This window comes from Sphingomonas sp. Marseille-Q8236 (assembly GCF_965112005.1).
Genome location: NZ_CBCOPO010000003.1, coordinates 1 through 56679, shown reverse-complemented (window position 1 = coordinate 56679; position 56679 = coordinate 1). Strand labels below are relative to the sequence as shown.

Annotated in this window: 56 protein-coding genes and 2 pseudogenes (1 of these 58 only partly in view); 30 read left to right on the top strand and 28 right to left on the bottom strand. The window is 62.5% G+C overall.

The annotated features are described in order from the left end of the window. Together ACWPWT_RS19255 and ACWPWT_RS19250 are read right to left on the bottom strand one after the other, a co-directional pair. Window positions 1–283 carry the 5' portion of a type II toxin-antitoxin system VapC family toxin gene (locus ACWPWT_RS19255; RefSeq protein ID WP_043061448.1) on the bottom strand. The gene continues 104 nt to the left of window position 1, outside the view, so 283 of the gene's 387 nt are visible here — the first part of the coding sequence; its start codon is at window positions 281–283; its stop codon lies off the left edge, out of view. After that, window positions 280–525, bottom strand: coding sequence for an AbrB/MazE/SpoVT family DNA-binding domain-containing protein (locus tag ACWPWT_RS19250; protein WP_022676113.1), 246 nt, complete (start codon window positions 523–525; stop codon window positions 280–282). Before ACWPWT_RS19250 ends, ACWPWT_RS19255 begins: the two co-directional genes overlap by 4 nt. A 1245-nt stretch (window positions 526–1770) precedes the next feature. On the opposite strand from ACWPWT_RS19250, the gene ACWPWT_RS19245 reads away from it, so the two are divergent. Together ACWPWT_RS19245 and ACWPWT_RS19240 are read left to right on the top strand one after the other, a co-directional pair. Then, window positions 1771–2217 (top strand): disulfide bond formation protein B, encoded by a 447-nt coding sequence (locus ACWPWT_RS19245; protein WP_156477765.1) that lies wholly within the window; start codon window positions 1771–1773, stop codon window positions 2215–2217. Between the two features lie 2 nt (window positions 2218–2219). Continuing rightward, window positions 2220–2951 (top strand): hypothetical protein, encoded by a 732-nt coding sequence (locus tag ACWPWT_RS19240; RefSeq protein ID WP_043061449.1) that lies wholly within the window; start codon window positions 2220–2222, stop codon window positions 2949–2951. Window positions 2952–3233: 282 nt separating this feature from the next. Here ACWPWT_RS19240 and ACWPWT_RS19235 read toward each other — a convergent pair whose 3' ends face one another. From ACWPWT_RS19235 to ACWPWT_RS19150, 18 genes are all read right to left on the bottom strand, one after another. Next, entirely contained in the window at window positions 3234–4805 is a 1572-nt protein-coding gene (locus tag ACWPWT_RS19235; protein WP_052814284.1) for a mechanosensitive ion channel family protein, read from the bottom strand. 41 nt (window positions 4806–4846) lie between these two features. Next, window positions 4847–5938, bottom strand: a complete 1092-nt coding sequence (locus ACWPWT_RS19230) for an inositol-3-phosphate synthase (protein WP_454281016.1) — start codon at window positions 5936–5938, stop codon at window positions 4847–4849. 175 nt (window positions 5939–6113) lie between these two features. Next, window positions 6114–6455: a TFIIB-type zinc ribbon-containing protein gene (locus ACWPWT_RS19225; protein WP_184106161.1), complete on the bottom strand. Its 342-nt coding sequence runs from the start codon at window positions 6453–6455 to the stop codon at window positions 6114–6116. A 29-nt stretch (window positions 6456–6484) separates the two neighbouring features. Next, window positions 6485–7444, bottom strand: coding sequence for a cation diffusion facilitator family transporter (locus ACWPWT_RS19220; protein WP_454281015.1), 960 nt, complete (start codon window positions 7442–7444; stop codon window positions 6485–6487). Beyond that, on the bottom strand, window positions 7441–7824 hold the full coding sequence (copM, locus tag ACWPWT_RS19215) for a CopM family metallochaperone (RefSeq protein ID WP_454281014.1): 384 nt from the start codon (window positions 7822–7824) through the stop codon (window positions 7441–7443). Before copM ends, ACWPWT_RS19220 begins: the two co-directional genes overlap by 4 nt. 55 nt (window positions 7825–7879) lie before the next feature. Further along, window positions 7880–8566: a ZIP family metal transporter gene (locus ACWPWT_RS19210; RefSeq protein ID WP_076718511.1), complete on the bottom strand. Its 687-nt coding sequence runs from the start codon at window positions 8564–8566 to the stop codon at window positions 7880–7882. 565 nt (window positions 8567–9131) lie between these two features. Next, window positions 9132–9752 carry a DedA family protein gene (locus ACWPWT_RS19205; protein WP_076718514.1) on the bottom strand — a complete coding sequence of 207 codons (621 nt, stop codon included), beginning with the start codon at window positions 9750–9752 and terminating at the stop codon, window positions 9132–9134. Between the two features lie 116 nt (window positions 9753–9868). Next, complete coding sequence (locus ACWPWT_RS19200) at window positions 9869–12367, bottom strand: heavy metal translocating P-type ATPase (protein WP_184106160.1); 2499 nt, start codon at window positions 12365–12367, stop codon at window positions 9869–9871. 190 nt (window positions 12368–12557) lie between these two features. Continuing rightward, window positions 12558–12953 (bottom strand): hypothetical protein, encoded by a 396-nt coding sequence (locus ACWPWT_RS19195; protein ID WP_237243630.1) that lies wholly within the window; start codon window positions 12951–12953, stop codon window positions 12558–12560. Then, a complete protein-coding gene (locus ACWPWT_RS19190; RefSeq protein ID WP_454281013.1) occupies window positions 12950–13837 on the bottom strand; it encodes a bestrophin family protein in 888 nt (295 codons plus the stop codon). Before ACWPWT_RS19190 ends, ACWPWT_RS19195 begins: the two co-directional genes overlap by 4 nt. 30 nt (window positions 13838–13867) lie before the next feature. Then, a complete protein-coding gene (fliE, locus tag ACWPWT_RS19185; RefSeq protein ID WP_076718597.1) occupies window positions 13868–14209 on the bottom strand; it encodes a flagellar hook-basal body complex protein FliE in 342 nt (113 codons plus the stop codon). A 67-nt stretch (window positions 14210–14276) separates the two neighbouring features. Next, window positions 14277–14645 (bottom strand): hypothetical protein, encoded by a 369-nt coding sequence (locus ACWPWT_RS19180; RefSeq protein WP_076718522.1) that lies wholly within the window; start codon window positions 14643–14645, stop codon window positions 14277–14279. Beyond that, window positions 14642–15130 carry an SRPBCC family protein gene (locus ACWPWT_RS19175; RefSeq protein WP_076718599.1) on the bottom strand — a complete coding sequence of 163 codons (489 nt, stop codon included), beginning with the start codon at window positions 15128–15130 and terminating at the stop codon, window positions 14642–14644. Before ACWPWT_RS19175 ends, ACWPWT_RS19180 begins: the two co-directional genes overlap by 4 nt. 57 nt (window positions 15131–15187) lie before the next feature. Next, complete coding sequence (locus ACWPWT_RS19170) at window positions 15188–18433, bottom strand: efflux RND transporter permease subunit (protein WP_076718524.1); 3246 nt, start codon at window positions 18431–18433, stop codon at window positions 15188–15190. Window positions 18434–18437: 4 nt separating this feature from the next. Then, on the bottom strand, window positions 18438–19601 hold the full coding sequence (locus ACWPWT_RS19165; RefSeq protein WP_076718526.1) for an efflux RND transporter periplasmic adaptor subunit: 1164 nt from the start codon (window positions 19599–19601) through the stop codon (window positions 18438–18440). Next, window positions 19601–20878, bottom strand: a complete 1278-nt coding sequence (locus ACWPWT_RS19160; RefSeq protein WP_076718528.1) for a TolC family protein — start codon at window positions 20876–20878, stop codon at window positions 19601–19603. Before ACWPWT_RS19160 ends, ACWPWT_RS19165 begins: the two co-directional genes overlap by 1 nt. A 57-nt stretch (window positions 20879–20935) precedes the next feature. Further along, entirely contained in the window at window positions 20936–21271 is a 336-nt protein-coding gene (locus ACWPWT_RS19155) for a hypothetical protein (protein WP_061780451.1), read from the bottom strand. A 32-nt stretch (window positions 21272–21303) separates the two neighbouring features. Next, window positions 21304–21972: a cation transporter gene (locus tag ACWPWT_RS19150; protein ID WP_076718600.1), complete on the bottom strand. Its 669-nt coding sequence runs from the start codon at window positions 21970–21972 to the stop codon at window positions 21304–21306. A gap of 71 nt (window positions 21973–22043) precedes the next feature. Between ACWPWT_RS19150 and ACWPWT_RS19145 the strand changes: the two genes are divergently transcribed. The 4 genes from ACWPWT_RS19145 (at window position 22044) to ACWPWT_RS19130 (ending at window position 24010) form a co-directional block, all read left to right on the top strand. Then, window positions 22044–22436, top strand: a complete 393-nt coding sequence (locus ACWPWT_RS19145) for a MerR family transcriptional regulator (RefSeq protein WP_043061463.1) — start codon at window positions 22044–22046, stop codon at window positions 22434–22436. Between the two features lie 79 nt (window positions 22437–22515). Further along, window positions 22516–22695, top strand: coding sequence for a hypothetical protein (locus ACWPWT_RS19140; protein WP_043061464.1), 180 nt, complete (start codon window positions 22516–22518; stop codon window positions 22693–22695). A gap of 3 nt (window positions 22696–22698) precedes the next feature. Continuing rightward, window positions 22699–23517 carry a hypothetical protein gene (locus tag ACWPWT_RS19135; RefSeq protein ID WP_156884404.1) on the top strand — a complete coding sequence of 273 codons (819 nt, stop codon included), beginning with the start codon at window positions 22699–22701 and terminating at the stop codon, window positions 23515–23517. Continuing rightward, window positions 23510–24010 carry a hypothetical protein gene (locus tag ACWPWT_RS19130; protein WP_061780449.1) on the top strand — a complete coding sequence of 167 codons (501 nt, stop codon included), beginning with the start codon at window positions 23510–23512 and terminating at the stop codon, window positions 24008–24010. The genes ACWPWT_RS19135 and ACWPWT_RS19130 overlap by 8 nt, the downstream gene beginning before the upstream one ends. A 49-nt stretch (window positions 24011–24059) precedes the next feature. Here the strand turns inward: ACWPWT_RS19130 and ACWPWT_RS19125 are convergent, their stop codons facing one another. From ACWPWT_RS19125 to ACWPWT_RS19115, 3 genes are all read right to left on the bottom strand, one after another. Further along, window positions 24060–26075 carry a hypothetical protein gene (locus ACWPWT_RS19125; RefSeq protein WP_076718534.1) on the bottom strand — a complete coding sequence of 672 codons (2016 nt, stop codon included), beginning with the start codon at window positions 26073–26075 and terminating at the stop codon, window positions 24060–24062. A 65-nt stretch (window positions 26076–26140) separates the two neighbouring features. Continuing rightward, window positions 26141–27190: a site-specific integrase gene (locus ACWPWT_RS19120; RefSeq protein WP_076718536.1), complete on the bottom strand. Its 1050-nt coding sequence runs from the start codon at window positions 27188–27190 to the stop codon at window positions 26141–26143. Then, a complete protein-coding gene (locus tag ACWPWT_RS19115) occupies window positions 27187–28437 on the bottom strand; it encodes a hypothetical protein (protein ID WP_133178092.1) in 1251 nt (416 codons plus the stop codon). Before ACWPWT_RS19115 ends, ACWPWT_RS19120 begins: the two co-directional genes overlap by 4 nt. 179 nt (window positions 28438–28616) lie before the next feature. Between ACWPWT_RS19115 and ACWPWT_RS19110 the strand changes: the two genes are divergently transcribed. The 6 genes and pseudogenes from ACWPWT_RS19110 (at window position 28617) to ACWPWT_RS19085 (ending at window position 34600) form a co-directional block, all read left to right on the top strand. Further along, window positions 28617–28859 carry an AbrB/MazE/SpoVT family DNA-binding domain-containing protein gene (locus ACWPWT_RS19110; protein WP_043061471.1) on the top strand — a complete coding sequence of 81 codons (243 nt, stop codon included), beginning with the start codon at window positions 28617–28619 and terminating at the stop codon, window positions 28857–28859. Then, a complete protein-coding gene (locus tag ACWPWT_RS19105; RefSeq protein ID WP_076718539.1) occupies window positions 28856–29245 on the top strand; it encodes a type II toxin-antitoxin system VapC family toxin in 390 nt (129 codons plus the stop codon). The genes ACWPWT_RS19110 and ACWPWT_RS19105 overlap by 4 nt, the downstream gene beginning before the upstream one ends. An 8-nt stretch (window positions 29246–29253) precedes the next feature. Next, window positions 29254–30207, top strand: a complete 954-nt coding sequence (locus tag ACWPWT_RS19100) for a hypothetical protein (RefSeq protein ID WP_043061473.1) — start codon at window positions 29254–29256, stop codon at window positions 30205–30207. A gap of 4 nt (window positions 30208–30211) precedes the next feature. Beyond that, window positions 30212–32005: a DEAD/DEAH box helicase gene (locus tag ACWPWT_RS19095; RefSeq protein WP_232479914.1), complete on the top strand. Its 1794-nt coding sequence runs from the start codon at window positions 30212–30214 to the stop codon at window positions 32003–32005. Between the two features lie 2025 nt (window positions 32006–34030). Further along, a pseudogene (locus ACWPWT_RS19090) lies at window positions 34031–34168 on the top strand (recombinase family protein); the annotation flags it as partial. A gap of 183 nt (window positions 34169–34351) precedes the next feature. After that, window positions 34352–34600, top strand: coding sequence for a helix-turn-helix domain-containing protein (locus ACWPWT_RS19085; RefSeq protein ID WP_043061479.1), 249 nt, complete (start codon window positions 34352–34354; stop codon window positions 34598–34600). A 304-nt stretch (window positions 34601–34904) separates the two neighbouring features. Here the strand turns inward: ACWPWT_RS19085 and ACWPWT_RS19080 are convergent, their stop codons facing one another. Then, a complete protein-coding gene (locus ACWPWT_RS19080; RefSeq protein ID WP_240456340.1) occupies window positions 34905–35579 on the bottom strand; it encodes a Hin recombinase in 675 nt (224 codons plus the stop codon). A 270-nt stretch (window positions 35580–35849) separates the two neighbouring features. Here ACWPWT_RS19080 and ACWPWT_RS19075 point away from each other — a divergent pair, with 270 nt between their 5' ends. From ACWPWT_RS19075 to ACWPWT_RS19000, 16 genes and pseudogenes are all read left to right on the top strand, one after another. After that, window positions 35850–36527, top strand: coding sequence for a muramidase (locus ACWPWT_RS19075; RefSeq protein WP_246358229.1), 678 nt, complete (start codon window positions 35850–35852; stop codon window positions 36525–36527). Continuing rightward, on the top strand, window positions 36527–36880 hold the full coding sequence (locus ACWPWT_RS19070; protein WP_043061496.1) for a hypothetical protein: 354 nt from the start codon (window positions 36527–36529) through the stop codon (window positions 36878–36880). The genes ACWPWT_RS19075 and ACWPWT_RS19070 overlap by 1 nt, the downstream gene beginning before the upstream one ends. Further along, window positions 36877–37482 (top strand): lytic transglycosylase domain-containing protein, encoded by a 606-nt coding sequence (locus ACWPWT_RS19065; protein WP_043061480.1) that lies wholly within the window; start codon window positions 36877–36879, stop codon window positions 37480–37482. Before ACWPWT_RS19070 ends, ACWPWT_RS19065 begins: the two co-directional genes overlap by 4 nt. Further along, entirely contained in the window at window positions 37479–38780 is a 1302-nt protein-coding gene (locus ACWPWT_RS19060; RefSeq protein WP_061780302.1) for an LPD7 domain-containing protein, read from the top strand. The genes ACWPWT_RS19065 and ACWPWT_RS19060 overlap by 4 nt, the downstream gene beginning before the upstream one ends. A 20-nt stretch (window positions 38781–38800) precedes the next feature. Beyond that, a complete protein-coding gene (locus ACWPWT_RS19055; RefSeq protein WP_052814291.1) occupies window positions 38801–39127 on the top strand; it encodes a TrbC/VirB2 family protein in 327 nt (108 codons plus the stop codon). Next, a complete protein-coding gene (locus ACWPWT_RS19050) occupies window positions 39120–39461 on the top strand; it encodes a type IV secretion system protein VirB3 (protein WP_082049400.1) in 342 nt (113 codons plus the stop codon). Before ACWPWT_RS19055 ends, ACWPWT_RS19050 begins: the two co-directional genes overlap by 8 nt. After that, window positions 39454–41820: a VirB4 family type IV secretion/conjugal transfer ATPase gene (locus ACWPWT_RS19045; RefSeq protein WP_043061483.1), complete on the top strand. Its 2367-nt coding sequence runs from the start codon at window positions 39454–39456 to the stop codon at window positions 41818–41820. The genes ACWPWT_RS19050 and ACWPWT_RS19045 overlap by 8 nt, the downstream gene beginning before the upstream one ends. 1 nt (window position 41821) lies before the next feature. Next, window positions 41822–42547, top strand: a complete 726-nt coding sequence (locus ACWPWT_RS19040) for a type IV secretion system protein (protein WP_043061484.1) — start codon at window positions 41822–41824, stop codon at window positions 42545–42547. 1 nt (window position 42548) lies between these two features. Continuing rightward, complete coding sequence (locus ACWPWT_RS19035; protein ID WP_043061485.1) at window positions 42549–42818, top strand: hypothetical protein; 270 nt, start codon at window positions 42549–42551, stop codon at window positions 42816–42818. Between the two features lie 42 nt (window positions 42819–42860). After that, window positions 42861–43913 carry a type IV secretion system protein gene (locus ACWPWT_RS19030; RefSeq protein ID WP_241769379.1) on the top strand — a complete coding sequence of 351 codons (1053 nt, stop codon included), beginning with the start codon at window positions 42861–42863 and terminating at the stop codon, window positions 43911–43913. Between the two features lie 440 nt (window positions 43914–44353). Then, window positions 44354–45031, top strand: coding sequence for a virB8 family protein (locus ACWPWT_RS19025; protein WP_043061486.1), 678 nt, complete (start codon window positions 44354–44356; stop codon window positions 45029–45031). A 214-nt stretch (window positions 45032–45245) separates the two neighbouring features. Continuing rightward, the gene (locus ACWPWT_RS19020) at window positions 45246–46040 is read left to right on the top strand and encodes a TrbG/VirB9 family P-type conjugative transfer protein (protein WP_043061500.1); all 795 of its coding nucleotides are present in this window, start codon (window positions 45246–45248) and stop codon (window positions 46038–46040) included. Between the two features lies 1 nt (window position 46041). Next, entirely contained in the window at window positions 46042–47352 is a 1311-nt protein-coding gene (gene virB10 / locus ACWPWT_RS19015; RefSeq protein ID WP_061780303.1) for a type IV secretion system protein VirB10, read from the top strand. A gap of 1 nt (window position 47353) precedes the next feature. Further along, window positions 47354–48376 (top strand): P-type DNA transfer ATPase VirB11, encoded by a 1023-nt coding sequence (virB11, locus tag ACWPWT_RS19010; protein WP_043061310.1) that lies wholly within the window; start codon window positions 47354–47356, stop codon window positions 48374–48376. Between the two features lie 12 nt (window positions 48377–48388). Then, a complete protein-coding gene (locus ACWPWT_RS19005; RefSeq protein ID WP_061780304.1) occupies window positions 48389–50302 on the top strand; it encodes a type IV secretory system conjugative DNA transfer family protein in 1914 nt (637 codons plus the stop codon). 102 nt (window positions 50303–50404) lie between these two features. Further along, window positions 50405–50768: pseudogene (locus ACWPWT_RS19000) on the top strand (transposase); the annotation flags it as partial. On the opposite strand, the gene ACWPWT_RS18995 reads toward ACWPWT_RS19000, so the two are convergent. The 4 genes from ACWPWT_RS18995 to ACWPWT_RS18980 form a co-directional block, all read right to left on the bottom strand. Further along, window positions 50740–51516: a hypothetical protein gene (locus ACWPWT_RS18995; protein ID WP_043061311.1), complete on the bottom strand. Its 777-nt coding sequence runs from the start codon at window positions 51514–51516 to the stop codon at window positions 50740–50742. The pseudogene ACWPWT_RS19000 and the gene ACWPWT_RS18995 sit on opposite strands and share 29 nt — an antisense overlap. Next, window positions 51501–51980, bottom strand: a complete 480-nt coding sequence (locus ACWPWT_RS18990; RefSeq protein ID WP_043061312.1) for a hypothetical protein — start codon at window positions 51978–51980, stop codon at window positions 51501–51503. The genes ACWPWT_RS18995 and ACWPWT_RS18990 overlap by 16 nt, the downstream gene beginning before the upstream one ends. Window positions 51981–52099: 119 nt before the next feature. Beyond that, window positions 52100–52747: an abortive infection system antitoxin AbiGi family protein gene (locus tag ACWPWT_RS18985; protein ID WP_043061332.1), complete on the bottom strand. Its 648-nt coding sequence runs from the start codon at window positions 52745–52747 to the stop codon at window positions 52100–52102. Window positions 52748–52800: 53 nt separating this feature from the next. Next, the gene (locus ACWPWT_RS18980; protein WP_043061313.1) at window positions 52801–53427 is read right to left on the bottom strand and encodes a DUF2026 family protein; all 627 of its coding nucleotides are present in this window, start codon (window positions 53425–53427) and stop codon (window positions 52801–52803) included. A 303-nt stretch (window positions 53428–53730) separates the two neighbouring features. Between ACWPWT_RS18980 and ACWPWT_RS18975 the strand changes: the two genes are divergently transcribed. After that, a complete protein-coding gene (locus tag ACWPWT_RS18975; protein WP_206362708.1) occupies window positions 53731–55332 on the top strand; it encodes an SIR2 family protein in 1602 nt (533 codons plus the stop codon). Beyond that, on the top strand, window positions 55329–56679 hold a 1351-nt coding region (locus tag ACWPWT_RS18970), incomplete at its 3' end, for an argonaute/piwi family protein (protein ID WP_454281012.1). The genes ACWPWT_RS18975 and ACWPWT_RS18970, both read left to right, overlap by 4 nt.

Sequence of the window (56679 nt, the reverse complement as noted above, 5' to 3'; positions counted from 1 at the left end):
AGAAACGGTCACCGAGACTGAGCCCCGCCTCGGCTGTGGCCGCCCGCAACCGCCCAGCGATCTGCGCGAGCGCCTTGTCGGCCGGCACGACCGTCAGCGGCAATGGATCAAGCATCGCATCGACTTCGCGCTCGGGCATGCCGGCATGGACGAAGTGGCTGACGACCTCGGCATAGTTGACGCTGCTCACTCGCGCGCCACCGATTTCCGCCGCAACTTTTGCCGCGCCGCGCTCGCCCTTGAGCATCGCGATGATCGCAGACGCGTCAAGCACCACGCTCATTCGCCGCTCTCTTCCCGACGTCGGGCGAGAAAAGCGTCAACAGAAGCGTCAGGGTTACCGCCGGTGTACTGCTTGGCCAGGGCTTGGGCACGTGCCACTGCCTGACTTGCTGTTCGCAAGACCACACCATCTTCGGTTTCGTCGAGGTAGACCGCACCACCGCCACTCAGACCGAGGCGCTTCCGGACGTCCGCTGGCAGACTCATGCGCCCGTTAGGGGTAATATTAATTTGCAAGGTCATGTTAGCACGTCAGCCCCGATGCACCACTTCGATGCAATATAGCTAAAACGTCCGCCTACGACAACAATGTCGCTCTTGCGCCTATCTTCCACTCCAATGTCATGCTTGTCCTTACGTGTCACACCGCTACGATCCTGCCAGATGCGCTTTTTAGGAGGTGCGTTTTGGGTATACCCGTATAGCACTACCGGGTCTCAGTACACTTTCCGTGTGCTACAGGTTCAAAGGTACCACTCTCAATTTTGGTGCGTTTTGCATGCGATGAGCTAGCTATAAAAGACCATACGCACCGATCCATAGATCCGAAGCGCCCGATCATCGTCGACCCGTAAGACGGGATCGATTTCTTTCTCGCCAGTAGCCCGCGGTGTGTCACGTGGCACACCGTTGGTCGCGGAAGCCGAACCTCGCGCCGCGATCCACGCGGTAGCGGCGTCGATGCGTTTCAAGGCGGGCGCTGGGGCTACCGCACCGAACGGCCACGGTGCCGGCGGGCCCGTGTTCCTCGCGAAGGGCACACCATCGGACTACCTGTGGATCCCGGACATTTGAAAGTTTGGCCGCTCCCCGGATGGATGGGGCGAGACGTACGTGTCGCGCCGCTGGTCGTCGGTGTGAACACGCTCGCGGCATCAAGCACCAACTCTCCGGTCGAAAGCCCACAACCTGCATGACACGGCGTTGAACGTCATGTACCCCGTCATCATGGGTATGCTCCAACAACCATGTTCGCGCCATCTGGCGATATGGTTCGCGGTGCTCGCGATCGCAGCAAGACTCGTCGTCCCGAGCGGCTTCATGCCGCAGAGGGCGGGCAACCACGTGGTCATGGCGGTTTGCACGAGCTCTGGTCCGCTGGTGACCCTCGTTCAGGTTCCGGGTGCGTCGACGGACACGCGCGACGGCTCCGAATCCATCCGCCCTGCGTCACCGTGCTCGGTCTCCGCCACGGACACCTCGATCTGCTCGGCGGTCGATCCGGTCCTACTGACTGCCGCCCTCGCTTTCATCATCAAGACGTCGATCTTCCACGCCGTACGAAGCACTGTGCCGGCTCCTCCACGTCTTCGTCCTCCACTACGGGGACCACCCTCGACCCGCTAGGCATCGGTCAGGCGGCATCCTCTGCGTCCGCCGCCTCCAACCATAATTCCATGACCGATGGAAGATTCGAAAGGTCGCATGACGCCTCCGGTCCGCGGATGGCGCGCGACCAGACTCGACCTAAGCGAGGAACATACCTTCATGCTCAGCCAACGTCACAGCGAGACAACGCTCGCAGCCATCAGCACCAAACGCTTCCTGCTCCTGGCAGGGCTTGTATCGATCCTGATCAGCGTCGCCACTTGGACGTTGGATCTCACACAGGCGACCTACGCCTGTCCGTTCTGTCGAGTCCAACGTTCGGCGATCGGTATCCTGGGGATACTGATTCTGCTTCTCCCGTACGGCAATCGGTTCTTCCTCCGGTATGCCGCAGTCGCTGTTGCCACGCTCGGGTTGGGCGTCGGCATGATGCAGAACTTCAATGGCGGCTGGCTCGCGATGTTCAAAGGGACGTTCAAGCTTCATGATCCGATCTGGTTCGACTCGACGATCCTCTCGTCGTGCGCCATCGTGATCATGTCCTTTCAGCTCGGGATCATCTTCGAGGTCTCGGCGAGGCAGACGCTTCGGACGGAGAGGGCCTGATCATGCTGAAGTCGACGGTGGCATGCATCGCATGGCTCTTGATGGTCGCGCCCGCGGCGGCCGAGCCGACGCAGATCGTCGTGCGGGTAATCAGCCAGGACGGGAAGTTCGTCGGCGATCACACGGGAGGAGCATCCATCACGCTGCGCGAGGTGAAATCGGGCAGGGTGCTCGCACGCGGCGTCACAAGGGGCGGGACGGGCGACACGGAGCGGATCATGGAGGCGTCTCGACGCAGCCCTTCGATCGCGCTTGCCGATGCCGCATCCTACAAGGTCACTCTCGATCTCGGCGAGCCGACGCTCGTTGACCTTGAGGTGGAGGGCCCCATAGGTCGTCCTCGATCCAGGATCAGCGTGAGATCGCAGCGCTGGATCGTCCCAGGCGTGCCGGTGACGGCAGGCAATGGCTGGCTTGTCGAGCTTCCGGGGCTCGCGATCACGCCCACCATATCGACGCAGGGCCGATCGGTTTTGATCACGGCCAAGGTCGAGCTGATGTGCGGCTGCCCGATAACTCCCGATGGACCTTGGCCATCCGCCGATTACGCCGTCACTGCGAGCATCTGGAGCGGGCGCCACGAACTGGCGAGCGCGCCGCTTGCGTTCACCGCGGCGCCTGGGACGTTCAGTGGGCGCATCGCCCTACCGCGAGCCGGGAAGGCGAAGATCTACGTCAACGCCGTGAACGGCCGAACGGGCAACTCGGGACTGGCGACCGTCAGGTTGCCGTGAGCCAAGGCGCTGCGCGTGGGAAACCGAAGCGCGCAGCGCCTCCGTCGATTGACGAGCTATTGATGAGGATCCGCCATGTCCAAACCTCAATTGCGGATCGGCAGGGGAAATATGCAAATCCGCTAAAGAATAGTTCCACTGGCATGAGCCGGATCGAACGCCATCGCATGTATGAGAGGACCTGTGGCTTCTGATGATGCAGCGCAGGTAAGACCTGCATCATCGCATTAGATGCACCTTTCTTCGACGAACACGCTCCCGCACCCTGCGCAAGTCCCAGGTTCAGGTTATAATCGGCGAGACTTCCGCAGGCACGTCGTCCGAGTCGGTATCCACATGCTTCAGGTGAACGGTCTGCGTGGCGTAGGCTATCGGAACCTTAGCCTTCTCCAAGCTGGCATGGATCTTCAAGAGCAAATCCTGTCGGATGATCAAGCTCTCGTCGAAGTCCTGCGCCCTGATGTAGGAGAAGATTTCTATGTCTACGGAGCTCAGATTGATGTCCTTCAGGCGCGCCCGCGCGCCCGGCTTGATGATATGTTCGTTCGCCTCCAGGATTTCCGTCATCATGTGGAGGGTCGCGGGCAGCTTGTCGGACCTGATCCCGTGCTCCAACCTGATGATCGGATTGAATAGGAAGGAGTCCCGTCGAGCGAAGTTTTCAATCTGTCGCGCCGAGAAATCTCCGTTTGGAATGGTCACCACGGTCCGCTCCAAGGTGCGGATGCGAGTGGAACGTATGCCGACGTCCTCCACCGTGCCTACCACGTCACCGACCTTGCAGAAGTCGCCGACCTGCACGGGTTTGTCTGCGATCAACGTCACGCTTCCGACCAGGTTCTCGACCGTCTTCTGCGCCCCGAGAGCCAAGGCGATGCCGCCGATGCCCAATGCGGCGACCCCCGTCGTGACGTCGATCCCGAACGTGTCGAGGACGGCCACGACCGCGATGAACAGCAGGACGAGCTTCGCAGCGCGACGGACGAGACTGATCACGGACACCGCTTGCCGTCGTTCCAGTCCCTTGAGCCGATTGATGCTGAGCTGTGCCACCGCATCGATCATGCGGGCGAAGAACCACGCCAGCGCGATCCAGGCGAAAACACCCAGGTACCGCAGCAGGATTTGACGTGCGATGATGGAGACCGGCAGCGATCCCGCCCATAGCTGGAACAGCAGGGTCGCCCCGAACAGGCTTACCGGCGGCATCGCCGCCTGGGCCACACGATAGGTCCTGCTCCTTTCGTGATCGTGGATCGTGCGCCTCATCACGAAGAGGATCCCGGCGCTGACCACGTAGAAGCCAAGGAAGACGAGCGACGCGAGGCCGAGCAGGGTCGACCAGTCCCCGACCGCCGCGCCCCCGATTTCGATCGGTTGCCCGCCTTTGCCGGTGTTCCTATGCTCGTGCAGCCGCCGTGCGGCGATGCTGGTCTTCAGCGCCACACGCCAGACGTTGCCGGCCGTTGCCGTTCCGCCACGGGTAAGGAGTATGGGTACGTCACCCGTTCTCGAGAGGCTTCCTACCCGTTCGATGTTGGACCCGAGACCGTCCTCCAGATTTCCCTGCGGGTCGTTGGACAGCGAAACGAACGGATCGATCGCACCGCTCTGATCCAATACGGACTGAAGCTCCTCCGTCAGACGGCGAACGTCCGCCTTGGCTTCGAAGTAGCGGCCGGCCCGGCTGTAATCGCGCTCGGCCATTGCGGAAAGAAGACCCGAGACGGTGCCTCGCGGCGTGTCGCGGCCATAGATGTCGGTCGGGGGCTTTGTGGACGACGCGGACGCGCCGGCTTTCGGGGCGGCCTGCGACTGTGCCCGACCCGGCACGGCGCCCGCGAGGAGCACCATGCCGATCAAGTGTAGGCGTGATGTACGAAGCATCGATGGCCTCATGCGCCTGCGATGAAGTTCTCGACCGCGATCTGGGCGAGGTCGTCAGTCATCTGGGTGCGCGGATGCTTGCAGAAATAGGCGGATGCGGGGTCGATCACGCCGGCGATGCCGCGGTCCTTGGCGATCGCGGCGCAACGGATCATGTCGATCGCGACACCGGCGCTGTTGGGCGAATCCTCGACCGACAGGCGCAGTTCCAGGTTCATCGGCACGCCGCCGAACAGCTGGCCTTCCATGCGCAGGAAGCATACCTTGTTGTCGTTCTGCCACGGCACGTAGTCCGACGGCCCGATATGGACGTTGTCGTCGTCGAGCCGCTCGGCCGCGACCGACTGGACCGCCTCGGTCTTCGAGATCTTCTTGGATTCGAGGCGGCGGTGGTTCGACATGTTGAGGAAGTCGGTGTTGCCGCCGGTGTTGAGCTGGTAGGTGCGGTCCAGCTTGACGCCGCGCTTGGCGAACAGGTCGGTGAGCACGCGGTGGACGATCGTCGCACCCAGCTGTGCCTTGATGTCGTCGCCGATGATCGCGACGCCGGCATCCTCGAAGCGCTTCGCCCATTCGGGGTTGGAGGCGATGAAGACCGGAATGTTGTTGACGAAGGCGACGCCGGCTTCCAGCGCGCATTCGGCGTAGAATTCGGTCGCCTCCTGGCTGCCGACCGGCAGGTAGTTCATCAGCACGTCGGTGCCCGAACGCTTCAGTTCGGCGACGACCTCTTCCTTGGTCGGCTGCGTGTCGTTGGCGACCACGAAGGTGCGATCGTCCTTATATTGGCTCATATGGTCGGCGACGCCGTCCAGCACCGCGCCCATCTTCACCACCGTGCCGGTCAACGGGATGGTGGCGGCGAACACCGCGGTGCAATTGGGCTTGGCGAAGATCGCCTCGGCGACGTCCTTGCCGACCTTGCGCGCATCCACGTCCCAGGCGGCGACGACCTTGATGTCGGAGGGTTCATAGCCGCCGACTTCCCAGTGCATCAGGCCGGCCGCGTCGTTGGTGCCTTCGCGATAATGCTCCAGCCCCTGGACGAGCGAGCTCGCGCAGTTGCCAATGCCGACGATGGCGATGTTGGTGAGTTTCACGAATTCACTCCGGTATGCAGCCGTAGCTCGGCTTTATCGATGGTGAGCATCCATGCGTGACGCCTGCGTGGACATCGCTCTTATCATGCCGAGGACGCCGCCTGGATTGGCGGCGCCCTTGATCACGTCGGCTTGAATGCTGCTTGCAAGCGACGGCTCTTCGTCACCTTGCTTTTCAGTGGTTGAAGAGGCCGTCGATCAAGCCCCCTCGTCGACTTCGCTCATGGCGGCCAGCGCCGCGAATGCCGGGCGTGCTCTTCGGTCTGGTTTCAGGCCCCCGGGCAGGGAAGCGGGCGCTGGTGGGATGCGGGCTGTCCCGCGGACCATCAATGCCAGCGGAGGCGGGATTTCGCGCGGTGACCTTGTCGAGTCTGCTCGGGTCGAACCAGACGCCTCGGCAGCGGGTGCGATAGTCGAGCTCGCCCCCCCGGCGGTCGGCGGTCAGCAGTCCGAGCTGACGTCCGGGATCCAGCATAGCGCCGGCACGGCGCTGCGATGACGATGGGATGTCGTTCATGGCCTGCCCTTGAGGTTCGTCCGTGAGGCTCAAGGATGGATGCCCTGTTCGGCGCAATCGCGTCCCGAAACCTCAGTCTGGATCGTGCTGTGTCCGATCTCGTATCGGTCTCGCAGAAGCGCCTGAACGGCCGCGCGCGTCCCATCGACGTCGGCACCGCGATCGAGTACGAGGTGGACCGTACAGTTCACCTCGTCGTTGCTCATCGACCAGACATGCAGGTCATGAAGGTCGGCGACGCCGCGCACGCCGGCGATGGCGGTGCGAACCTCGCTGAGCTTGAGGCCGCCCGGAACGCCTTCGAGTAGGACGTTGCTGGTGTCGCGCAGCAGGATCCACGTACGCGGCAGGACCCACAGGCCGATGCCGACCGCTACGATTGGGTCGACCCAGGTCCAACCCGTGAAGCGGATGGTGAGAGCGCCGGCGATGACGCCGACGGAGCCAATCATGTCGGCCCAAACCTCCAGATAGGCGCCCTTGACGTTGAAGCTGCCTTCCTTACCCGCCATCAGCAACCGCATCGACACGATGTTCACGACGAGTCCGATCGTCGCGACGATCAGCATGCCCCAGGATTGAACCTCCTGTGGGGTGTTGAAGCGCTTGATCGCCTCGACGAAGACGTAGATCGCTACGCCGAACAGCAGCACAGCATTGAAGGCCGCAGCGAGGATTTCGAAACGACGATACCCGAACGTCCGCTTGTCGTCGGCCGGTTTCTGGCCCAGCTTTATAGCTAGTAGCGCGATCACCAGCGCCATCACGTCGGTCATCATGTGAGCGGCGTCCGAGAGGAGCGCCAGGCTGTTGAAGACGAAGCCGCCGATCACCTCCGCGATGAAGTAGGTGAAGGTCAGCGCGAGCGCCCAGCTCAGCATCTTGGCGTTGGCGCCGGCCGCATGGTTGTGACCGCCCGCGCCATGGCTGTGATCGTGCCCTGCGCCAGCATCGTGCGCTCCGGCGCCGTGGTCGTGACCGGCGCTCACTTGCCGGCCTCCCGCTTCGCGAGCCAGATGCGCATCCGCGAGATCTCAGCCCGCTGCGCCATGACCACCTCCCGTGCGAGCTTCCGCACTTCGGGATCGCGGCCGTATCTCAGCTCGACCTCCGCCATCGCGATCGCGCCCTCGTGGTGCGGGATCATCGCACGCATGAAGTCGACATCGGCATCCCCGGTGAACCGGATGTCCATGACGCCGTGCATCTTGGCGTTGGCTGCGCGATACGCCCGCGTCGCGGGAGAACCTGTCGGTGCGGCCGGTCGCAGGTGCCGTCCGTGCGGCATGGTCTGTGCGACCGGTTGCGCGCTCACCGACGCGGTCGCGGCGACGGCCGCGACCGCCAGCATTCTCTTCATCGTGGGCATGTCGTCTCTCCTTTCGGATGGGTGGGCGCAGGGCGCCGATCGGGATCGAAGTGGTTCATCCGGCGATCTCCTCAAGCGCGAGCAGCGCGAGAAAGCCGATGAAGAAGAAGGCGCTGATGAGTGGACTGTCTGGCTTCTCGTGCGCCTCGACCAGCAGCTCCTCGGTGACCAGATAGAGGAGCGCCATGAGGCCGAAGCTCAGAAAGCCAGCGATCACCACGGGTGACAGTGTGGCCACCGGCAGCGCGGCCAGTGATCCGATCGGAAGCAGAAGGGCGAGGCCTGCGACCGTCAGCACGACCCGCAGCCTGGAGCGCATGGTCTCACCGAGTTCCGTCGTGAGCGTCACGCCGAGGAACAGCACCTCGAGCGTCAGCGCGACCGTCAGCAGGATGCCGGCCTTGGCGCCGGCGACGAATGCCAGTCCCAACACGAGGCCGTCGATGAGCAGATCGATCCCGATCGCGCCCAGCAGCGCGGCGGGACCTTCGAAGCGTTCCTCGAAGCCCTTGAGCGCGAGCATGACCGCCACACCGGCGGCCCCGCCGATCAACGTCGCGGTCGGGCTCGCCTCATGCTTGACCTGCGGAAGGATCTCTGTCGCCGCCGCGGCGAACACGACGCCGGCCGCGAGATGCTGCATGGCGCTGGTGAAGGCGGCACCGGGACGTCGCACGACCGCGGCAATCGCGCCCAGAATGACCGCGATGGTCGGGATGATGGTGTAGTTCAGTGCCAGCATGGCAGTACTCCCAAACGCGAATGTCCCCGCGATCGGCTTCGCCCGGTCGGTCGGGACGGCCTTCCGTCGCCAATCGTCCGAAGTCGGATCGTGCTCTGACCGCTGCGGCGCTTCGGCGTCTTCGCAGCGTATCGTCGCTCCCACGATGCGGTCGATGCCGGTCGGTATGCCGACGTTCGGATCCTCACAATCATGCGATCGGCCCTGGTTGTGAGGACCAGTGCCACTTCCCTCCGCGGCGCCTCCATGTCGCGAATCCGATGCGATGGAACATTCCGATCCATCGGATCAGCACGAGCACATGCGGGGTGGAGATCAGCCTGTAGGTTCTGCCAAGGCGCGTCGTGCGTACAAGCAGGTTGGCTGCCAGGAGCCACAGGCCGGCCGGAAGAAGAGCGGCGAGAAGCTGAAGCGTCTTCATCGTGTGGTCAGGCAACGCTTCTGCCCTGTGATGGTCCGCAGGACAGGCAGGGCGATCGCACGGCCACTCAAGGCGCCCGCCGAAGAACGGATCCGGGTGCGATCCGAGCGGGCCTGGGCCCGAATGGATCGACGCGCGCGAAGATTACTGAGGGCCATCAGTGCCCCCCCTCGATGGATCGAACGTTGCGACCCTCCAGGCGTACCAGATGAAGGCGGCAACGATCACGGCGTTGCTGGTGGGCTCGATGAGGTCGGCCACCTGCCGATACCGGGTGCCCAATCGGAAGCCGGCCACCACCAGGACGCTCGTCCAGATTGCGGATCCTGCGAACGTCGCAACGAGAAACGGTACGAGCGGCATTCCGCTGACGCCGGCCGGCACGGATATCAGCGTGCGGATGCCCGGGATCATGCGTCCGAACAGCACCGCCCAGCGCCCGCGCCGATCGAACCAGCGGTCAACCCGATCGATCTCGCTTGGGGTCAGTGTCAGCCAGCGGCCGTGCGAGGCGGCGAAGCGCTTCAGGCGATCGACGCCGACCCAGCGACCGGCATAGTACCACAGGAGCGCACCGACACCCGATCCGAGCGTGCCGGCGACGATGACGGCTGGCACGCCGATTTCACCTCGCGTGGCGACATAGCCGCAGAGCGGCAGGAGCACCTCCGACGGGATCGGCGGAAAGACGTTCTCCAAAAGCATCAGCAAAAAAACGCCGAAACCTCCCAAGGAGGAAAGTACATCCAGTATGATGTCGAACATTGTGATTCAGATCCCCGAGCGTCGCGGGCGCAGCCGAAGACGATGCTCGAGCAACATCCCCAGGCTGCTGCACGCAACTGTCTTTTCAGACGTGGGCGTTCTCACGGCTTCCACCGTCATCCTGCCCTACCGGTCGGATCGCGGTAGGCTAGCAGCCTCAAGGCGTTGACGACGACCAGCAAGGTCGATCCCTCGTGCACCGCCACCGCGGGTCCGATGCCGAGTCCCAGGATGGTTGCCGGCACGAGGAAGCCGACGACGCCCAGGCTGACGAAGACGTTCTGGCGGATTACCCCTCGCGTGTGCCTACTGAGGCCGACCGCGAACGGCAGGTGCGCCAGGTCGTCGGCCATCAGCGCCACGTCTGCGGTTTCCAGAGCAACGTCCGAGCCCGCCGCGCCCATCGCGATGCCGACGGTCGCACTCGCCATGGCAGGTGCATCGTTGACTCCATCGCCGACCATCGCGACCTTGTCCTCGCCTGCCAGCTTCTTGATTGCGGCCACCTTGTCCTCGGGCATCAGATCGCCCCAAGCTTCGTCGATCCCGACGTCCCGCGCGATCGCCTCGGCGACCTTTTGATGGTCGCCGGAGATCATGATCATTCGCGACACACCCATGTCGTGCAGACGACGCAACGCGGTCCTTGCAGCTTCGCGCGGCGTGTCCATGAGACCGATAGCGCCGAGATCTCTGTCTCCCATCCGCACGACCATCGTGGTGCGGCCGCTCTCGCGCAGTGTTGCAATGGCACTCGATGCCTCTTGGCCAAGCGCCGGAATGCCTTCCTTGCCGAACATCTCGGCCTTCCCGATCCACACTGTCTCGTCCCCGACCGTTGCGGTGACGCCGCGGCCGGTGAGGCTCTTGAGGTCTCCGGCTTCGGGAAGTTCGCGTGCGCCCAGTCGTTCGCGGCCGTCCTTGACGATCGCCTGCGCAAGCGGGTGGTCGCTGAGCGCCTCGACCGCGACGGCGAGTGCCAGTAGCTCGTTCTCGTCGGCAGCGTCGACTACCACGACATCGGTGATGCGTGGCCGCCCCTCGGTCAATGTGCCCGTCTTATCGAAGGCGATCGCCTTCAACGATCCGAGGTTCTCGAGCGGCGCGCCGCCCTTGACCAGCACGCCGCCCCGCGCCGCTCGCGCGACGCCGGAAAGCACCGCACTCGGCGTCGCGATCGCCAGCGCGCAAGGGCTTGCCGCCACCAGCACGGCCATCGCCCGGTAGAAGCTGTCGCGGAACGGCTCGTCGACGACGACCCAGGCGAACAGGAGGAGAAAGGCGAGTGCGAGGACGGCAGGCACGAACACCCGCTCGAAGCGATCGGTGAACCGCTGCGTCGGAGATTTCTGCGTTTCCGCCTCGCTGACCATTTTCACGACCTTGGCGAGTGCACTCTCGTTGGAGCGGCGCGTCACCTCGATCTCGATCGCGCTCCCGCCATTGATCGTACCGGCGAACACCCGGCTTTCGGCACTCACCGCGTCCGGCTTGGCACGAGCGGTTACGGCATCGGCGACGGGAACCTTGTCGACCGGGATGCTCTCGCCGGTGACGGGAGCCTGGTCGATCGCGCTGGAGCCCTTGATGATGAAGCCGTCTGCGGGCAAGCGTTCGTTTGGCCGAACGATCGCGACATCGCCGATCACCAGCTGTTCGACGGGTATCTCGCTTTTCTGACCGTCCCGCCGGACGGTCGCGATCTCCGGCGCGAGCTTCGCAAGCGCCTCGATGGCCTTCTTGGCACGACCCATGGCATAATGCTCGAGCGCGTGACCGAAACTGAAGAGGAAGAGCAGCAGCGCGCCTTCCGCCCAAGCGCCAAGGGCCGCAGCACCGGCCGCGGCGACCAGCATCAGGGTGTCGATCTCGAACCTGCGGAGGCGCAGGTTGTCGATCGCTTCGCGGAGCGTGAAGAAGCCGCCGAAGAAATAGGCCGCGACGAAGCAGGCGGTCGGCAGCCATTGCGCCGCGTCGGGCATAAGCTTCTCGATGCCGTAGCCGATCCCGAGCAGCGCACCGCAGGCGAGAGCGAAGATCAACTCGGTGTTTGGCCCTAGAAACTCGGCGTGCGAATGATCGTGCCCGTCGCCTGGGCCATGCTCCTCCTCCCTCGTTTGGTCGCCCGTCCCGTGATCGTGTCCGGCATGATCGTCGGATGCGATCCGTTCACCGAGACCTACCTTGAGCTTGCGAAGCGACGCACGGATTTCGTCCTCGTCCGTCCGCTGGCGATCGTATTCGACGCGGATCGTTCCGCTGGTGCTCGCGCTCGCCTGGACAACGCCGGGCATCGCGCCGAGCGTGTCGCCGACGGTGCGTGCCCGGCGTTCGTGCGTGATCCCCGTCACCTGCCAGATGGAATGGCCGTAGCGTTCGGTGATCTCGGCGCCTGCCGCACGTACCATCTCGCGCAGACGCGGCAGCGGCAGCTTGGCGGCGTCAAAATGGATGCACAGTGCTGCAGGGGCGTCACCGTCGACCGTGATGACGTGGGCCTTTTCGACACCGTCGCGCGTCGTCAGGGTGGAGACGAGGCGATCCAGGCAGGCGTCGGCGGCATCGGGCAGGTCGGGCAGCAGCATCGGAATGTCGAGTTCGAGCTTGTCGTTCATGACGGTCTCCCAACGTTGGTCTTTGGTCGGATGCGGGCAAAGCGGCATATCCCGTATGTTGCGGCGGTAAGTACGAAGCAGACGTTGACGTATAAAAAGCTAGAGAAAAGTCATAGCTCTCCTAGTTTAGCGTTGATCATGCCTAGGCTATAGATACGTATTGACAGCACTAAATATTCAATAATGAGCGTTAGCCACCCTCCTCAATTGGATGACAGGCACGTATTCTTTTATTTGAAAAGGTGAATGCGATTGATTTGCCGGCAACAATCGCTTTTAAATGGCGACTTCGAAATTCCTCTCCTGTGCGATTTGCTCGCAAAATCTGTGTTTTGCCATGCGGCAGCCAGGTTACTGCCATTTGCAACCCGTCAACAAGATAGTCGACATCGGCACGCGACCCATCATCGCAATAGACAATGCGCTGACCGAGAAACCCAGGCACCGTACTTGCATTATGGGGCCCAACCATTGACCTATCGGAGCCACCATCGCAGGAAGATAGTGCCAAAGCCGAAACTGCCAGCGGCAAGAACGTCGCGAGTCTTAAAGCTGATTTTGGCAATCCGTTACGTATACCGCTCACCATAGAACTCCACCTACTGGAGTTATTGGCGCAGGAGCCTCTAGCCTAGCGGCCTCTAATAGATTGATTTCGATTGTCCTGCACATTGCTGTGAGCGGTACATCATGGACGGAATTTGCAAACGGATCAGTTAAATCGTCTCCAATGCTCAATACTGCCAAAAATATAAGGCCTATCAATGTTGATCCAATTGGCGTCGCGACACCAAGCGACTCAACTAGCGCAACTGGCAAGAGAAGGCAGAATATCCTTGTGAATAGATTTGGAAAGAATCGAAATCCATTTGGTAGTGGCGTATTTTTGATACGCTCCATCCCGCCTTGGGCATTGGCGATGTCTATAAGGATGCGTTCTACAGTTGCCTGCTGAATCGTGTCTATGCGACCCGCAGATAGTTCATTCGCAAAGACAAGAGATATACTATTCAAAATCGCATTAGCGGGATTGCTTTCGTAAGCGGTGGCTTCAGCCAGCAACACACCAGCAGAACGATCAATCTCGCCACGGACAGATTCCTTGCGAAGTTGGCAGCGGAGCGCATTGGCGAAGGCGATCTGGCGGCGAATTACATCTCGATGAACGTCATTACCCGTGTTGCTTGCGGCTGAAAGGCTGAGAGTGAATCTGGACAGAGAGCGTGACGCGTTGATAAGCGCGCCCCACAGCGTCCGCGCCTCCCACCAGCGCGCATAGGCGGCGTTGGTTCGGAACCCCATGAACAGCGCGATCGCGGTGCCGAATAACGCCGTCGGAAGCGGCGGCTCCTTGATCGGCGTCATGAAGTGGAAGGCGGTGACCGCGACATCCCATACGAAGAGGATCGTCAGCGGCTTCCATACCTCAAACATGATCTGCCGAAATCGTGGCGTGGCGCCCACAATCATAAATATTCATTGCTCCAGCATGCTTCGGCTTCAGCCGAGCGGCATGTTCATGATGTCTTTGTATGCGGACAGAAGTTTGTTGCGGACCTGAAGCGTCGCTTCGAACGCGACACTTGCACGGTTCTGGATGAGCGCGACGGTCGCGATGTCGTTCGTCTCGCCGCGCTCGTAGGCCTCGGTGGCGACGTCTTCCCGCTGCTGCGTCTCATTCACCTTCGCCACGACGCCGTCGAGCGTCTGCGCGAAACTGGACGAGGGGACGCCCGGCACTGCGCCGGGCGCCATGTTCGCCTGCGCTTCGCGAAGCGCTCGACTGCGCGCGATCATGTCTGCGCGGATCGCCATGACGTTCGAGATTGTCGGATCGGACATCGTCACGCCCTCCGCTGACGTCTGCGCGGACGTGTTCCGGCCGAACCGCACCGTTGGTACGACCGGGTCACTTGCTGCCCTCCTGGACGCAGGTCCGGGTTCGGCTCGTGCCCTCGATGATCGTCAGCTGCTTACCGGAGAACGTCGCCGTGATGCCGTCGCCGACATATTGCAGCCTTTGCGTGGGCGCGCTGAGTATCCGGGGAGGAGTGTCGTTCCCGTCGCGCAAGTCGAGCCGCAGTCCATCGTCCTTGTAGTCGATCAGCAGCCTGCTTCCGTCGTCGCAGCGATAGCGGTGACGGCCGAGTTGCCCGGTCGACACCCCGCTGTCGGCGGAATGAACCTCCTGCTGGGTGGGCGGGTCGCTGGGCGCGGGCTTCGAGCAGCCGGTCAGGACCACGAAGCCGACCATCGCGACGATCCTGATGCCAATCATCGTACCTTCCTTCGATAGTGCTGCGCTATGCGGCGCCGGTCGGCTCCGCGGACCGCCTGTCCGGCGCGCCAGTGAAGGTAGGCCGCAAGTCGGTCGTCGGCCTCGATCATCAGTACGCGCAGACGACGCAGAACCATTGCGGCGATTGGGAGCGAGAGCAGGCCCCGGAGGACGCAGCTGTGCGACACCGTGGTGCCGCCGTCGTCACCCTGGAGTTCGAAGCGCTCCTCGATCATGAACACGTGAGAAATGCCGCACGACCAGGCGAAAGCCCGGGGCTTGTCCAGGCGGTCGACCTCGGCGGGTGAACGGACGGACCGTGACCAGCCCGGGAAGGCGAACGTGCACTGGGTTTCGCCGACCTGGCTGGCATCGTCGAGCTGGATCATCGGCCTCCAGGCTTGACGGTGCTCGGGCTCTATCAGCGCGGACCAGATCCGCAGCGGCGGACCATGGAAAACTCGGGAAATCGTGATCTCCGGCATGGGTATCCCCATCATCGATATGGGAGGGCGGCACGACGAGGCCGCCCCCCTCGTTCGTCAGGCCATGGTCTTCCCGAAGGTCTGACCGTGATCATCGCCTTCGTGCTCTTCGTTGTAGTGCTCCGGCAGCTCGATCGCCTTCTGCCCGAACCGCGCGTAAAGGGTGGGAAGCACGAAGAGCGTCAGCAGCGTCGCCGAGATCAGCCCGCCGATGACGACCGTCGCCAACGGCTTCTGCACCTCGGCTCCGGCACCATGTCCGAGCGCCATCGGTACGAAGCCGAGCGATGCCACCAGCGCCGTCATGGCGACCGGACGCAGGCGCTGCATCGCACCAACATGCGCCGCCTCGGCGCGATCCATGCCCGAACGGATCAGGTCCTGGATGGAGCTGACCATGACGAGGCCGTTGAGGACCGCGATGCCGGACAGCGCGATGAAGCCCACCGCGGCGGAGATCGAGAAGTCCATGCCGCGCACGAAGAGAAGCAGCACGCCGCCCACCAGTGCGAAGGGCACGCCGGTGAACACGATCGCGGCATCACGCACCGATCCCAGAGCGCCATAGAGGAGGAACAGGATCAGGACGAAGCAGGCCGGGATGACCAGCTTCAGCCTTGCGCTGGCCGACTGGAGGTTCTCGAACTGTCCACCCCATTCGAGATAGCTGCCCGGTGGCAGGCGCACCTGGCTGCCGATGGCAGCCTGTGCGTCGGCCACAACGCTTCCGACGTCGCGACCACGCACGTTGGCCTGCACGACCACCCGGCGCTTGCCGTTTTCGCGGCTGATCTGGTTCGGCCCGTCCACGACTCCGATGTCGGCGACGCTGGAAAGCGGAACGAAGGACCCGCCGGCGACCGGAACCTGGACCTGTTGCAGCAGCCCCAAATCCGAACGCTGCGCCTCCGAGAGGCGGATGACAACCGGGAAGCGGCGGTCTCCTTCGAAGATCTGCCCGGAGGTGCGGCCGCCGAGGGTGGCGGTGACGGTGTCCTGCACATCCTGAGCGGTGACGCCGAGGCGTGCCATCGCATCGCGGTTGACGCGGATGTCGAGCATCGGGAGACCCGTCGTCTGCTCGACCTTCACGTCGGCCGCGCCCTGCGTCTTGCGCAGGATCGACGCGACCTGCTCCGCCGTCCGGTTCATGGCGGAGAAATCGTCGCCGAAGACCTTGACGGCGATGTCGCCGCGAACGCCTGCGATCAGCTCGTTGAAGCGCATCTGGATCGGCTGGGTGATCTCGTAGGCGTTGCCCGGGAACTTCGCGAGATTCCCCTCGATGCGCTTGACCAGATCCTCCTTCGCCAACTTGGGGTCGGGCCATGCGTCGCGCGGTTTCAGGATGACGAACATGTCCGTGGCGTTGGGCGGCATCGGGTCCGATGCGAGCTCGGCGGTGCCCGTCTTCGAATAGACGAACTGCACCTCGGGCTGCTTCGACATCATGCGTTCGATCGGCACCTGCATCGCCTGGCTCTGCTGGACCGACGTCGCCGGGATGCGCAGCGACTGGATGAGCAGGTCACCCTCGTCGAGCTGCGGCAGGAACACCTGCCCCAGCGTTCCGAACGCTAAGACCGCCAGGACGAGGCTGCCGACGGCCGCCCCGATCGTGATCGTGGGACGCCTCATGGCCCGATCGAGCCCCGGCTCATAGCGCTTCTTGAGCCAGGTGACGATGCGGCCGTCCTCCTCGTCGACCTTCTTCGACAGCCAGATGGCAATCATCGCAGGCACGAAGGTGAGCGACAGCACGAACGCGAAGGCGAGCGCGATGATGACGGTGAGCGCCATCGGCACGAACGTCTTGCCCTCGACGCCGGTGAGCGTGAGCAGCGGTACGTAGACGAGTATGATGATCGCCTGTCCGTATACCGAAGGCCGGATCATCTCGCGCGCGGCAGCCGCCACGCTCGCGAGCCGCTCCTTGACCGTGAGCAGTCGGCCTTCGTGATGTTGGCGCTCCGCGAGCCTGCGCAACGCATTCTCGACGATGATGACCGCGCCATCGACGATCAGGCCGAAGTCAAGCGCGCCGAGGCTCATGAGGTTGGCAGAGACGCCTGCCTTGAGCATCCCGAATCCGGTTAGCGTCATCGTGATCGGAATGACGAGCGCTGCAATGAGCGCCGCGCGGAAGTTTCCGAGCAGGAGAAAAAGGACCACGATGACGAGGACCGCGCCTTCGCCGAGGTTGCGCGCCACCGTCCGGATGGTGGAGTTAACCAGCTCGGTGCGGTTGAGTACCGGCTGCACAACCACGTCCGGCGGAAGCGAGGCGTTGATCGTCTTCAGCTTGTCCGCGACCGCGGTCGCGACCGAGCGGCTGTTCTCACCGATCCGCATGATCGCGGTACCCACCACGACCTCGGTGCCGTTCTCGGACGCGGAACCCATCCGGATCGCCTGTCCGGTGCGAACGGTCGCGACCTGATCGAGCGTCACGGGCACGCCGTTGCGGGTCGCCACGACAGTCCGGGCCAACTCGCCGGTGTTGCGGACCAGAGCGTCCGACCTTACCGCCAGTCCCTCACCGTTGCGGTTGACGAAGCCGCCTCCGACACTGGTATTGTTCCGCTCGAGAGCGTTACCCAGTTCGGTCAGCGTGATGCCGAGTGAAGCGAGCTTTTGGACATCGGGGACAACCAGGAACTGCTTGGCATAGCCTCCGATCGAGTCGACACCAGCCAGGCCGGGCGTGTTCTTCAGTAGCGGGGTGACGATCCAGTCCTGCGCGGTACGCAGATAGGTCGCCTTGTCCTCCTCGCTCGTCAGCCGATCGCCCTCGGGGGTGATGTAGCTGCCGTCGGGCTGCTGGCCCGGCTCGCCGGGCTTGTGCTTGTCGTCGGCGCGGTGCTGCAGGCGGACGGTGTACATGTACACCTCGCCCAGACCGGTCGCGATCGGTCCCATTTCGGGGTTCACGCCGTCGGGCAGGTTCTCGGCCACACCCTGCAGCCGTTCGCCGACCTGCTGGCGGGCGAAGTAGATGTCGGTCGCGTCGGAGAAGACGGCCGTAATCTGCGCGAAGCCGTTGCGGCTCAACGAGCGGGTGTATTCAAGGCCCGGGGTGCCGGCGAGCGCCGTCTCGATCGGGAACGACACCTGCTTCTCGACCAGCTCGGGCGACAGCGCTGGCGCGCGAACGTTGATCTGTACCTGATTGTTGGTGATGTCCGGCACCGCGTCGATCGGCAGCCGGTAGAGGGAGAAGGCGCCGATGGTTGCGGCGATGACGGCGAGCAGCAGGACGAGCCAACGCTTCTCGACCGCCCATGTGACGATGCGGGCGATCATGATCTCAATCCTCTACCGCTTCGCTCTTGCCGAGTTCGGCCTTGAGCGTGAAGCTGCCGGTGGTGGCGATCTGCTCACGGCCAGTCAGGCCGGAGCGGACGATCACCGTGTCACCGGATGCGTCGCCGAGCTGCACCTGGGTCGCCTGGAAGCCTTTTGGAGTTCGTACGAAGACGACCGATTTGCCCTCGTCGGTCTGCACCGCCGTGGTCGGCACACGGATCGCACCGCTGCCGCCGCTACCCGTCAGTTCGACCGAAGCGGTCACGGGTTCGCCAACGCGCCAGGTGCCACCACGATTGTCGAGCGTCGCGATCGACGGCACGAGGCGGGTCTGGGGATCGAGCGCTGGCGACACGAAGGTGATCCGCGCCGTCGCCTGCCGGCCCGCGGCCTTGACCGTCACGACGTTGCCGGGACGGACGCGGCCGGCATCCTCCGGCTTGAGATTCAAGGCCAGCGACACCTGGCCGAGATTGGCGATGCGATAGAGCTCGGCATCGGCCGTCACGGTCTGACCGAGGGTCACGGGCCGTGCGATCACCTGGCCCGAGATCGGGGCGGCGATTCCCAGCCGGTTCAGTCCCGCCCCGCCGACGCCGGCTGCCGAAACGGTACTCTGCGCCTGGGTGAGCGCGATGCGCGCCTCCGTCGCTGCGGTGCGCGCCGCGATCAGGTCCTGCTCGGGCGAGACCTTCTGCGAGAACAAGCGCTGTTCGCGCGCGAGATTGGAGTTCGCGAGCTGCAGCCGTGCACGCGCGGCCTGCACCTCGCCCTTGATCTGTGCGGCCTCCCGGCTTTCGATCACGGCGATCGTCTGACCGCGGCCGACGGTCTGCCCGAGATTGCGCGTGAGCGCGACCACCCGACCGGCGATGGCAGCCGACACGACCTGCGTGCCCTGCGGATCGCCTTCGATGATCGCGGGAAGCTCGATCGTTCCCGCACCTCCGACGATCGGACGGCCGATTTGCACTCCGGCCGCTGCGATCTGCTCGGAGGTTAGCGTAAGCGCATCCTTCTGAGCCGGTGCTTCCGCCCCGGCATTCGCCGGGGCACTGCTCGCTGCCTCGTTCGCAGCGGCTTCGTTTCCGGCGTCGCTTCCACCGCCGCATGCCGACAGCAGGAGGGCGGCCGTCGCTGCGCCCACGAGATAATAGCTTTTCATCACTGATTTCCCCCAACGGGCGCAGGGGCGGTCAGCCGCTCCACTTGCGCGCGTGCATTCTGGTAGTTGGCGAGCGCGTCGATCGCGGCGACGCGCGTCTCGGCGAGGGTGCGTTCGGCGTCGAGCAGTTCGAGTTGCCCGAACTTGCCTTCGCGGTATCCGATACGCGCGATCCGAGCCGCTTCCTGCGCGGCTGCCAAAGCCGGTCCGGACGCCGCACGCGCGGTCGTCGCCGCGTTCGCCGCCTGAGCCTGCGCGTCAGTGATGGCTTGCTCGATGTCGAGCGCCGTCACCCGGCGAAGAGCGTCCGCCTGGGTACGCTGTGCAGTCGCCTGCGCGATCGCCGCGCGGCCGTTGTTGAACACCGGGATCGGTATCGAGACCGTAAAGACGGCCGCGGTGTCGTTCGTTGCTTCCAGCCTGCGCAGCGCCGGGCCGACGTTGATGTCAGGTACACGGTTGGCGCGTGCGAGCCTTACGCCGGCATCCGCGATGCTGAAGTCCGCATCGGCTGCGGCCAGCGCCAGCGTTCCCACCGTTCGTACCGGTGCCGCGGGCCCATAGGCCGCAGCGCCGGGCAGTCGATCGAGCAACGCGTCGTCGAGGCGGCCATCGATCGGCCGACCAATCCGTCGCGCCAGGTTCGCCCGGGCCGCCTCTGAGAGCCGAAGCTGACGCTCGACGTTGGCCTCGGCGTTGATCCGTGCGACGTCGGCGCGTTGTTGTTCAAGCGGCGACGCCCGTCCGGCCTGGACGCGAACACTCGCCGCTCGGAGTGCATCGCCCGCTATCCGCGCCTGATCCCGCGCCGTTGTCACCCGTCGCTCGGCTGCGACCGCTTCTACGTAGAGCTGCGTCACTTGCAACCGCACGTCTGCGGCTATGATGGCCGCCTGGATCTCGGCGCGTGAGAGTTGGGCGTTGGCGACTCCGACCCGGGCGCTGCGCTTGCCACCCAATTCGATCGGAATGGCGAACCCGACCGTAGTCTCTGCGGCGCGCACGCCCCGATAGGGTCCGGAGCCCGTTATATTCTCGATCTGTCCTTGGAAGACCGGGTTGGGTCGCAATCCCGCAACGGTCCGGCCCGCACGTGCGGCTTCGATGGCAGCGGTAGCGGCCGAGGTCGAAGGCGCCGAACCGCCGGCAGCGACGACCGCCTGGTCGAGCGAATAGATCGGTCCAGCCTGCTCGATAGGCACAGGCGGCCCGGCTTGCGCGTGGGCCACCGAGGCGCACGACGCCGCAGCCAGCAAGGCTGCGCACAATTTCTGCATTGTCGAAGAATCCTAACGAATGTCGTCAGGCCGGGTCGTCCCGGCCGGCAGCATCCGTCAGGCGTTCGGCGGCCGCAACGCCGGATCGACGGAACTCAGCGCCCGCACGGCGTCGAAACCGGGCTTGGGACGAGCGCCCTCGATATTGAAGGTGACCGGGATGGCGTCGGCCTGCGGAATGCTCAGAGCCTGTCCGTGACAGGTTCCATGATGATGCGGGATCGCCTTGTCGGCATCACCCTGCGATTGATCGGCATCACCATCTACATGGACGACGCCTGTGCATTCGATCGTCGTCGCCTGCCCCGGCACTTCGCGCGCGTGGACGGTCGCCGTCATCACGAGCGACGACGCCAGCAGGAGGAGCAGCAAGGACCAGGCGCGGGCCAGCATGGGAACGCACCTATCACCATGACGGCCCGATGTCATGCGTTCTCTCCGCGATGAGGGCGATTGTAGGCACTGGACCTGTCAGCAGAACGCCATGCGGGGATAGCATCCGCGAACACCCGCCACGCGGAGCGGAGGAAGATAATCGCAATGACGCCTCCGACCACGATGTCGGGCCATGCGGCACCTGTGAGGTGGACGAGGCTCGCTGCGATGAGCACTCCGATGTTTGATGCGACATCGTTGCGCGAACACTCGAAGGTGCTCGCCATGTTCACGTTCGCCGCGCGGAAACGCCACAACAGCGCCAGACACGTGAGGTTCGCTGCCAGCGCCGCCCCGCCGAAGCCGAGCATCAGCGTCGAAGACGGCGGCACGCCGTTGGCGATCTTACCGGCGATTTCGACGAGGACGGCGATGCCGAATACCAGGATGAGGCCGCCCTTGGCGATCGCCGCTCCCGCCTCCCAACGTGCGCCACGATTGAGTGCATAGAGGCTCAGCCCATAGACCACGGCATCGCCGAACATGTCGACAGAGTCCGCCATCAGCGCCGACGAGCGGGCCAGCAGCCCACCACCGAACTCGATGGCGAACATCGATAGGTTGATGACCATGACGACGATCAGCGCGCGTCGCTGCTCGGCCTTACGGCCAAGTTCCGCGATCGTGTCGCGCTTTGCTGAACAACAGGCGTCCGCCATCATCGTGCTCGATTCGTTGGGTCGGACCCCCTATATGAACCCTCATCCCACTAGAGGGTCAAGGGTCTGTGATGAAGATCGGTGAAATAGCAAGATTGACCGGGTTGAAGGTCGAGACGGTACGCTTCTACGAAGCGGAAGGATTGATCGGGGCGCCGATCCGCAGCGGAGGGAACTACCGCGTTTACAACGGCTCCCACCTGGATCGCCTGTCGTTCATCAAGCGCTCGCGCGATCTGGGCTTCACCCTCGACCAGGTGCGTGACCTTCTGCGGTTAGCAGACGATCCGCGCGGCTCCTGCGCGGAGGTCGATGCGATCGCCGCGGTTCACATCCATGAGATCGATCGCAAGCTCGCCGATCTCGCCGCGCTGAGAACCGAGATCGTGCAATGGGGAGCGACCTGCGACGCGACAACGATCGCCGATTGTCGGATCATCGACGCACTTTCGAACGCTGGCTGACTAAGCCTTCAGGCCGTCAGATGCTGGTATAGGACCGTGACCCATAGACGCGGCGCGATCGCGTCCCTATGTTGTCCACATGGCCACTGTTCTGACCCCTCGCGAACAGCAAGAGACCGCCTCGATCGCGTGGCAGCTTGGCGGTTACGATGACATGTTACGCCTCGAGCGGGAGCTCAAGGCTATGAAGGCTGCGGGCAAGCGCCCTAAGATGGTCATTGACCAGGCGACCGGTAAGCGGAAATTGGTCGAGGCCTGAGCCTTGTTCTCACTGACGCTGGCCGTTGTCACAGGCGTTGCAATCCTCCTTCCTGGCTTCTTCGCAATCCTGCTCTGGAATACCCGCGCCCGCCGGTACGCCGTTGCGCGCCCGGATCTGCCGGTTAACGCATTGAGCGTGCTAGCGATCGGGGTCGCCGTTTCCCTGATCGCGCACCTGCTGACCGGGCTTGCTATCGGGCTGGTGCAAACGCTTCTGATCGACGTCAGCCGCTTCTTGCTCGCAGATTACCGGACGCCCGCGGTCAATCCGATCGGCACGTTGCTGATCGTCGCGCAGGGTGGGCCAAAGGCAGCCGCGTTGAGCGCTAGTGATCTGGTGTGGGGCATCTGCGCACCGATTTTCTCGACGCTGGCAGTCGTCATGCTGATGGCCGACGATGCACTCGATGTCGCTACGGAAGGGTGGGACTTTGGCGGGCACGGCTGGGCCTACACGCATATCATCAAGCCTACGCAGCACGGTCATCGCCCGATCGCCTATGTGCTGACCGATCTCCAGCATGACGGACTTGGGGTCGGCTATCGCGGCGTGGTCGCCGACATCCGCCAGAGCAGCGATGGCCAAACGCAGAGCATCAGCCTGGCCTCCCCTGCTCGCTTTCTTTTCGAACTCAAGCCCGGCACGTCGCGACGTTGGACGCCGTCCAGCGAGCCTGCGCTGGTTCGCTACGCGGAACGTCCGGTCGGAGACGTGATCAGCCTCGACCAGAAGGTCATCCACGATATCGTGGTCTCGACGCCGGCCACCGATCTGTTGCGCGAGCTGCGCGACCTCGACACGCAGCGCCAGCATGGGTGATTTCTTGACCTTCATTGCTCCCAAGGCGCTGCTGTGGATCGGTTTCGTCGTCAGCATGGTGTTGACCGGCCTGTTGGTCGCGCTCGCGGCATGGGCAGTCGCAGGTCCGTGGTGGCCGACGACGCTGGTTCAGAACGGCTTTCGCCGTCATCGTTCCTGTTGGGCGCTGATTCAGGCATTCGCCATTGCCACGCTTCCCATCCTGCTGCTTGGCGAACACGGCGTCGGCGTGGGGGCCTTGATCTTCCTGGTTTTCGCGCCACGATACGTTAACTGGCGGGTTCGCTGGGGCGCCTGGCACGATGACAACGAGGCGACCCGCACCACCGCCCGCACGATCCGCAATCGCCTGCGGGACCGACAGGAAGAAGCTGCGATGCCACCAGGTGCCGGCCCATGGCCGGAATATGTAAACGACGTGGTTCGCGCGACTAGGGACCAGCTTTATACGCCACCAGAGACGGTAGTGCCACCTGATGCCCTCCCTAGCTGACATAGGAATCGCAGCTATGTCATCCGCGCAAATTCGTGATTCCGAGTAACTAGTTCAGCCCGAGCTTGGCAAAGAAGGCCTCGTTTCTCAGCCGGGCATCATGAAGCAGCTTGTTGTAAGGCAGAACCTCAACGACGGCATTGTGGATGGGCGAAAAGCCAAAGTACCCCTCGCCATCCGCACTTTTATTCTGAGCAATCGACATTGATACAACCTCGACCAGCTTTGGCGTAAAATCAGCGACGACGAAGCAGATAAATCTGGTGCTGGGAGGAATAGGTTTGCGGAACCTGCCGGTGCGATCCTTGAACGCTCCGCCGTTCCGCATGATGTTTACATATTCAAGCACCTGCGTGACCGGGTTGTCGCTATGACTGTAGTTGGGTCGGCCGGGTCGCTTGAATTCGACAATGATAATCGGTTCGTCAGTACCTTCACGGTCGAACGCCAGCGATCGATCGAAAACAACGGCGACGTCCGGTTCGCGGGTACTGTCGCTGTCGGTGAGAAACGTTGTGAAGGGCTTGTCGGACTTCAAATAGGAATAGAAGGCTAGTCGATCATCCAGAATCCATAGGTTATGGTCTTCATAGTCGAGCGCTTCGCCATCCGAGCGGATCGGTATGATGAGGTCATGGACGATCTCCTCACGCAAGTAGTCTCGCTTCTCCGGATCGACGTACGCCAGCGAACTGTCGAGGAGATCGAGGATCTCCTTCCGCTTAACGACATATTCGGCGAGCGACGCTTTCTTGTCCGAGTTGATCGCACTGGCAACCTTCTGCACCCGGTCGACGACCTCACTGGCATTGCCGGCGGATAGTGCCTTTATCTCGCGCTTCGTCTCGCGTTGCTTGCGTCGACGCTGGCGCGCCAACTCGATATAAATATCCTCCTCCGACTTGGCGTTGAGCGATAGATGCTCCTCGACGAAAGCCGGGATATTGCTGGCGACGGCCAGAAACTGCGGGTTCTCACGTACGACGCGCAAGGTAATACCGGCCTGTTTGGTGCGAACCTGTTCGATATAGGGCGCTAGGTGTCGCTTGGCAGCGTCGACCGCCGCCTGATGCAGGCTGCGATAGTCATCTTCGCGGAACGTGAAGTTGGTGCGCTCCTGATTAACGTGGCCGTTCAGGTAGTCGCCTGACACCAAGCCGATATAGACGGAGTCGCTATTTTCACCGATGTAACCAAGCCCAAGCTGATTATCGATTTTCTCGTCGCGAACAACACGGCCATCGCCCACATACAGGTTCCAGTGCTTGCCGCCGTCGTGCAGGCGCAATCCCTTGTTGAGCAGGATGTGGTACATATCAACGTCGATCGGTTCTTCCCCGGGCTCGAGGACGACTTTCAATGTCTCGGGCGTGTCGGACTCGACGTTGCTGCTGTAAAAATCGAGCAGGCTGATCCGCTCGGCACGATCAACAAGCGTGAAGGATGGCACTTCATAGCTGGCGAAGTTGCGCAGGAAATGACCAATGATGTGCGCGGCTATCGTGTCGACCTTGCGAGGACAATGCGCACTGTAGGATTGCACGTAAGGCTCCAGCCGCACTTTCGTGCCGATGGTCGGGGTCTCACCCGCAAGCCGCAACTCATGGCCAATCAGCGGACTGGCGTCGTTCTGGGCGACAGCGAAGTCGAACGACCGGTGCAGCGTTGAGCCGCCTTCGCTGAAGCTGCTGTTGACGTGCGTATTCTGAAACACCTTGAGCCAGGAAAGGCGACCGACCCCCTTACCGCCGCGGCTGATCTTGCTGGCGGTATCTGCGGTGCGGAACGCGCGCCAATTGTCGGTGTTCAACCCGATCCCGTTGTCTTCAATCAGGAAGCCAGCGACCGGTGGGTTTTCGTCGTCCGAGCTGCTGCGTAGGATCGTCACCGTGATGACGCCCTTCGCCGTCGCCTCACGATCCCAGCGCGCCTCGATGGCATGGAACGCGTTGGCGATTGCCTCGAACAACGGGAACAGCGCATTCAGCGGCGACGGCGCAAAGCCCAGGTTGCGGACGCGGCCTGCCAAGCTGAACTGGAAGTCATCAGATGTATCGGTCTTCACAGCGCCCCCTCGTCCTCCTGCCTATGCGACATCCTCGCCAACGCCAACCCATCCGCGCCTGCTCTTCACGCAAAGCCTTCGCCAGCGTGATTACGAAACGCTTCTTGATCGCGAACATACTCGCTGAGCATTTCGAGCGACTTATGCCGACTATGCTCCTTCATCTTGAACAAATTGGCACCATGGCGGCCCGCCTCGGTCAGGAAGCCAGCGCGTAGCGAATGGCCTGAGAACAGTGCCGGATCATAGCCGGCCGCGGCTGCGCGCGCCTTGACCACCAGCGCCACGGTTTGCGGGCTGAGTGGCTTGTCGGTGAGGCGGCCGTGCGGAGTGAGGCGGCGGAAGACAGGCCCGTCGGTGATACCTGCGGCCTCCAGCCAGGCGCGATAGTGACGCACCGGCTCCATGCGACGGCCGTCGAGAACAGCGACGGTCTGCCCCCTGCCCTCCTGATCGCCTTTCGAAAACGGAATTGTCACCAGCAGCCCGCGTGGATCGTCGGCCACATCCGCGACATCGATCGCGACCAGCTCAGAGCGGCGGAACGCCCCCATCATGCCGATGCTGAGCAGCGCGCGATCGCGGTAGTCGATGAGGGTGGAGCCGGTGATATGGCGCACCATGTCACGCAGCACGTCGCTGTCGGCCGGCCGCTTCTTCGCCGGGCGATCGCTGCGTTTGGCGTTACGGATACCCCGCATCACGCGATCGAGCGCGGCCGCGCCGGCTTGTACGGTTGGCGGTTCGAGCTCAGCGGCGCGGTGAGCAAAGACGATCGCGGCCAGCCGCCGACCGATGGACGACTTGGATAACGGTCGCCCATTCGAATGGGCGCTACCGTCTCTGGCAAGCTCGCTTAGGAACGCAGCCGTGACAATGGGTGAAGCCGGGAGTGAGGCGTAGCCGCGTGTGTCGCACCAGGTCGTGAACAGTCGCCAGTCGGACCGATAGGCACGCAAGGTCGCATCCGCCGATGCGCGCGCCAGGAAATGGTCGACCCGGGCGCGGTCGCTCTGGTTAAGATCCGGTGCGAGATCGATTGACGCTGGCGACAGATCGATCGGCCCGATCGCGAGAAGCGCGCGGCGCTCCGCGGCATCATCATCGCCGATCATACTGGACCGTCATGCACAGGATCATAAAGAGTCACGTCCTTGTGCCATGACAGCGTGCCCTCCTGACGTAGCCAATGACCAAGCGGGCGCACTCGAGCCTTGTCACCAAAGGGAAAGATACCGGACTGGTGCTCGTAGATCGAGACGCTGGTCCAGCTTGCGAGGTGAGGTGTCGTCAGCGCTCGCTTCCCAAAGGCGATGGCACCGTCATCGCTGTCTTCGCGTTGATAGTGCTTCAGAAAAGTTCGCCCCGATCGTTCGCGGGGCCGGCCAAAGATGAAGTCGTAGCCATAGACAGTATCCCCCTGGCCATCGTTTGGTGGGCCGTCGATCTTCAGATGCTCGTCCTGCAGCTGGTAGCAGGTCAGGCACCGCTCCATGGCGATGACGTTACCGACACATTCCGGATACACACACTCGTCTCTGCTAACGTCAGTCGTCGTCTGGCAGACGACGCAGCTTAGCTCGGTCTCGCCGGGCACCTTGGCGGCAAACTGGGCTAGCTTTGGGAGATCCACCGCATAATCGTACGGCGTGGCCTCAAAGCAGGCAGGACAGAGATAGGCATGCTGCCTGGGATTGAAGCCGAAAAGGTCGATCGCCTCCGCGGGTGTGAGGAATTCGATGGCACAGGCCACCTGGCCGACAACGGCGCTGTAGACGTGGTCATCCAGGCCGAAGATGGCGAACTTGCTCTCCCCCTCCATCGCAAACAACCGGTCAACCCATGATGTCTCCGCAAAAAGCGCGTTTGCCGCCATTAGGATGGTACGGGTGACCTCACCCGCAGTGAAGGTTACGCGCGGCGCCGAATGCATGATGCGGTTGCGGTCTTTGCGAACCGCGGTCCAGAAGGTGTTGAACGCCGGGTCCAGCGGCGGGTCCGCAACGCTGTTGTGCACGGCTACGAGCTTTGACGCCTCGAGGCTCGGCAGCTCGCCAAACGATGTTGCCCCCTTCGCCGCCTTCGGGCTCCAGTCGGCTGGATCGCCAAGGAGGAGGTATGGCGACACGCGCGCGATCCGGCCCTTGAGGCCGAGCTCCATCGCTTGCTGGATAAGGCTGTAGGCGTTCGACAGTGCAGGCTGCACACTTCGCCAATAGTCGTCGGTCGCCTCCGCATCCCCACTGGCACCAACTCCGATGGACCACGCGTCGTGCGCGTCCATGGTGATCTTCCATGCCAGGTAGAGCTGATTGACGCCGGCATCGTGAAATTCATCCGGCGTCGGCACGTCGATGATCACTGTTTCGGCTCCGTTCCGACCCATAATTTTGCCTGCCACCTTGCTAGCAGGAATCGGGCTTATCGCTAGTAACTATTGTGGCTGTCGGGATCGATGGCGGCTTGCGTTTACCCCCTCGCCTCTTCGCTATCATGGTGGCATATATAACTCCTAATGCCACCACACGCGGGCTTTGCCATATGACGCTACAAGTTAACATCACACCAAATGGTCGTATGAGCCTGCCGGTGGGCATTCGAAAGCGCCTAGGGCTTGAGGATGGCGGTGCGGTCCTTGTCGAAGAAACGCCGGACGGAGTTATCCTGCGCACCGTGGAGCAGGCGGTGGCAAAGGCGCAAGCAATCGCCAAGCGCTACGCACAACAGCCCGGCGCGTCGGTCGATGACTTTCTTGCCGTACGGCGCGAGGACAGCGGCGAATGACCCATGTCGTTCTCGATGCCTCGGCGATCCTCGCACTGTTGAAAGGCGAGCGCGGTGCCAGCAAGGTCGCCAGCGTGATTGCGGATGCCTCAGTGTGCGCGATCAATCAGGCGGAGGTCATCAGCCACTTTGTTCATCTAGGCGCGCCACTTGACGACGTGCGGGCGATGCTGGCGGCCCTGCCCTATACCGTCGTCGCGGCGGATGATGCGCTCGCCTGGGATGCCGGTAACCTGCGCGCTGCCACCTCATCGGCCGGGTTGTCGCTGGGCGATCGCTTCTGCCTCGCTTTGGCCAAACGCCTCGGCGTCGCGGCGTACACCGCCGACAAAGCGTGGCGCGACATAGCAGGCGACGTGGCCGTGAAGATCGTGACTATCCGGTAGGTTGTGAGGTGCACACCGAACCGCCCCCATCCGCCGCACTTGAGGCGTGGCTCGATGCCAACGGGACGATCGAAGATCGCTACGGTCACCTCCTGCTCGAACAGATCAAGCCAATCGACAAGAGTCTGATCGACGCTCTTCGCCCGTATTTTGAGTCAGCTCATCTCGACGCGCGCGAACATTTTCATAAGCAGGTCGGCATCGACCTTCACCCGGACGCTGGGGCGGCGGGAGCCCATGCCTGCTATCCAGACTGCCTGCCGGCCGTCGCCCGGCGTGGCCTATTTGGCGAAGTAGTCGCCGGCTTGGTAACCCAGGCCTATGCAGAGGAACTCGTCGGCGAGCATCAGTGGTCGGTCCCGATCTTCCTTTTCCGCTTCCATGCCGATGTGGAGAGCTATCTGTGGGACCTTCGCTACGATCCATCCCGCAAGCGCCAGGTATTCGGTCGCTTCGGTTCCGACTTCGTCGGGGTACGACTCGACGCGGCCGGGAACGTGGTCCGGGTCATCGTCGGGGAAGCAAAGTGGCGCGCCTCCCTTACCAACTCGGCCGTCGCCGCCCTCCTCCATGGCGAGAAGAACCTGAAAGATCCGACTACGGGCAAGAATGTCCACAACGGTCGTGGCATTTGGTTTGAGGTGAATCGGGATAGCGTCGTTCCGAAGGGCTTGCGTCAGCTGCAGCGCCTGCTGGAGCTGCGGGATCCCGTGAATCATGCGACCGCCATTGCGTCCATGGACGCCGCGATCACCGCGACCGTACCCACGCTTGCTCGGACGAACCTCGTTGTGATCGCCGGCAACGCCGCAGCGACCCGCAAGAAACTGAATGTGCTGATCCCGTGGAAGAAGCCGCCGGCAGACTACACCGCCCCGCATGACTTGCAGGTTGTCGAGTTGATCCTTGAAGGCGGTGAGGCGCTGATCGACGGGCTGTATACCTCTATGTGGAAGCCCTGACGCCATGTCCGAAGAGATGCGGCGTGCCGTCGCAGAGCAAGTTCGCACTTCGCTGGCCATCGAAAACGCGTTATCCCGCCCACAGGCTCGCGCCTTCGTGCGTTGCTTGCAGACGACCTGGCAGGTTCCCACGATCCATTGGTCGGCGCGTGAGTCTGAGAGTCAGCTGAGTGACGCGCGCCGTCTTCTTCATGCGGCGCACATTTTCCGCACAGTGGATGGGCCGACGTGCCCTGGCGCTATCGACTGCTATCGCCGCACGGGCGAACTGCTTGAGTGGTTGGCGCGGGCAGATGACGGCCTGCGCACGATCGTACCAATCGAATTGCTCGCGGCCGGTGCCTACCAACTTGGCGGTTTGCCGGCGATGGCAGCCGGCTTGCTCGCCCAGGTGCCGTCCGATCAGGATGGGGTCAGCCTGCTCGCTGCCTTCCTGCGCGCCGACTTCGACGATGTCATCGCGCGCGCCGCTAATTTCTGGAGCGAGCACCCACATCTCACCCAGCCTGACCAGGGAACGTTGCTCGCAACCGCGCTCCTCGAATCCGACGAAGCCGGCGAGGATGGCGATCGCGTCACCTGGTACTTCACCATCGAATTAGTTCGCACTGTCGGCCTCATCGCCGACTGCCTCCGCCGCGGTGACGATCCACGCCTGGATCGCGCAATGGCCAAGTTGCGCGCGCTCGACGAGATGGCAGCTCGGACCTTCAGCGACGATGCAGCGCTCGTTCTTTCCCTGATCCGGGATGTGGCCGATCGCTTCGTTGCCGCCTCCATCTACAAACCCCTGCGCGCATTAGCTGTGCTCCGGCCAGAGCGGCTTTCCAAGCTCACCGATTACGCGCGTGACCAATTCAGTCGCGGGCGCGGTATCCTTTGGACATCGCAGCTGCAGGGACTGGAACGGCTACTACGCGACGACTCCTTCGCGCTTTGCACGCCGACCGGATCAGGCAAGACGTTGGTGGCCAACATGGCGATCGTCAAAGAATTGCTCCTGCGTGCGGAGCCCGCAGCGATCGGACCGTTGGCGCTTTATATCGTTCCCTCTCGCGCGCTGGCGAACGAGGTCGAGGCGAAACTGACCTCGGAGCTTGGTCGAGAGTGCCTGATTACGGGTCTGTATGGTGGCGCCGACTGGGGCATCACGGATGCCTGGCTGACGACCGACCGTCCGGTGGTGCTTATCGCTACGGTCGAGAAGGCTGACGCGTTGATGCGCTATCTCGGGCCCATCCTCATAGCGCGCATCAAACTCCTCATTATTGACGAAGCCCATCAGGTCGTACCCGACGCTGACGAGTCCACCCGCGTAAGCTTCGCGGAGCATAGCAATCGGGCCATCCGGCTCGAGACGCTGGTTTCGCGTATCGTCGCGCGACAGCCGGAGGTCGTACGCATCGCGCTCACCGCCGTTGCAGGGGGGGGCCGCACAGCCCGTTGCGCGCTGGATCGAAGGCCGCGGGGATGCTCAGGCCGTTGGCGTCCGCTATCGCAGCACCCGCCAGGTTATCGGGGTGCTGGAGACCGCAACGAACGCATCAGGTCGTATCCTGCTCGACCTCATGAACGGCCGCCCGCTTTACCTCCGGGGCGAGGAAGACCCGGTGTATCTTCCCCTCCGCGTTGCACCGATGCCTCAGCTTCGCTCGCAGTGGCGCAACAGCCTCAATCGCTTCAACACGTTGAGCGTTTTGTGGACCGCCCTGCATCTCGTAGAGGAGGATCAGCGCATCCTGATCTCGGTCGCGCAAGAGCCCGAACAAACGATGCGCTGGTACAAAGAAGCGCTTGAGCTGCCAGCTTGGCAGGCGATCGTCAATTTTACGCCGCCCCGGGGCCGCCGTGGTGAGCGCTTTGACGAGGCGCGAGCCGCTTGTCAGGACTATTGTGGAGCCGATAGCTTCGAGCTTTTCCTGTTGGAACGGGGAATTGCCACCAGCCACGGTCAGATGCCGCAGCGTCTCCGTCGGTTGATGGTGGAGATGATCGATCAGCGTATTTGCCCGATAACGGTCGCGACGGCGACATTGACGGAGGGTGTGAATCTTCCGTTCGATCTCATATTTTTGACCTCACTGAAGCGCACATCGTGGGATCCAGTCGAGGAGGAGCAGATCATCGCTCCGCTTAGTACGGCGGAGTTTCGCAATCTTGCCGGACGCGCTGGGCGACCTGGTGCATCGCGAGGGATTGAAGGACTGACCCTGGTCGCTCTGCCCCGCCAAATTTCAACCACTGCCACTGCGAGCCGCCCCATACAGCGTCGTCAGCTGGCAACCTTGAGTACGGAATACGACCAGCTGCGTGATGCGCTTGTAATAGAAGAGCGTGATGCCGATAGTGTGCCCAGCCCCCTGGCGATGCTGCTGGAACTGATCTGGGATCGCGCGCATCGGCTGCTGCAGGTATCGCCAGACGACTTCCTCAACTGGCTCGAGGCGACGGCGCCCACGACCGTCAGCGCAGCAGCCGGCACTGGAGCGACCGACCCTCGTGCCCGACTTGCGGATGCCATGGATGAGCTTGATGGCTTGGCGTTGGCGGCCGTGGAGGAACTTCAGCAAAGCGATACTGCTGCAATGTCGCGCGCGCAGATCGAGGCACATCTGAAAAGCGTTTGGGAGCGCACGTTCAGCGCAACAGCAACCGCCCAAGAAGCATGGCTTGAACAAGCATTTATTCGTCGCGGTTCCGGCGTAGTCACCCAGCTCTACCCTGACCGTGCCGAACGCACTCGCCTCTACCAATTTGGCTTCACACCGGTGATTGGTCGCCGGTTCGAGGGAGTAGCGACCGCGATACTTGCGGAAATCAGCAAGGCGGTAAACTACGGGACCGCTAGTCCAGAAGAACGGATCGACGTGTTCGAGCGGATCGGCGATCTCATCAAGGACGATCGCGGCTACGGTTTCCGCGTCCGCCGGACCGATACCGATGAGCGTCTGCTTGACCGCTGGAATGACGTCCTTGGGTGGTGCCTCAACGAACCTGATGTAACACCCCCTGCCCCCGATCAACTGCGATCTTGGCAGCGTTTCGTCGCCGACAACCTCGAATACCGTCTTGGTATGGCGTTGGGAGCCGTCGTTGCGCAGGCTTGGTCGCTGGGGGCAGCCGATCCGTTAGCCATCCCTAGCTTGAGTGATTGGAAGGCTACGACCGGTCTTCCGTGGTTCGGCTTTTGGGCACGGGAACTCCTACGCTGGGGTACGCACGATCCATTCATCGCCTTCTGTCTATCTCAGGGTTTGGCGAAGACACGGGATGAAGGCGCGAACCGCCGCGCCGACTTTAATCGCTGGCTGACATCTGCTGAACCAGCCCCCGAACCGGACGCGTTCATCGATCCGCAGCGCTTCCTCGAGTGGCAGAGGTCACTCGCCAGGAAGGCCACCGAGGACAAGCCGACTGCGCAGTTTGACGCCGTGCTGACCGGCACCAACGGACAACGCGGGCACTATGCCGTGGTACCCGTACTGCGGGATAATGAGGTTGTTTGGATCGACCCAGCGGGCTTTGAGCTTGCGATCACTCCGTCGGCACATACACTTAGCCGAAAAGCACGCCGGAGCGACTACGCGCTCAACACCGGTTCGGCTAACCCCACCGTGTCACGGCGCTTTCGTCCGGCGTAGTCCCTCGCGGCGTTCCCTAAGAAGCCAAACTTAGCAAATCGACCCAGCCAGTCTTTTGGGCATACCTCTGAAAGACTGGAGCGCGCTCAGTCTCGTTTCCGTCAAACGACGTTCAAAAAGGACTGGACATAACAAGACCGTTCATCAAGCACTGAGGTACGTTCGTCCGGGCCTATCTCCGCGCATCGATCGCTGAACAGGACGCCAACCGCGCTCGCGCCGCGCTGGATGCGTTCGCCGCCTCACATGGCCTCCGGATCGCAGCGCGCTATGTCGAACACGAGAGCGGCACTCGCCTAGCCCGACCGGAGCTTTTTTGACTACCGGACGGGCTGGACAACGACATCGGTCTAGCGGCCCACTGGACCCAACGTGCGCCGCAAGAGCATTGACGAAGCGTGGCGTCCTGCGGGCGTGGCCCAGCCTTGCCGTGATCCTGCGTTGAGCGCCGCGCCTCGATGCAGACTGTGGGACTTACACGAAAAACTTGGTAGCGCTGCATCATGCCAAAGGTAATCATCGCCGATAACGTCAGGCTGCCTCTCGCCGAGCTTTTCGGCGGAAGGCTCAAACAGCGTCGCCTTGCTCACAACATGACGCAAGCCCAACTCGCCGAGCGGACCGGCAGCACGGCCGCCTACATTTCGCAGGTCGAGCGCGCACAGGCCAATCCGACGCTCGATCTCATGGCGAAGATTGCCGAAGTTCTCGACACCGATGTGTGGGATTTGCTTCGTCCGAACAACGACTAGGAACCTAATCACTCCGAATTAATCGCTTCTTGCATCCAAACACGGCGTTGTTCCTTTTACGCTGGCCTCCTAAATCCAATTGGGTAGCAATCGACTGCTTCGAGCAACCGGACAAAGCGGTATCTGGTCTATCGTATGGAGTGTCGGCGTGAGCGATGGTAAAGCGATGCGACGTCGCTTCGGTCTGAGGATCGCGGCGCTGGCAGATCGATCCGGGCTCTCTGTTGAAGTCCTGGCGGCGCGGGCGACACTTTCCGTGCAGCGCATCAAGGATATCATGGGCGCGACGTCAGACTGCGTGACGTTACGCGAGATGACGCTGCTTTCTAATATCCTCATCACCCCCGTCGCTGATCTTCTTGCTCCTTCTGACCCGGTCGGGATCGTACCGTTCGAGAAAGTTGAACAAGGTGGAGCGCGACACGCGTAGCTCCTGGGCGACATCGGTTGCCGTCGCCCCCGGTGACTCCAGCCTCGATTTGATCGCAGGCAGATCATCTGGGTCGAGAAGCCGTTTGCGCCCCCGCGACGCTGTCTCGGGATGTGTTTTTAACCCGTGCAAATAACGATGGTGCCCATCAAGGGCGCGGATCAGCGCGTGAAGCTTGTCGTCAGGTGCGGGTTCGATGACAACGCCCGCCGCTACGATCTCGAACGCGATGCCGCGGCGGAGCATCCGGTCGATAAGGCGGATCAACGTCGGGGTGGAAAGTGTGATACACGACAGATCATAAACCACGACCCTGTCGCCGGCCTCAAGTTGGAGACCGCTGCGTGCGAGCAGATCGCCCAGCTTGTTGAAGCTCTGACGGCCCGCAACGACGATGAGCGCCTCGGAGTTCATGGCGGCCTTCTGATCGTCGATCGTCGCCGATCCTTGGCATTCCGCGAGGAACGCGACGACTTTTCCCACCCCTGCCCTCCTCTCGATGAACGGCGCCAGCGCCACCGTGTGCCGGGCGCGAATTCTGTAGGTCAACCATAGGCTCCGAGCAACACGGTGCGCGTCGAAGACCGGCCTGACCACGCAACCGCCGGCACCCAGGAAGGCCGTTAAAGCGACTCTGCCGAATTTCCATCTTGCGTCATTTTCGTTTTAGAGTTTATTTGGACTGCACCAGATGGACGGAGCATCATGCTTCCAGCGGCACTCACAGCGAAGGCAATCCAGCTCTGCGCAGCCATGGTTGGACCCGCTCAGCCAATCTCGGCGGGGTCCTTTCCGGTTGCCGTGATCAGCGGCGCTACCTTGCTGCGAGAGCCGCAGAACCTCGCGGATGCGGAAGCGACGGTACGCGACCTTCTCGCCCTCAGGGCCGACTTCACCGCGGGTCCGCTCCAGATCGCGGGGCGCCATTTTACGACCTTCGGGGTCACTCCATCGACGGTGTTTGATCCATGCAGTCTCGCGCGTGTCGGCGATGGCGGCCGCGGATCGCCGCTCGCCGGTACCGAAAGCGTATCAGATGTGGTCAGCCTGCTTCGCAAGGCGTTCGGCGCCCGCGTCACCGATACGATCCGACCGGCGAATGCGACATATGGGGCCCGCTACAGCTGGCACAAAGTCGGACAAGCCGTCGACTTCGTGCCGGCTGGCGGCGTCGGGACGATCGATCGTTGCCGGATCCGGGCACTGATGGCCCAGCACGGCATCCGGATCATCGAGCTCCTTGGCCCAGGCGATCAAGGGCATTCCAATCACTGGCACGTCGCGTTCGCCCGCCCGGGACAGACCATAGACCGGACGCAGCACATCGAGGACGGCGAAGACTGGTTCTTGGACGTCGCGCGGAACGGTAGCGGGCAGCAACCCGCCGGAACCAGGCAGCTGGACGCGGTCCCCGAGGGGTCGGTTGCCGAGCCGAGACCTGCGGCGTGGGACGTCTTCGCGACGACCGGTCCTCGTTCGCTTCAAGGAGGTGGATGATGCTGGCACGGACTCTCAAGACGATCTCGCAGAGCGCAGCGGGCGTCGTGATCCCCCTTGCCGGCGTGTTGGCGATCGCGGTGCCACAGCCGGCACGCGCGTCCGACTGGGGTTGTCAGGTCGTTCTGTGTCTCGCGACACCGGGCTCGCCGACGACCTATCCCGCCTGTGTGCCACCAATTACGAAGCTCTGGCAGCATCTCGCGATCGGTGGCGTGTTCCCCAGCTGCATCGGCGTCGGCATCCGGACGCGTCAAACGAAACATGGCTACAGCCTCACCGTCTCTAAGTCAGATGGAACGACGGCACGCTACCAGCTCGACACGCGCTACCAGACGGTGACGTCCCAATGAGCTACGACGTACCGGCCATCATCGCCTTGGCGAAAGCCTGCGCTCCCGAGATCGCGACCGAAGCGATCGTGCCGCTCGTCCTCACCGAGAGCGGCGGCGAGCCGTTGCAGATAAACGTGAACAAGGGTCCCCGTGTTCGCGCAAGAACAGTTCCGGAGGGAGCGGCGCTGGTACGCCGCTATATCGCGGCGGGCTACACGGTCGACGTCGGCCTCGCCCAGATCAACTCAGCAAATTTCACCCGTCTCGGCGTGACGATCGAGAGCGTGTTTGAGCCATGCAATAATCTTCGTCTTGCCTCGGTGATCCTGCAGCGCAGCTACGACACCGCCGCCCGGCATTATTCGGGGTTGGACGCGATCTCTGCGACGTACTCGATGTACAACACCGGGTCCCTCACCCGTGGTCTACGCAACGGCTATGCAGGCCGCGTCTGGTCAGCCGCGGTGAACCTGGGGTCCATTGAAACCGCTCCAGCCCTGCCAGGAGTTGACACTGCTGCGGCGACACGCGCGGCTTCGGCGGCACACCCAACGCTGACAGCCCAAGACCAATGGGTCGTCGGCCCGCTTTCGCCGACCACAGTCACGGTGTTCAAATGAGCGGCGCCAACAGCATCGTCCGGGACGACCGAATGCCTGTGGTTCCAGCCGAGCCGGCCGGCTTCGAGCTACCACCGGCCCTGGCCGGGCGATACGACGTTCGTGTCGTTGACGGTGCCGATGGCGAGCAGCGGATCGGTCTCTTCCGGCCCACTGATCGCGATGGACCCTCGATCGAGATCACGAACGATCGCATCGTTGCGCGAAGTGAGGACGCCGAGACGGTGGCCGCCCTCGTGACAATCGCGCAGCATAGCGGCTGGGATCGCATCGCGGTCGACGGGTCGCCGGAGTTTCGGCAGGCCGTTTGGGAGGCCGCGACCCGCGAAGGACTTAGGGTCAGTGGCTACGATCCCAGCTTCAACGAGCAAGAGCGCGTGGAGCAGGCCAGACGCGCATCGAAGGAGCGCCGCGAGCGCGACGCTCAGCAGGGAGCCGCTGCCCCGCCGCGCATTGACATTGTCGGCGAAACACATCCCAAGGCAGCGATGACTCCGCCGGAGGCGGATGGCCGCGGCGCGCTGCGCGACGATGACGGAAACGCGTTATCGAGCGGCGACCGAAAGCTCCTCCTCACGGTCAGCCGGCATATCGAGGACCGCAAAAGTCTCGATGCGCCCCTGCGTCCAGGCATGGATGCTTTCGATCGCGACGTTCGATCGGAGCGCCTCGATCATAATCGCGAGGCAGTAAACACGTCTCTGGAGCGCGCCCTCGAGAGCCCAACGCTGGCTGCGGCGTTCGAGCAGGTGGGATACGGGCCGGACCGGTTGCGCTCACTGGACATGGTCGACGAAAGCCATGGCGAAATCGCCGACGCGATCGCTCGCGTGCGATCGGGGATGCACCGCGAAACCCCTCATCTAGAGGCAAGCGAGCCACAGCGCGCCACCAGCGCCATTGCCGATGAACTAGAAGACGCCGCCCGCACGAAGCATTCGGCCGCCGGCAGCGGAACGCTGATCGACCGAGAGCCGACTGTCGGGGAACGTCAGGACCGCGACGCGAGTGCGAGACAGCGCGAGAGCGAAGAACTGGCGGAGATCTTTCTGAACGGGACCATCGATCGCGTCTCGGCCGATCCACGGCTCGCCGGCGCGCGCGAGGCACAGGCCGCGATGGAGCTCCATATCGGCGAGGTCTTCGGCGGTGATGCGGGCCGCATGGCAACCGCTAACCTCGAAAGCCGACAGATGATTTCGGACGTGCTGCGGCGGGGGTTCGAGGTTTCAGTGCGTGAGCCGACCCCGGTTCGACAGGTCGAGCCGATCCAGATCCGATCCGACATGGAGCGGTAGAGCTAGCGATGGAGACCCCTATGAAGTTTACGTCGAACATGGGCAGGCTGATGTCCGATCGTCGTGCCCGGCAACTGATCGGCGTCGCCGGCATGATTGCTCTCGCCGCGATCGCGCAGCCGGCACTTGCCCAGAGTAGCGGAACCGCAATCGAAGGCGGGCTCAACACCATCAAGGACTGGATGGTTACGGTTGCCGGCGTCGTCGGTGTGATCGCGGTCATGGCAGTCGGTTATGCGAAACTAACGGGCCGCATGGACTGGGGACGCGCCGTCACCGTGCTGATCGGCATTGGCATCATCTTCTCGGCGACGACGATCGTCGGCTGGATGAGCTCGGGTGGCTGAAGCCGACAAATTGGCGGAAGATAAGGTCTTCCTCGCCTTGACCAGGCCGTCGGTCTTCATGGGACTGCCGCTCGAGGCGATCATGCCGATCATCATGGTCTGCATGGTCCTGTGGGGGATCATGCATAACCCGTTCTATCCCCTGGCATTGTTCGGCGCGCTCTACTTCCCGGCGCGGATGGTCGTCCACTACGACTACAATGCCTTTCGGTTGTGGGGCCTTTGGTTCCAGACGGTTTTCCTGTCGAAGAACCGGAAGTTCTGGGGTGGCGGGAGCTATTCTCCCGTCCGCCTCGGGAAGGCCGTTAGACGCAAGCAGTTCGGCAATGACTGACACCCGGCTGCAGCACAAGCGCGTTGCCGTGCGCGAGACGGACGACGTCAAGTTCATCCCCTACACCCGGCACGTCGACGACACAGTCGTAGCCCTCGAAGACGGCTCGCTGATGCGACTATATCGCGTCGACGGACGGCCCTTCGAGACGAGCGATATCGCCGACCTCAACACCTGGCACACCAAGCTCAACATCACCTGGCGATCGATCGGTGACGATCGTGTCGCATTGTGGACGCATCTCGTTCGAACAGCGACCGATCCGGTCCTCGGCGGTGACTTCCATTCGGATTTCGCCCGGCGGCTGCAAGATCGCTACTCTGAGGCGTTGAGGGAGAAGGTCCTCTACCACAACGAGTTCTATGTTGCGGTCATCGTGCGGCCATCGAGCATGGCCGGCGACCAGGTAGCGCGCTTCTTTGGACGACGGAGTAGCCCCGACGAACTCGACACGCGCGCGTTGGCGATCATGGCGGACAAGTGCCGCGACTTTGAAACGCTGCTGGCGGACGCCGCCCCCGAGCCACTGTCACTCTATGAACATGACGGCATCCTGTTCTCGAAGCCCATGGAGGTGCTGCACTTCATTCTGACGGGCGACCGCATCCGCGTGCCCCTGCTGGATGGCCGTCTGGGACAGGCGCTGTACCAATCCCGCGTGGTGTTCGGCCGGGAAGCGGCCGAGATCCGGCTGCCGCACAAGTCGCATTATCTCGGGATGTTCGGCGTCCGCGAGTATGTCGCGAGCACGCGAACAGGGCAGTTCAACAGCCTGCTCAAGCTCGATTTCCCCTTTGTGCTGACGCAGAGCTTCGCCCCGCTGGTAAAACAGGCCGCTAGCGAGCGCTTTTCCAAGAAATACAAGCAGATGACGTCGTCGGATGATGCCGGCGTCAGCCAAGCGATCGAGCTTCTGGACGGCCAGGACGAACTCATGGCGAACAGGTTCGTCATGGGTGAGCATCACCTGTCGATCTCGGTAATCGACGACGATCCGAAACGGCTGCTCGAGCGGCTATCGATCGCGCGCTCGGCCGCGGCGGATACCGGGATGGTCATGGCGCGCGAAGATGTCGCGCTCGAGGCGGCGTTCTGGGCACAGCTGCCGGGCAATTTTCGAATGCGGGCACGTCCAGCGGTGATCAACAGTCGCAATTTTGCTGCGTTGAGCCCTTTCTACACGTTTCCTGCAGGACGCCGATCGGGCAACCATTGGGGTGAGGCGGTCACGCTGCTTAAGACGCGCGCCGGGTCGTCCTTCTGGTTCAACTTTCATCGCGCCGACATCGGGCACACGCTGATTATCGGCCCGACCGGTGCGGGGAAGACCGTGCTGCAGAACTTCCTTCAGGCGCAGCTCGAAAAGACCGGCGCACGGCAGATATTCTTCGACAAGGACCGCGGCGCCGAAATTTTTGTCCGAGCCTGTGGAGGCACCTACCTGACGTTGCGCAATGGCGAGCCAACCGGCTTTGCGCCGCTAAAGGGGTTGCCACCTACTGCGGAGAATATCGCCTTCCTCCGTCAATTCGTCCGCGTGCTAGTTCGTCGTGAGAACCGGCCACTCACGGTTGCCGAAGACCGTCTCATCGATGACGGCATCGACGCCGTCATGCGGCTTCCCTCATCCGCTCGCTCAATGGGCGCGCTGCGCGAGATGCTCGGCTACGCGGACGCCGAGGGGATCGGCGCCAGGCTCGAGCGGTGGTGCCAAGGCGGATCGCTAGGCTGGGCCTTTGACGGCCTGGTCGACGAGGTATCGTTGTCGGCACGGTTCGTCGGCTTCGACATGACGCAATTCCTCGAGAACCCGGAGATCCGCACGCCTACTATGCTCTACCTGTTTCACCGGGTGAACGAGCTGCTCGATGGACAGCGGGTCGTCGTCGATATCGACGAGTTTTGGAAAGCGCTGCAGGACGAAGCCTTTCGATCGTTCGCGCAGGACGGACTGAAGACCTTCCGCAAGCGCAACGCGTTCATGGTCTTCGGCACGCAGTCACCCGCGGACGCGCTGCGCTCTCCGATCGCCCATTCGATCATTGAGCAGACGGCGACCAAGATCCTCCTGCCCAACTCGGATGCGAAGCGTTCCGATTATTGCGACGGGCTGGGACTGACGGAAGCGGAGTTCCGGCTGATCCGCGAGGATCTGACGCCGGAGAGCCGCTGCTTTCTCGTCAAGCAGGGCCACACCTCCATCGTTGCCAAGCTCGACCTCGGCGGCATGCCAGATGAGCTGAAAGTCCTGTCCGGACGGGCAGAGACCCTGATCGCCATGGATGAAGCGATCGCCGTCGCCGGCGACCATCCAAACGACTGGCTGCCACTATTCTACGTTAACGAGAGGAAAAGCTGACATGCGGATCAAACGGACCTTGCTCGGCCTCGCAGCATCGGTCGGGGTGATCGGACTCGCCGCGCCCGTCGCGGCGCAGGGCATCCCGGTGTTCGACACGACGACGTATCTCCAAGCGTTGCAGACCGCCCGTCAAACCCTGACCATCGTCGACCAAGGAAGGCAGCAGATCCAGACGGCCGCCAACCAGTTACAGTCGCTGCAGAAGCTCACCAACATGAGCGAGATCGCCTCGACCCTGAACCTGCCTCAGGTGCGCAACCTCCTCCCCGACGCCAATACCGACGCAGCAACGTTGCTATCCGGCAACCTTTCGAGGCTGGGGCCGCTCGGCAACCTCGCCTCGAATATCCAGGCAAGGTACCGTCTTTCAGGAACCGGATCGTCCGACGCGGACGCAGCCTATGATCTGGCGTTGCGAAACGCCACGGGGGCCGCAGCGACGACCGCGGCACTCGGCGAAAACACCCTGAACGTGACCCAAGCACGGACCCAGGGCCTCGATCAGCTCCGCCAGCAATTGGCGAGCGCCCGCGATCCGAAGGATGTCATGGACCTGCAGGCGCGCATCGCGGTCGAACAGGCGCAGCTCCAGAACGATATGCTCAAGATGCAGGCGGTCCAGATGGCCCAAGCCGGTGCGGCAAATCTGGCCGCAAGTGCTGCGCTGGTATCCGCAGGCCGCAACGAGTCAGCGTTCTTCGAGGCCAACACGATCCGGAGGTAACATGCGTCGGTTCATTTCATTATGTGGGCTACTGACCGTCTGCGCGTGCCAACAGCAAGTCTCCATTCCCACCGCCAAGCAACTTATCGCCGATCGATCGCTGCTGACCGAGTGGCAGGGCAAATGTGACACTGGCGAATACAGCCAGCTTTCGCCGGCGCGAAAGGCCGAGTTCTGCGCGACCACGCAGGAGGCCACCATCTCCGTCGCACAGATGCAGGCGGGCAAGAAGGATTCGGATTTCTTCAAGGCGAACACGCTGAGGAAGTGATGCTCGTGCGGTGTCGGTTCGCAATATCAGGACGGGTTTAGCATGGCCGCTCCCAACATCATGACGTTGTTCACGACCATGTATGGGTACGTGGAGAGTGCCATTGCCGGTGCCGTCGCGACCTTCGGTTCGGGCCTTGTGAGCTTCGTCGCGGCGCCGCTTGCACTTGCGGCCACGATCTACTTCCTGTTGCTCGGCTTCGCTGTCCTGCGGGGTGCTATCCAGGCGCCACTCCGGGAGCTCGTGTTCCAAGCTGGAAAGGTCGGCTTCGCGCTCGCGGCGGCCAGCGCGGTCGGCTATACGACCTTTGTCGTCAACATCGCGACCGACCTGCCAGCCCAGATCATCGCGGCAGGGTCGGGGACGCCAGTCACCAATCCGGGCACGACGTTCGATACCTATGTTGCCGACACCGGCAAACTCGGTCAGCGAATGGTCGACGCGAATACAAAGGTCCAGGCGCAGGCTTCGCGCGGCCTGACTGACTTCCGGACGCCGCTCATTCAGCTGACGTGTTCATTGGTCACCTATATCTGCATCGCAATCCTATACGTCTTTGCGTTTCTGTCGGCGTCGATTGGTTTCTGCATCGTCATCTTCGCCAAGCTGTCCGTTTCGATCTGCGTTGCGCTCGCGCCACTTGCTCTTGCCTGCTTACTGTTCAACTCCTCGCGGTGGCTGTTCGATGGCTGGTTGAAGCAGACCACCAACTTCGTTCTCCTGATGGTCATCATGGCGATCATGACGAAATTCATCACCGGCCTGCAGGAGGCCGCGATGGACGGCATCCTGGGTTCAATTGGCGACGGTACCATCTTTGTCACCACCGAGAATACGTATCTGACACTCAGCGCCGGGGTCATGGTCGTGGCGACGATCTCCTGCTCAGCGATCTATATCGTCGGCTCGATCTTCTTTTTTCAGTCCCCCGCCATCGCCTCGGGGATCGCCGGCGGCGCCTCGTCCAGCGGCCATGGCTTTCTGATGACGGGTGCGAACATGATGGCCAATCGCCTGATGTTCCGGCGCGCGACCCAGGCTGCCACTCCAGCCAATCGGGCGGCGAGCGGCGGTTCGATCAATCGCGCGGCATGACCATAGCGATGAGCATCGTCCAGATCGGATCCAGGCCGCTGGATCCAGCATCACCAGCATTGGAGATCGTATGAGAGGCTTAGCCCTGGTGGCGATCGGCACGATCGCGCTTAGCGGATGTGCCGGCGCGCAACTCAAGAAGCCGGCGGTCTGCGACGGCAAGCATCGACGGCCAGCGAACGCCTACGGCAGCGTTCTTCCGACGCTGCCGATCCCCGTGCCTGTATCGCAAGCGGCGGCACGATCAATGATCGCCCCGCCATCCGGCTCCGCGCCACCGCAACAGCCTGCGTCTGCCCCCGAGATCCCGACGCTACGAGGCTCGGGCACGCCTTCCTCATCGTCGGGCCGCGAGATCCTAGGTCCGGCGGCCAAGCCCCGCCTGTCAAACCGGATCGTCGCTCGATCCTACCTTCCATGCTGATCAGGGGGACGACGCCATGCCGGCGGTGAAGGCCGAGAAGAAGGACGAGTATTTTCAGACGTCACGGACCTGGGAATACGATCGCTTCCGCGCTGCCGCAGGACGCGAGAAGCTCGCTTGGATCATCGCGGCAGTCGCGGTGGTATTGGCGATTGTCGCGGTGGCCGCCGTCGCGATGCTGACCCCGCTCAAGACGGTTGATCCGTTCGTGATCCGCGTCGACCGATCCTCGGGTGAAACCCAGATCGTCACGGCCCTGAAGGGACCGCAGCCCCGCACCTACGATGAGGCGGTCAATCGCTACTTCATCGCGCAATACGTCCGGCTACGGGAGGGCTGGCTCAACGATGCAGCACGCGAAAATGCCTATGCCGTCATGCTGATGAGCGATCAGAACGAAGCACAGCGTTATCTGAACAGCGTCCAGTCAAGCAACAGGAATGCACCGTCCAATATTTATGGTGACAAAGGCTTCGTATCGATTTCGATCCGGTCGATCAGCTTCCTCAGCCAGACCGTCGCGCAGGTCCGCTATTCCAAGATCATTACCTACGGACAGAGCGCTCCCATCGCACAGAATTGGAACGCCATCCTGACCTTCAAATTCACGACAGCCCCCGAGCATGAGAAAGATCGCAACATCAATCCGCTCGGCTTCCAGGTCGTCAACTATCGCTCTGATCCGGAGGCGTGACATGAACGAGCCATCGAACTCCCGGGTGAACCCGGATCGTGTCGTCGTCCCGTTCCTTCCGGCGCTGCGTCGGAGGGTCGAGGAGCGGCTGTCGCCTTCGATGAGCAAGCTGACCGTGACGAAAGCGGGCGCGACGAGCCGGTTCTGGCGAGGGATTGGAAGGATATGGCATCGGCTAGTCGCCTTCTCAGCGGTCGGGCTCATCGCGTCGACGATGATCCCTCGTCCCGCGACCGCCTCTGAGGTCCCTCGCCCGGGGTCGAAGGACACCCGGTTGCGAGACGTCAATTACGATCCCGATCAGGTTGTCTCGATCGTCGGCAGTTTCCGCCATGCCATCGAGATCCGATTTGGACCCGGTGAGACGATCACGCAGGCGGCGCTCGGGGATACGGTATCGTGGCAGATCGCGCCGGTCGCCAACATCGTGTTCCTGAAGCCCCGGGAACGCGCCGGGCCCACCAATTTGATTGTCGTCACCAATGCGGCAGGCGTGGCTCGCACCTATCACTTCAATCTCTCGTTGGGGACGGCCGGCACGATGTACGGCGTCCGCTTTCGTTATCTGCGCGAGGAGCGCGCGGTCGCCGCTTTGCAGGCTCAGGTCGCAGAGGCGCAGGCCGCCAAGGCGATCGAGTCTGGTATTACCACAGCGGCGCTCGACCATGCCGTGATCGAGGGTCAGCGGAACCTGAACTATACGGTGCAGGGCGACGTGGCACTGCAGCCTAGCGAGGTATCGGACAACGGTGAGTTCACTGTTCTGCGATATCCGGGTCATGCCGACGTTCCGTCGATCTTCGCGGTCGACGTCGATGGTACCGAAACCATCGTTCCCTACGACGTGCGCGAGGATTTCGTCGTGATCCATGCGGTGTATCGGGAGTTGCGGCTCCGTCGCGGCACCGCCGTACTGTGCATCTTCAACGAGGCCCCTCCCCGCAACGTCCGGGGTGACCGGACCGGCACCGTGTCCAACGTCGTCGAGCGCAAGGTGAAGGACCAATAGCATGGCCGAGACCATCATCGATCGTGGCGGGTCGATCGGCCCCGAGCCGATCGCATCGCAACAGCCGGACACCATGGTGGCGCGTAGCGGCGGCTGGGGGAATATTGCCCTTCTGAGCGCTGGGATAGGGCTTGTCGGCGCAATTAGCGGCATAGCCATCGGGTACGGTGCCTTTCATCGACCGGTGAACGCGACCAACGCTGCCGCGCCTGCGAAAGCTAGCGATCGCAGCGTTGACGAGGTGATGGCCAATCCAAATGTCCAGCGCGCCGCGCTCGCCAATCAGCTCGGCCAACCTGGCGCTCCCGCAACCGATATCTTCGGTCGTCCCATCACGCCGGCGACACCGACGGTCGACGCGAGCGGCAATGCGAATCCTGCGGCGGGTGTCGTGGCGAACCAGGGTCCGACCGCAAGTGGCCAACAGACGCCCGCTCAGCGCCGCGCGGAACAGGCAAGGATCATGGCGGATGCAGCGCGCCGATCGCCGATCATGGCGTTCGGTGCGACGGGTCCGACCCCCGAAACATCCGGATCGGCAAATGACGCGACGAGAGCTTCGCAGGATCCCGGTGGGGTCCAAGATGGCAGCGACCTCCAGACCGGGCGGTCGATGGTCGCTCGTCGTGATGTCGGCGCGAGCGGCTTCAATGACCAAGGCGAAGGCACTGCAACGGCAAAGGGCGCTACGGACCTCGGCGACCAGCTGAGCCATTCCGGCATTCAGACGGTGCGCGCGACGATGGTGGGCGACCGCAGTCTCCTCCTCAGCGCCGGAACCGTCATCCCTTGCACGCTGCAGACGGCGATAAACTCGACGCAGGCGGGCTTTGTGTCATGCGTCATCAATCACGACGTCTTCTCGGAAAACGGCCGCATCGTGCTGCTCGACAAAGGCACGAAGGTGCTCGGCCAGTATGCAGGCGGGATCACGCAAGGTCAGGCGCGCCTTTTCGTTCTCTGGACCCGGGCACTCACCCCTCGCGGCGTCGCGATCAACCTTGGTTCGCCGGCGTCTGACAGTCTTGGGCGCGCGGGATTGCCGGGCGGGGTTGATACACAATTCTGGTCCCGCTTCGGCCTTGGCCTCGTTATTTCGGTCTTGGAGGACGCCTCCAACATCGCGAGCCGGGCGGTTCAAGGGGAAGGAACCTATTCGACGCAGGTTCCGGGCAACACCGCCAATACCGTTCTTCAACAGACGATGCAGATCAGGCCCGTCTTGAAGAAGAACCAAGGCGATACGGCGGCTATTTTCGTCGCGAAGGATTTTGACTTTCGGTCGGTCTACGAAGTGCGCCTGAGGCGCTGATATGGCGTCGGGTTCAGCCTCGCTGCTCTACGCTCATAACGCGGCGCCGATCATTCGCCATCTGGAGCGCGCCGACGTCACAGAACTCGTCATCAACGAGCCCGGCCTGATTGGACTGGAAACTCGCGCGGGTTGGGAGTGGCACGAGGAGCCTTCGCTCGACAGTTCGTCTTTGATGACGCTCTCGCGGCTCATCGCCGGCTGCACCAAACAGGATGTCAGCGCTGAGTATCCGATCGTATCATCGGTCCTTCCAGGCGGTGAACGAGCGCAGGTCGTCGTTCCACCCGCAGTCGAGCAAGGCTTCATCTCGATCACGGTACGCAAAGCATCCGGTGTCTCGATGGACCTCGACGATTTCGATCGGGCCGGTCTTTTCAGTGAGGTGCGTGCCAAAGGGCTTCACGAGGAGATCGATGCGGCGTTGCTCGCGCGGCGCGCGGCCGGTGATTGGAAGGCGTTCTTCCGACTGGCCGTGGAAGCGAAGAAGAACATTCTGATTTCCGGCGCCACAGGATCGGGCAAGACCAGCTTTTCGAAGGGGCTCATCAAGCTGATCCCCGACCATGAGCGGATCCTGACGATCGAGGATACGCGCGAGCTGGTCGTGCCGCAGCGCAACCGCGTCCACATGATGTACGCCAAGGACGGCAAGGGGCTGCAGAAGGTCGGGGCAAAAGAGTTGCTGGAGTCTGCCCTTCGCATGCGCCCTGATCGCATCCTCCTCCAGGAGCTGCGCGATGGAACGGCGTTCTTCTACCTAAGGAACGTCAACAGCGGTCATCCCGGATCGATCACCACCGTCCACGCCAATACGGCCGAGGGCGCGCTCGAGCAGCTCACGCTCCTGGTGAAGGAGTCGGACGGCGGAAGCGACCTCGACCGCCATGACATCAGAGCATTGCTGCGGTCGCTGGTGGACATCGTCGTGCAAATGGACCGGCTGCCCCCGCGAGACGGGCAGCCTGCGCGCTATCGCATGACGGAGGTGTGGTTCGATCCGGCGGGTAAGCCGCGAGACTGAGGAGGGTCGCGCGTGAGCGGCAAGTGGGTCCGGAGCAGCGAAGGGTCGCAACCCGGCGCAATCATCTTTCTAACGGTGATCGGCCTTGCGTTCAGCGCGGCGATCGGAGCCGTCGCAGTCCTCTGCCGCGCGCATCTTCTCAGTGCCAAGACACCGTGGCTGAAGGTCCCGGCGGCCCTGTGGTCGATGCGTGCCTATCCGATCATCTACAAGCCGTTCATCGTCGGTTTCGGGATCGGACTGGTGCTCACCGGATTTCTGATCGCGTCTTCGCTCTTCCGGCGGCAGACCCTCCATGGCGAGGCGCGCTGGGCGCGGCCGGGCGAGGTTCGCAAGGGCAAGCTGCTCGGCAAGGCAGGCATCGTCCTGGGCAAGTTCGGCGGAAAGGTGATGCGCTTCGACGGATCCGAGCACGTGCTGCTCGAGGCTCCGACCAGGGCTGGCAAGGGCGTTGGCGTCATCATTCCCAACCTGCTCGACTGGCCCGACTCCCTAGTAGTTCTCGATATTAAGCAGGAGAATTGGGACAACACGGCCGGCTATCGCCTGAAGGAGCTGGGCCAGCGTGTCGTCCTGTTCAACCCGCTTGATCCATCCGGACGGACGGCTCGCTACAATCCGCTCAGTTATATCGATCGTCGCAATCCGGTCGAGGTGATCAACGAACTGCAGAAAATCGCGGTCATGCTGTTCCCCGATCCGCTGACCGGCGACAAGTTCTGGGCCGAGGGGGCACGTACGGCGTTTCTTGGCGTCACGGCCTATATCGCTGCGACGGCCGACGATGGCGAAGACGCGCTCCCCTTCACGTTCGGTGAAGTCTACCGGCAGTTCGCAGCTGGCGACGCGCAGCGACGGTTCCCGAAGATCATCGAGCAGCGCAAAGCGACCGGGAAGCCGCTGTCTGGGGGCTGCGAATCTGCCATCCGTGATTACACGTCGTCGTCGGCGAACACGTTCACGGGGCTTCGTCAGTCGGTGACGGCCAAGGTCAATGCGTGGCTGAACCCCTATGTCGATGCCGCCACTTCGGAAAGCGACTTCGATCTGCGCGACTTCCGAGATGAGCGTATCTCGCTGTATCTCGGTGTCTCGCCCGACGACCTCGATCGCGCCGCGCCGATCTACGGCTTGCTGTTCCAGCAGCTCGTCGACCTGAATGTGCGCGAACTGCCAAAGGGAGATCGGCACCGGGTGAAGGTGCTTCTCGCGCTCGACGAATTCGCCAGCCTCGGCAAGTGCTCCGTCCTGGCGAACGCCTTCAGCTACGTCGCCGGCTATGGTCTCCGGCTGCTTCCGGCCTTCCAATCGATCGAGCAGATCCAAGGCGTCTACGGCGACAAGGTGGCGGCCGACATCGAACGCAATTGTGCCGTGCGGCTCATCCTCCGCCCGGCAGGGCTGTCCGATGCGAAGAATATCTCCGAGCAGCTTGGCACGTACACGTTCAAATCACGATCGCGCTCGATAGGGACCTGGGGAGGCGGGGGTGGCTCCACGTCGCTGTCCGATCAGCGCCGCCCGTTGATGCTTCCCCAGGAGGTTGAAATGTTGCCAGAGGACGATCTCATTGTCTTTCGGCGTGGCATGTATGCGACCTATGGCAAGAAGGTTCGATACTATGCCGAGAAGAAGCTCGCGGCACGCACACGGATCGCGCCACCTGCCATGCCGATGATCCGGCTCGATCCCGCGGTGGCCCGCAATAGCTTGAGGGTCATTCAGGCAAGCGAGTCCGGCGCGGAGGACGCTGCTGCGATTGCCGCTTCCGGCCTCGCGTCGCCGAATTCAACCCATGGGAGCTCTGATCAACGGCGTACCTTGCTCAGTCGTACCGCCGTGGACGCAGCCTTGGCTGTGCCTCCAAGCGCACGAACAAAGGAGCTGTTCGATCATCTGATCGCACTCAACATTCGGGTCGCTTAGTTTCTCGGCAATCGCCGATGGCCAGATAATTAGACCCTCAAAGATCAGCATGGGCGACGCGATCCCACACGCGGTCATTCACGACTTTTCTTCGGCCCGAGCTTCTTCATGACCGCGGGCCAGGTCAGCGATTACACCGGTGCGGCGGCGCTGCTCGACGACCCGCACAAGGGCGCAGTGGCTGCTCAGTGATCGCGGCTATGACGCCGTCGGGTCAGGAATGCTCTTAACGCCAAGGGCATTAAACCCGGCATCCCGCGTCGAAGGTCGGGTAAAGAGTCGCTCAGATACGACTAAGCCGCATCGAGATCATGTTCGGCCGTCTGAAGGACTGGCGCCGTGTCGGCTCCCGCTACGATCGGTGCCCAAACGCCTTTTTCTCCGACGTCGCCTCGCGGCCACCATCATCTCCTGGCTGCGATCAACGAGTCCAGACCCTAGCTACTCCCCCCAGCTAGGTCGATAGGACGCCAAGTCGCACCGTTTCGCTTCGCGAACCGTGAAAAGCTTTCCGGAGTGTGACGCTCGATCACGTTGGCTTCATAGTCGACTACAACGAAGATTGGGTCTGCGGCGTTCGGGACCACGTCGCCCACGGCAAGCAAATAGGAATGCGTCAGCCCCCCGTAGAACTGCATGGTGATCATGACACAGCCAGGTTTTTCGCCCTCCGGTGTCTTGGTGGCGACCAGGAGCAGATGATGGTGTGCGAGCACCGGGAAAGCTTCGGTAAATTTCTTGGCTTCCTCGATCGAAAGCTGAACGACGCTGCCAGTTCCGTAGCGCGCATAGTCTCGGGCGCTGGCAAATGCTGGCGTCCGAACAGCTGCGTCTCCAAACAGATGAGCACAGACGTTTACGCCTATTTTGACCAGCACTCTGTCATAGGCAACGGGATCCATGGTCTGGCGAAGATGGATTCCGGGCGTGTCGGTACTGATTGAGGTGGCGTCAGCGGGGACGACGAGCTTCGGGTGGTTTTGACGGATTAGGGTTAGCAGGCTGGCGACAGCCTCGACATCTTCCGCCCGGCAAGTCATCGCCCCCCTGCCCCTACGAAAGACACGCGCGGTAAGAGTTCCGGTTGTTTCGGTATTTGGGTACTCGAGCGGCTCGAGCCAGACGGCCCCGCGCGGCGCTGCTGCGGCGCTGTCGACCTCGCCCGGCTGGTAAGCGACGCCGTCCCAGCGCAAGAAAGTCAGACGGTAACGCACCTCGACACCGTCCCGCAGCTTTTCACAAAGCGTAAGCAGGTCGGCGAGTGCCCCAGATCGCGAATCAACTCGTTCGCCGACGCCGCGTCGGTCGCGCTGACAGTCATCCGTTCGGGCGGTACGTAGTTCACTTGCGGCCAAACCATTGACTGGCCTCCGCTGCCAAGCTCCTGTTCAAGAAGCAGACCGGACTGTGGATCATCAAAGTAACTGACCGGCGCGTAAATAGAGGGCGCGGCAGTCCTTTTGCCCCGCTTTCGTGACCGGGTCTGCTTGAACAAGCGGGCGATCGCCAGAGGAGAGGCGCGCATTACCTTCGTTTCCATGGGAGAGAAAACGTCAGTATTGCAGACCCCGCAGACGACATCCTTCAGCAACCACTTGCCGTCGTCACCGCCCATGCCCGCCGGGACGACGTGCTCTTCAGTATAAGGGCCGTCGGAAGGACAGTAGATGCAGGTCACGCTTGATCTCCGTGGTGAGCAAAGCTTGTCGGTCGTTCCGTGCAGTCTCGCCTGCCGTGCCGACAACGCTTACATCCAGACAGCGCAACCGATTGAGATCCGTTTCAACACCCAAGCGCTCAGCCCGACAACGCCATCTCGATCCTGTCTTCGCTCCAGTAGGGATCGATGAACGGACACTCGTAGCTCGGGCCGACATGATCGAGCTTAGCGGAGGCGAAGAAGCCTCTGGCGGCATCGTGGAGCGTTTCGGGAATAATTAGGAACGCCGGTTCCGTCTCTGCAAACGGTAGGTCGCCGACGTGTCGCCACTCGCGCTCCCACTCGAAAAGGTAGGTCGAGACACCATAGGTGCCGGGCAAGTCCACAAAGGGCGCCAAATTCCAGACCGGAGCGGCCGGATCGCCGGCTGCGCTATGGACCAGGGCATTGATCGCCTGCGCCTGCGGCGTATCCTTATAGGCATAGAGGATCGGCCCGCCGCCTCGCTCGACCAGAAACTCCTTGCGAAAGCCGATCCCGTGCTGACCTCGCGCGTCAGCCAGGCGCTTGAAGTGATGAAGCGGCACCTCACTAAAACAGACCGAGCGCTTGGCGTGCGGAAGATGGCGTCCGGCACCGAACGCCTTCATCGCGACAATGCGCCGCTCGTACAGGATCGCAATTGCGTTATCATAGGCCGATTTGAACTTAGACTCCTTGGCGAAGTGGACTACGTATTTGGACATGTCCTTCCATGCAGGATCAATTGTGCCGATCAGCGGCATCGCAGGGGCCATGGGCTAGGCGAACCGGAGCGGCATCGTGCAACTGCCATGGCTTACCAAGCTCCTCGCGCGACGGTCGCCGGCAGCCGCAGGTCACGAACCAGCCCGTCATTGCTGCCGATCGTCAGCGATGGCTTCTGCTTACCTCGACGCGTGCCGAACCATGTTTCAGCGATGTGGATAATATCGGTGTTGATAGGCCGGTCTAGGACGTGATCGATCAAGCGCTCGCTCAGCTCCGGATCGGGCATCGTAAAGTAGTCGCCGGCCTTCTTTAGCTGGTTGAGGTCGGGTGCTTCATCGGATAGCCGCTTCTGCAACATTCGGCGTGGAATGGCCACTTCCTGCTGCACGTCCTGGAACGCTTCTTGGTACAAGGGAGACATGAAGTCGATCACGTGGGTCTCGGTTTGGACCCACATGTGGAAGCCGTCTTCGTCGAACTCTACGGTACCTCCCCCATCCCGCCCGAAGAACATGACCTTCTCGGGTTCGACGCATAGCGCAAAACCTCCGGCTACCGCCCTGGCCGGTATCTTGTAATGCTTGTTCAAGATTAAGGCGCCGATGCAGGCAAAGAGCGTGCACGCCTTGCCGGGATTGCCCTCGTCCTTGATCGTGCCGTGGATCACCTGATGGATGCGGTTGAACTCGGATAACGGAAGCAGAAAAGTGCTCATACAGTCTTATATGTGATCGCCCCAGGCCAGTGCCTAGAGCTGACGGCTTCCTGCGGCACTGACGAGAACCGGCAGATTTCGAGAAGCGGGTGTTTTGGTTCAGTCCGACCGATCTCACAACGCTGGCTGCCTCTACTTTACAGGCGGCCTGAGTTGGCTAGCGTGGCCCGGGAGGGGAATGGCTTGGCACCTGAGATAGATAGTGATGACTTCGCACGGCGCTTCGCGCTGCGACCTGGTCAGCTCATGTGGTTTCTGGGCGCGGGTGCGTCTGTCTCTGCGGGCGTGCCCACCGCATGGGACATGATCTGGCAGTTCAAGCAGATCCTCTATGCGGCGCAGCGGCGGGTGCCGCTTTCGACCATCGCCGACACCGGCAATCCGAGTGTGCGTGCGTTGCTCGACGCCCATGTCAGCGGATCGGGCAGCTTACCAGTCCCCGGTGCTCCGGACGAATATGCGGCGCTATTCGAAGCAGCTTATCCCGCCGAGAAGGACCGTCGAACGTTCATCGATGGCATGATCGGCGGCGCAAAGCCTGCTTATGGCCACCTAGCGCTCGCTGCCCTGCTAAAGGCGGGGCATGCTCACCTGATCTGGACCACCAACTTCGATCACCTCGTCGCGGATGCCTGCGCACAAACCTATGGCACCACCAAGTCGCTCAGCGTCGTGGCCCTTGATGCGCCTGATCTGGCAGCCGAGCAGATTGCAGCGCAGCAATGGCCTATCGAGGTCAAGCTGCACGGCGATTTCCGGTCCCGCCGGCTCAAGAACACACCCGACGAGCTCAGGCAGCAGGATGCACAGCTCAGAGAGGTGCTCGTCGATTCCTGCCGCCGATCCGGTCTGGTCGTCGGGGGGTATAGCGGACGCGATGCGTCCATTATGGATGCGCTCGAGGCAGCACTCGAACGCCCCGGCGCCTTCCCGGGAGGCTTGTTTTGGCTGCATCGCGGCGAGGAGCCACCCTTCGAACGCGTCAACCAGCTGCTCGAACGCGCCCAGGCGGTTGGCGTCGACAGCGGGCTGGTCCGTATCGAGAATTTGGACGAAGCGCTTCGCGATCTCGTGCGTCTGTTGCCTGACCTCGACTCGACAGCGCTCGACAGCCTGGGTCAGAAGCAACGCTGGTGGACAGCCGCCCCGGCGCTGACCGGCAAACATAACTGGCCTCTCGTCCGACTAAATGGGATCGAGGTCGAATCCATACCGACAAACGCCCGCCGCGTCGTTTGTGGAATTGGTGGGGCGGCAGACGTCCGGGATGCAATACTCGCGGCGAAGGCTGATCTGATTGCTACCCGCACCAGCGGGGGAGTCATTGGGTTCGGCTCGGACCAGGAGTTTCGCCGCGTCTTCGCCCCCTACGATATCACGGACTTTGATCTGTCCGTCTTTGAGGATCGGCGACTGCGTTACGATTCCGGTGAACGAGGCCTGCTGCGAGAGGCGCTGGTTCGTGGGCTGTGCAGTGTACATGGGCTTGATGCCCAGCGGCGGCGCAACGTCCATATCCTGGCACCGCACGACCCGGCAGATGAGCATTGGGGGTCGCTGCGCAGCTTGGTGGGACCGCTCCAAGGTCGGATCGACGGCGGCAAGGTACGATGGCGGGAGGGAGTAGCGGTCCGCTTGGATTGGGCGGACGACCGCTTGTGGCTCTTGGTTGAGCCCCGGATCGATACGGACGACGATGGCTCAACCGCAAGCCGGGCCAAGGCGGCCGACTTTGCGCGCGAGCGAACAGCGCGCCGCTACAACCGGGATGCGGATAAGCTCATCGATTTCTGGACGGGACTGTTTGCCGGAGAGAATGTGCGGGCACTGGGGATTGGAGATGGGATCGACGCTTCGTTCGCCGTCGGGCGACGAACCGCGTTCTCGTTCAGGGTGACGCCATGAGCAGCGAAATTTCGCCCCACGTCTGGTATCCGGAGCCGGAACTCCTCTTCCATCCTGAGCGCAGCGGCGATCGAGATATTCATCCGCTACGCGGCCTCAAGAGGTTTGGTCCCTTTTCCGCCTCGCAGGTGCCCAGTCCCATTCGGGTTGCCACCATTGCGCCGGCCGGAGAGTCCACCCGCCTGTTCGGCTTCATGCAAGAGCTCCACCGGACGTTTTCGCCACGTGAACGAACCGATTATCTTCCCGAGTGGCCGGGCTTCTCGGCCGTGTTCAACACGCGGGTAACCGCGGCACCGGCCAAGTGCCGTGTCGAACTTGAGCCGGCACTGGACGCCGATCTCGCCGCGAGCCCGGCGCCGCATACTCTGCTGGCCGACCGCCTTATCCAAGCAGTTCGCTGCTTGGAGGCGTTTCGCACGGAGTTCGACGTTCTGTTCGTCTACCTGCCCGATCGCTGGGAGGCCGCCTTCTTCGGCCACGACGATGACTTCGACCTGCACGACTATCTGAAGGCCTTTGCAGCAATTCGCGGGATGCCGATCCAGATCGTGCGTGAAGGGCGCGCGCTCTCCTATTCATGTCGAGCGAGCGTGATGTGGCGTATCGGCCTCGCAATCTATGCCAAGGCTGGCGGCATTCCTTGGAAGTTGGCTGACACCAAGGCGGAAACGGCCTTCATCGGCATTTCCTATGCCGTTCGTAATGACGACAGCGGTAGTCCACGTTTCGTAACCTGCTGCAGTCAGGTTTTCGATGAGGACGGCGCCGGATTAGAATTTATCGCGTTTGATACCAATGAAATTCAGGTACAACGGGAGAACCCGTTTTTGTCTCGTGCCGAGATGTTCCGAGTGATCACGCGGTCGCTCGAACTCTACAGGCGACGACACGGGGGACGCTCACCTCGACGCGTGATGATCCACAAGACCACCGAATTCAAAAGCGACGAGATCGCTGGTTGCTTCGAAGCGCTACCGGTCTGCGAAGCGGTCGATCTCATCCAAGTCGTTGATGAGGTCGGGTGGCGTGGTGTCTGGTGGGAGCAGGACCCCAACAATCCACGCCGCAATCAGGCCGCCGCATATCCGGTCAAACGGGGAACGCTGGTACAGCTCGGCCCACGAGACGCGCTGCTTTGGATACACGGCGCGGTAGACGGCTTGGGCAAGCGGCCGCACCTTCAGGGCGGGCGGGGAACTCCCAAGCCGATCCGGCTTGTGCGCCACGCCGGACATGGCTCGTGGGATGACACGGCTATGGCGGCATTGGCGCTTTCCAAGATGAATTGGAACAACGACGGACTCTACGATCCCCTACCCGTGACCATGAGCTACGCCAAGGTCC

Excerpts from the sequence above, each read along its gene's own strand:
- ACWPWT_RS19140 (WP_043061464.1), top strand. The coding sequence starts at position 22,516 with ATGGCCACTGTTCTGACCCCTCGCGAACAGCAAGAGACCGCCTCGATC.
- fliE (WP_076718597.1), bottom strand. The coding sequence starts at position 14,209 with ATGTCCGATCCGACAATCTCGAACGTCATGGCGATCCGCGCAGACATG.
- ACWPWT_RS19145 (WP_043061463.1), top strand. The coding sequence starts at position 22,044 with ATGAAGATCGGTGAAATAGCAAGATTGACCGGGTTGAAGGTCGAGACG.
- ACWPWT_RS19020 (WP_043061500.1), top strand. The coding sequence starts at position 45,246 with ATGATCCCTCGTCCCGCGACCGCCTCTGAGGTCCCTCGCCCGGGGTCG.
- ACWPWT_RS19210 (WP_076718511.1), bottom strand. The coding sequence starts at position 8,566 with ATGCTGGCACTGAACTACACCATCATCCCGACCATCGCGGTCATTCTG.
- ACWPWT_RS19060 (WP_061780302.1), top strand. The coding sequence starts at position 37,479 with ATGAGCGGCGCCAACAGCATCGTCCGGGACGACCGAATGCCTGTGGTT.
- ACWPWT_RS18985 (WP_043061332.1), bottom strand. The coding sequence starts at position 52,747 with ATGCCGCTGATCGGCACAATTGATCCTGCATGGAAGGACATGTCCAAA.
- ACWPWT_RS19105 (WP_076718539.1), top strand. The coding sequence starts at position 28,856 with ATGACCCATGTCGTTCTCGATGCCTCGGCGATCCTCGCACTGTTGAAA.
- ACWPWT_RS19150 (WP_076718600.1), bottom strand. The coding sequence starts at position 21,972 with ATGGCGGACGCCTGTTGTTCAGCAAAGCGCGACACGATCGCGGAACTT.
- ACWPWT_RS18975 (WP_206362708.1), top strand. The coding sequence starts at position 53,731 with ATGATCTGGCAGTTCAAGCAGATCCTCTATGCGGCGCAGCGGCGGGTG.
- ACWPWT_RS19095 (WP_232479914.1), top strand. The coding sequence starts at position 30,212 with ATGTCCGAAGAGATGCGGCGTGCCGTCGCAGAGCAAGTTCGCACTTCG.
- ACWPWT_RS19030 (WP_241769379.1), top strand. The coding sequence starts at position 42,861 with ATGGCCGCTCCCAACATCATGACGTTGTTCACGACCATGTATGGGTAC.
- ACWPWT_RS19055 (WP_052814291.1), top strand. The coding sequence starts at position 38,801 with ATGAAGTTTACGTCGAACATGGGCAGGCTGATGTCCGATCGTCGTGCC.
- ACWPWT_RS19165 (WP_076718526.1), bottom strand. The coding sequence starts at position 19,601 with ATGAAAAGCTATTATCTCGTGGGCGCAGCGACGGCCGCCCTCCTGCTG.
- ACWPWT_RS19110 (WP_043061471.1), top strand. The coding sequence starts at position 28,617 with ATGACGCTACAAGTTAACATCACACCAAATGGTCGTATGAGCCTGCCG.
- ACWPWT_RS19175 (WP_076718599.1), bottom strand. The coding sequence starts at position 15,130 with ATGCCGGAGATCACGATTTCCCGAGTTTTCCATGGTCCGCCGCTGCGG.
- ACWPWT_RS19065 (WP_043061480.1), top strand. The coding sequence starts at position 36,877 with ATGAGCTACGACGTACCGGCCATCATCGCCTTGGCGAAAGCCTGCGCT.
- ACWPWT_RS19070 (WP_043061496.1), top strand. The coding sequence starts at position 36,527 with ATGCTGGCACGGACTCTCAAGACGATCTCGCAGAGCGCAGCGGGCGTC.
- ACWPWT_RS19040 (WP_043061484.1), top strand. The coding sequence starts at position 41,822 with ATGCGGATCAAACGGACCTTGCTCGGCCTCGCAGCATCGGTCGGGGTG.
- copM (WP_454281014.1), bottom strand. The coding sequence starts at position 7,824 with ATGCCCACGATGAAGAGAATGCTGGCGGTCGCGGCCGTCGCCGCGACC.
- ACWPWT_RS18980 (WP_043061313.1), bottom strand. The coding sequence starts at position 53,427 with ATGAGCACTTTTCTGCTTCCGTTATCCGAGTTCAACCGCATCCATCAG.
- ACWPWT_RS19235 (WP_052814284.1), bottom strand. The coding sequence starts at position 4,805 with ATGGTGCTCCTCGCGGGCGCCGTGCCGGGTCGGGCACAGTCGCAGGCC.
- ACWPWT_RS19085 (WP_043061479.1), top strand. The coding sequence starts at position 34,352 with ATGCCAAAGGTAATCATCGCCGATAACGTCAGGCTGCCTCTCGCCGAG.
- ACWPWT_RS19035 (WP_043061485.1), top strand. The coding sequence starts at position 42,549 with ATGCGTCGGTTCATTTCATTATGTGGGCTACTGACCGTCTGCGCGTGC.
- virB10 (WP_061780303.1), top strand. The coding sequence starts at position 46,042 with ATGGCCGAGACCATCATCGATCGTGGCGGGTCGATCGGCCCCGAGCCG.
- ACWPWT_RS19190 (WP_454281013.1), bottom strand. The coding sequence starts at position 13,837 with ATGATTGTGGGCGCCACGCCACGATTTCGGCAGATCATGTTTGAGGTA.
- ACWPWT_RS19205 (WP_076718514.1), bottom strand. The coding sequence starts at position 9,752 with ATGTTCGACATCATACTGGATGTACTTTCCTCCTTGGGAGGTTTCGGC.
- ACWPWT_RS19240 (WP_043061449.1), top strand. The coding sequence starts at position 2,220 with ATGCTGAAGTCGACGGTGGCATGCATCGCATGGCTCTTGATGGTCGCG.
- ACWPWT_RS19250 (WP_022676113.1), bottom strand. The coding sequence starts at position 525 with ATGACCTTGCAAATTAATATTACCCCTAACGGGCGCATGAGTCTGCCA.
- ACWPWT_RS19130 (WP_061780449.1), top strand. The coding sequence starts at position 23,510 with ATGGGTGATTTCTTGACCTTCATTGCTCCCAAGGCGCTGCTGTGGATC.
- ACWPWT_RS19155 (WP_061780451.1), bottom strand. The coding sequence starts at position 21,271 with ATGCTGGCCCGCGCCTGGTCCTTGCTGCTCCTCCTGCTGGCGTCGTCG.
- ACWPWT_RS19120 (WP_076718536.1), bottom strand. The coding sequence starts at position 27,190 with ATGATCGGCGATGATGATGCCGCGGAGCGCCGCGCGCTTCTCGCGATC.
- ACWPWT_RS19045 (WP_043061483.1), top strand. The coding sequence starts at position 39,454 with ATGACTGACACCCGGCTGCAGCACAAGCGCGTTGCCGTGCGCGAGACG.
- ACWPWT_RS19245 (WP_156477765.1), top strand. The coding sequence starts at position 1,771 with ATGCTCAGCCAACGTCACAGCGAGACAACGCTCGCAGCCATCAGCACC.
- virB11 (WP_043061310.1), top strand. The coding sequence starts at position 47,354 with ATGGCGTCGGGTTCAGCCTCGCTGCTCTACGCTCATAACGCGGCGCCG.
- ACWPWT_RS19025 (WP_043061486.1), top strand. The coding sequence starts at position 44,354 with ATGCCGGCGGTGAAGGCCGAGAAGAAGGACGAGTATTTTCAGACGTCA.
- ACWPWT_RS19180 (WP_076718522.1), bottom strand. The coding sequence starts at position 14,645 with ATGATTGGCATCAGGATCGTCGCGATGGTCGGCTTCGTGGTCCTGACC.
- ACWPWT_RS19200 (WP_184106160.1), bottom strand. The coding sequence starts at position 12,367 with ATGAACGACAAGCTCGAACTCGACATTCCGATGCTGCTGCCCGACCTG.
- ACWPWT_RS19170 (WP_076718524.1), bottom strand. The coding sequence starts at position 18,433 with ATGATCGCCCGCATCGTCACATGGGCGGTCGAGAAGCGTTGGCTCGTC.
- ACWPWT_RS19225 (WP_184106161.1), bottom strand. The coding sequence starts at position 6,455 with ATGAACGACATCCCATCGTCATCGCAGCGCCGTGCCGGCGCTATGCTG.
- ACWPWT_RS19160 (WP_076718528.1), bottom strand. The coding sequence starts at position 20,878 with ATGCAGAAATTGTGCGCAGCCTTGCTGGCTGCGGCGTCGTGCGCCTCG.